The organism is Mesorhizobium qingshengii, assembly GCF_900103325.1.
Lineage (GTDB): Bacteria > Pseudomonadota > Alphaproteobacteria > Rhizobiales > Rhizobiaceae > Mesorhizobium > Mesorhizobium qingshengii.
On record NZ_FMXM01000002.1, the window covers coordinates 618647 to 675133 of the forward strand.

Consider the following 56487-nt stretch of genomic DNA (forward strand, 5'->3'; position numbering starts at 1 on the left):
CGGCATCGCCGCCCAGCGACCCACAGGCCGCGCTCACCGCGCTGCTCCTGGGTACGCCGCGCTGATGACATTCGCCGAGAAATGCAAACTGCTCGGCACCCGCCGGGGATCTCGCACATCCCCTGCGGCCACCAGCAACAGGCTGCGCGCGGCACTCTTGCCGCGCCGTTGACCTTGCGGTTCGGATCACACCAGCGTGTGGACAGAGCGTAAAACTTGACATTTCGGGCCAAGGTACGATCTTCGCAGATAGTGGAGGTTTCTCTTAGTCGGCTCTTGCCGAAGTTCGTGTATTCGCATGCCAAGTTTCAAAAGCCACGTCGTGTCTTTCGTGCTCAGGCACAGCCGCAAGAAGGCATTTTCCAGCCCGGAAAACCTGCAGCGCTGGATCGCCGCTGCGCGCAAGACGGAGGACCATCACCCGCCGGCCTCGCTGCACCAGCGCTTCGACATCGAAACACGCACCGTCGACGGCTTTCCGGTCTATGAGATCGCGCCCCGAGCCGGGAAACGGAAGCGGATTCTCTACCTGCATGGCGGCGCCTATGTCTTTGAAATCACGTCCTATCACTGGGGGCTGATTGCGGAGATGGCAGACCGGCTCGGCTATGGCATCACGGTGCCGATCTATCCCATCGCCCCCGAACATGACTTCCATGCCATGTTCGGCATGGTCGGCGATGTCTACCGGCAAATGCTCGACGAGACCGAGGCGGAGGACATCATCTTCATGGGTGATTCCGCCGGCGGCAACATGGCCGTGGTCCTGACCATGATGGCCGCGGAAGAGGCCCTGCCCCTGCCGTCGCGCCATGTGCTGATCTCGCCCGGGCTCGACATGTCGCTCGCCAATCCGGCGGTGTTCGAGGCGGAGCGCAACGATCCCTGGCTCGGCATCCCGGGCGGGTTGGAAGCAATCAGGCTCTACAGTGCCGGCATCGACCGCAGCGACTGGCACATCAGCCCAGTCTATGGCGATCTGTCGGTGCTGCCGAAAACGCTGCTTCTGACTGGCTCGCGCGATCTGTTGACCCCCGACAATCTGATCTTCGCCGAAAAGGCCCGTGCCGCCGGTGTCGAGGTCGATGTCGTTCACGAGGAAGGCATGTTCCACGTCTGGCCGTTGATCGACATGCCGGAATCACGCCGCGCGCGCCAACACATCGTCGCGTTCCTCGGCGAGAGCCGCTCGCCGATCAGGCAGGACACGAGACCAAGGCTTGAGGCGCCCTCCGCCGAGGCGGCGGAGTAGCGCCTCTACTTTAGATCCGGCACTATTGGCGGATCAGAACTTTCCGGTTTCCCGGAACACTTCGAAGGTCGCCCGGATATGATCGGCGACGGCCTTGACCGGCGCGCTGGCGTCCGGCGCCACCACCATGGCAAGATTATAGGTCCCGATGTCGGGCATGCCGTCCTTCGGGCTGAGTTCGACCATGTCGTTGCCGAGGAACGACTTCGGCAGCGGCGCCACCGCAAGGTCGGACATGATCGCGGCACGTTGGCCGGCTGTGTGGGCGCTCATATAGGCGATGCGGTAATTGCGGCCCTCGCGGCCGAGCGCGTCGAGCGCCCCGGCCCGCCAGGCGCAGCCCTCTTCCCACAGCGACACCGGCAAGGGTTCGCGCAGATGCGCGCAGCCGCCCTTGGCACCAGCCCAGACGATCGGCTCGGTCAACAGCACCTCGGCGCCGAGCGCGCTGGTCTTGTAGGAATTGGTCAAGAGCGTGATGTCGAGCGCCCGGTCGTCCATGCGCCGGCGCAGATTGATGCTCTGGTCGATGGTGACGTCCACGGCGATCGACGGATGCGACTGCGCGAAACGCTTCAGCACATGCGGCAGCACGCGCTCGCCATAATCATCTGGGGAGCCGAGCCGGACAACGCCGACGATGTCGGGAATGATGAACTTCGACACCACCTCGCGGTTGATCGACAGCAGCCGGCGGGCATAGCCGAGCAGCATTTCGCCATCCGTGGTCAGCGTCACCGAGCGCGCGTCGCGCGCGAACACCGAGCGGCCAAGAATGTCCTCCAGCTTCTTGATCTGCATGGAGACGGCCGACGGCGTGCGGAAGACGGCGTTGGCGGCTGTGGTGAAGCTGCCGGTCTCGGCGATCGCCACGAAAGTGCGCAGAACATCGAGGTCAAGCAGCGGCAGCGGATGATTGAGTGGGGCGTTCATGGGAAGCGACCTTCAATTTTTCTGATGCAAAGTATCATTCCATTTCGTTTGATTGAACATCAGATTGGGAGGATAGTCAACTCCATCGAAGCAGGTTGCTGCCACAAGCAGCCACGAAACGACCACGACACAAACCTGCAATCGACATGAAATGAAGCTGAAACACACCACGCGTAACACCTCACTCATCCAGCGCTGGAACGCCTCCAGCCCGGCAGCCAAGGAGAATGAAATGTCTATCCTGTCATCCCTCGGTCGCATCGCGACCGAATTCAGCGCGGCCCGTGCCCGCTACCAGACCGAACGCGCCATCCGCTCCCTGCCGATCGAACTGCAGAAGGACATCGGTTGGCCTGAAACTTCCGACAGCAAGACCGGTATCCGCAACGGCATCGGATCCTGGGCTGGAGCAAAGTAGATCGTGTGTACCAAGTGCTGAAGGCCTGCCGCGCGAACTAGCCCGGCAGGCCTTCTCTATTTAATTTGTATTCAAATGAATTTTGCAGCCATGCGACGGCTGCATGGCGCATATGAGCAAGCCGCATAACGGCTGATATTCCCAATTAATGCCTTGTAAATAATCGCAAATTTCAGGCACTTTGCCCAAACTTGTCGCATTTGGTGTCGCTTTTCATATCAAGCGCTTCGCTTTTGCGATTTAGTTTTACGCAGCACAAGCCTATATCAGCGGCAGCAAACGAGCTGCCCCACTCCATCAAGCGAAGGCGACCCGTCTGAGCAACAAATGGAGATGATCATGAAGCTTTTTGCCCGCCTCTTTGCCCGCCGCGAAATGAACCTGACCACCGCTCTCGAGCGTCAGCGTCTTGCCAACACCATGCCCGGCCAGACCGGCGCGATGGCCGCGGCCCGTCTTGGCTTCGTCGCCTGAAGATTTTCCAGGCAACGCTTCCCTGCCGCTGCTTTTTGACTGCAACGCCGCCCGGCCCCGGCCGAGGCGGCGTTTTTGTCTTGCGCCGCGCACTCTGACTATCCTTGAACAGTTGAGGCCCGCTTCCAGGGCTCGCTGCGCGCCAATTGCCCATTTGCGACCCATGTCGCAAATTTAATCTCGTTCGGGCGGCGTAGCCGATTGACAAGAATGGTTTTTCCTGATGTCGCTATGCTATTCGCGACATCCTGTTCGCGCCATCGCTGCGTGAGGTTCCCTTGAACGCCGTAAAGCATCCGATCAAGCGATCGTTTGTATTCTTCCTTGTCCCCGATTTCACCATGATCGCCTTCGCGACCGCGCTCGACCCGCTGCGCTCGGCCAACCGCATGCTCGGCTATGAGGCCTATCGCTGGCGCCTCGCCAGCATCGACGGCAAGCCGGTGCGCGCCTCGAACGGTGTCGAATGCGCGGTCAACACCTCGCTGGAAGAAGAACGCAAGAAGATGGCCGGCCCCGAGCGGCCAAACATCGCCATCGTCTGCAGCGGCATCAATGTCGAGCGCTACCAGAACAAGTCGGCCTTCGCCTGGTTGCGCGAGGAATACAATCGTGGCGTCGCCGTCGGCGGCCTGTGCACCGGCGCGCACATATTGGCGGCCGCCGGGCTTCTGTCCAACAAGCGCTGTGCCATCCATTGGGAGAACCTGCCGGGCTTTTCCGAGGCGTTCCCGAAGGCCAACGTCTTTGCCGATCTCTTCGAGATCGACCAGAACGTCTATACCTGCGCCGGCGGCACGGCCGCCCTCGACATGATGCTGAAGCTGATCGGCGACGATTTCGACGAGAACCTCGTCAACCGCGTGTGCGAGCAGGTGCTGACCGACCGCGTGCGCAGCCCGACCGACCGCCAGCGCCTACCGCTGCGCGCGCGCCTCGGCGTGCAGAACTCGAAAGTGCTGACCATCATCGAGCTGATGGAGGGCAACCTGTCCGAGCCGCTGTCGCTGATCGAGATCGCCGACCATGTCGACCTGTCGCGCCGCCAGATCGAGCGGCTGTTCCGCACCGAGATGGGACGCTCCCCCGCCCGCTACTATCTGGAAATCCGGCTCGACCGCGCCAGGCATCTGCTGATCCAGTCGTCGATGCCGGTGGTCGAGGTCGCGGTCGCCTGTGGCTTTGTCTCGGCCTCGCATTTCTCGAAATGCTACCGCGAACTCTACGCCCGCTCGCCGCAGCAGGAGCGCGTCGACCGCAAGCAGTTGCTGGCTGCCTGATCCGGCAATCCACGACTTAGAGCAATTCCAGGAAAAGTATGAAACGGTTTTCCGGGGAAAAGCGCACAGCGCTTTCCCTTGGGAATTGCGTCAAAACAAAGAGTTAGAGCGGTTTGCCGTTTCCGTGAAACGGTGAATTGCTCTAGGCCGGCTGCGCCTGCGCCGTGCGCATCGCCTCGACGCGGATGTCCTCGGTCAGGCGCGCCTTCAGCGCCGAGAATTCCGGGCTGGTCTTCAGTGTGTAGTGGCGCGGATGCGGCAGGTCGACGGCGACATCCGACTTGATGCGGCCAGGCCGCGCCGTCATCACGATCACACGCGAGGCCATGAAGATGGCCTCCTCGATGTCGTGGGTGACGAACAGCACCGTCTTCTTGCGCCGTTCCCAGATGCCGAGCAGCAGTTCCTGCATCAGCCCGCGCGTCTGGTTGTCGAGCGCGCCGAACGGCTCGTCCAGCAACAGGATCTCGGGATCGTTGGCAAGCGCCCTGGCGATCGCCGTGCGCTGTTGCATGCCGCCGGAAAGCTGCTTCGGCCAATGGTTCTCGAACCCCGTCAGGCCGACGAGGTCGACATAGGAAGCGACGATCCCGTCCCGCTCCTTTTCGACCATGCCGCGTTCGCGCAGGCCGAAGGCGATGTTCTCGGCGACCGTCAGCCAGGGAAACAGCGTGTAGGACTGGAAGACCATGCCGCGATCGGGGCCAGGCCGATTGACCGCCTTGCCGTCGAGCAGCACACGGCCTTCGCTCGGCGCTTCCAGGCCGGCGACGATCCTCAACAGCGTCGACTTTCCGCAGCCCGATGGCCCGAGGATGGTGATGAAGTCGTTGGCGGCGACCGCCAGGTCGATCGGCATCAACGCCTTGACCGGCTGACCACCGCGCACGCCGGCAAAGGTGCGGCTGACATTTTCGATCAACAGCTTGCTCACGCCAGGCTCCATGGAAAGAGCCAGCGGTTGAACGCCTTGAAGGCGAAATCGGACAACAGCCCGATCAGCCCGATGATGATGATGCCGAAGATGATCTGTCCCGTCGCCAGCCGCGACTGGCTGTTGATGATCATGTAGCCGATGCCGGAAGACGAGCCGATCAGTTCGGCGACGATGACATAGGTCCAGGCCCAGCCGAGCACCAGCCGCAGCGTCTCGGCGATCTCCGGCGCGTTGGCCGGCATGATCACACGGCTGACGATGCCATTGTTCGTGGACCCCAGCGTATAGGCGGCCTCGACCAGGTCGCGCCTTGTGGAGCCGACCTTGACCGCGATGATCAGGATGATCTGGAACACCGAGCCAACGAAGATGACGAGCAGCTTTTCCAGTTCACCGATGCCGGCCCACAGGATCAGCAGCGGAATGAAGGCGGAGGCCGGCAGGTAGCGGGCGAAGGAGACGAATGGCTCCAGAAACGCTTCCACCGGCTTCCAGGCCCCCATCGCGATGCCGAGCGGCACCGCGACGACGGACGCCAGCAGGAAGCCGCCGAAGACCCGCCAGATGGTAATCAGTATGTCGAGCCAGAAACGATCCTCGACGAGGAGCCGCCAACCGTCGCGGAGCATCGACAGCGGGTCGGCGAGGAAGATGCGATTGACGTGGCCGCCAAGCGTGATCCACGCCCAGAAGGCAACGAACAGCACGAAGAAGGAAATGCCGAGCACGGTCCGGATGCCCGGCGGGACTGGATGCAAGGGGCGCATCGTCAAATCGTCCCCATATTCAAATCGTCCCCATGCTCAAATCGTGCTTTGTCCAGAAGAAAACGGCGGCGCCGGGCGCCGCCGCATTGCGGTCGGAAGCCGGACCGTCAGTTCGACACGGCGCTGGTGTCGGCCAGCGTGGAAACGTCGGGAGCTTCCTTGATCAGCCCCATCTGCAGCAGCAGCTCGCCGGCGGTCTTGGAAAAGTCCTGGAATTCCTTGGTGAAGAACTGCTTGTTCTCCGCCCGGTCGGCCCATTTCAGGTACTTCGCCGAATCCTCGAACTCCTTGGCCGACTGCTTCACGTCGGCGCCCATGATCTCGTAGGATTTTTGCGGGTCCTTCTTGATCAGGTCGAGTGCGTCGAAATAGCTGTCGGCGAGCGCCTTGGCCGCGTCGGGATTGGCCTTCAGGAATTCGGGCGTGCAGCCGACCGTGTCGAGAACCATGGGATAGTCGAGCGTGGTCGCCAGGATGTGGCCCTGATCGGACTTGTCGCGCACGGCCGAGATGAACGGCTCATAGGTGACAGCGGCGTCGTTCTGGCCGGCAAGGAAGGCCTGCGCCGCGGCGTCCGGCTCCAGGTTGACGACGGTCACGTCCTTGGTCGACATGCCGTTCTTGTTCAGCACCCAGGCCAGCATGAAATAGGGCGACGTTCCCGGTGCCGAGGACGCGACATTCTTGCCCTTGAGATCGGCGACGGTCTTGATGTCGTTGCGGGCGACGATGCCGTCGGCGCCATAGGATTTGTCGAGCTGGAATATCTGCTTGGTGGTCACCCCGCTGGCGTTCCACACCAGCCAGGTCTCGACCGTGGTGGCGGCGCATTGCAGGTCCCCGCTGGCGATGGCAAGCGGCCGGCTCGCTTGCGGCACCTTCTTCAAGGTCACGTCGAGACCGTGTTTCTCGAAGATACCTGCCTGCTTGGCAAGCGTCAGCGGCGCGAAGCCGGTCCATCCGCTGATACCGATGGTGAGCGATGTTGCGGCCATCACCGGTGCGGACAGACCGGCGGCAAGCGTCAATGTTGCGGCAAAAACGGCGATCCTGGTCATCTCAGTTCCCCTTTTGTTTTCCTGGATGGGGAATTGTTCACAGACGCCAATCGGCTTGTCAATCAACAGCTTGGTGAGGCACGCGGGTGGGACCGGGCGACGACATGCAGCCGGTTGGCGTCCGGCCACCGAAACGGCAGTCGGCTGCCTGCAATCCAGTATCAGTAGCCGTCGCAATAGCACTCCGCCGACGAGATGCGGTCGTTCCAGTCGCCTCCGAGCTCACGGGCCCTGCGCCTGATCTCGATCGATTCCCCCCTCATGCCAGTATGCTCATAGGCGACGAGCGTGCAGCCACGGCGCACGAATACCGACGACACGCGGTCGTTCCAGAACTGGCCGCCGCGAAAACTGACGGCATCGTCGGCCTCCATCTCGATCGACCGTCCGCGAAAATTCACATGCTCGAACATTACGCAGGCAGGCTGATCGTTGTATTGGGCGCTGGCGCCGTCGGCACAGAGCACGGATGCGACCGCAGTCAGGATGACAAGACGTTTCATTCTGGTGTTTCCTCGGCTTTGACCGCAGCGCCCCGACCCTTCGCGCGGATGGCGCCAGTTTGCCACTGCTTCGGGCGACGAGGCAAGCCCGTGACAACACGAGATCCGGTCTAGCGGCTGTTGAACATCCAGCTGCGATTACGCCACATTTTCTCGCCGACCAGGCAGTCGGTGGCGGGCCTGTCCTGCGCCAGCACCACCGGCGGATGATCTGCCTCTTCGGCCGCCCATTGCGGCGAGGCCGGACCAGCAAGCTCCAGCACCAGCTTGCGGCGGATGGCTTCGGGAAATTGCGTCCAGTCGTTGACCGGGATCATGAAGGCTCCGGGACCGCCGATGACGCAATCGCTGTAGTAGCGATCGAGATCGTTGACATCGTAGGCACCGGTGAAGCCGCCTCGGGTCATCAGCGGCAGGCCGTTGATGACGATGCCCTGCTTGACCACGCCATCGCGGATCAGGTTGACCGGCGCGCCCTGGTTGTTGGGACCGTCGCCTGAAATGTCGATGACCCGCTTCGTCCCCTGGTAGCCACTTTCGGCGAAGAGGTCGCTGCCGAACTCCAGCGCGCCGGAGATCGAGGTGCGCCGCGCGCTGTTGGGCGGCTGGGCGGACAATTGCGCCACCACCCGCTCGGCGTCGGCGCGATTGGCGATCACCGTCCACGGCACGATAACGCGCTGCCAGGCGGTGCCGGCCCACTCGACATAGGTGACGGCGATCTTGCCATGGGCGCCGTCGGCGATGGCTTGCAGCACGTTGTCGTGGGTCAGCGCCGCCGCGTAGCCATGACGCTGGATCTCGAGCTCGTCCGCCGACATCGACAGCGACACATCGACCGCCAACACCAACTCGACATCGACCGGCTCGTCGGCCAGGGACGCAGGCGCCAGCCAAAGCATCAGCGCCAGCGCGGCGCCGCCGAAAAGGAAATGTCTTGCGCACCGGAAAGCAGACATTCCCCAAGGGTAAGCGAAAACAGCCCCGTTAAAAAGACAAAAGCCCGGCCGAAGGCCAGGCTTTTGCGATCAGTCCGTTGCTCCATCAGGCAATCAGCTGCGCGGCTTGAGGTTCTCCGGGTCGTAGAGCGGCTTGTAGCCGACCGCCGCCACTTCGACCGGATAGGTTTCGCCGAAATATTCGATGGCAAGCTTGCGGCCTTCCTGGGCAAAAGCCCACGGCAGGTAGGCGAGCCCGATGTTCTTACCGATGGTCGGGCCATAGGCCATCGAAGTGGTGAACGACCGGCGGCCGAGTTCGTCGACCAGCGTTTCGCCCGTCCTCGGGTCCATTACCGGCATCGTGCCGACCGGATAGCGGGCAACGCCTTTCGCATCGACATTGTCGGTCATGACAAGCGTGCACAGCATGGCCGGCTGGTGCTCGCGGGCGCGATACTCGACGTGCCTGGCCTTGCCGCAGAAATCGTTCTCCTTGACCTTCGGTCGCGCGAGATCGGCTTCGAGCAGATTGTACTCGGTCAGAAGATCGGCGTTCTGCAGGCGCAGGCTCTTTTCCATGCGGCGGGTGTTGGCATAGGTCTCGACGCCGAACGGCATGACCCCGGTCGAGCGCAGCGCGTCCCAGACGGCGAGGCCGTCCTCGTAGCGCATATGCAATTCCCAGCCCTGCTCGCCGACATAGGAGATGCGGAAAGCGGTGACATCCTTGCCGCCGATCCTGACCGGCTTGATCGCCGCGAAGGGGAAGTTCTCGAGCGAAAGACCGTCCGGATTCTCGACCACCTTTTGCAGTGTAGCGCGGGCATTCGGACCCCAGATGCCGATGGTGACGAATTTCTCGGTCACGTCGGTGATGGTGACGTCGAAACCTTTGTCCTGCGCGGTGCGGCGCATGTACTGGAAGTCGCGCGGGCCGGCATCCGCCCCGTCGATCAAACGGCAACGGTCGGCCATGCGGATCACGGTAAAGTCGGCGCGCACCATGCCTTCCTCGTCGAGGAAGTGGGTGTAGATGCCTTTGCCGATGTTGTTTTCGCCGCCGATCTTGGCCGCGCACAGCCATTCCAGCAGCGCGACGTGGTCCGGACCTTCGATGTCATACATGGCGAAGTGCGACAAGTTGACTATGCCGCAATCCTCGCTCATCGCCAGATGCTCGGCATTGGAGACGCGCCAGAAATGGCGGTTGTCCCACTCGTTCTCGCGCACCGGCACGCGGTTGCCGTATTTCTCCAGCAGGTGCTCGTTGGCGGCATAGCCGTGCGCGCGCTCCCAGCCACCCAGTTCCATGAAATAGCCGCCGAGTTCCTTCTCGCGCTCCCAGAACGGCGAGCGCCGGATGTTGCGGCCCTTGGAGAACGGCTCGCGCGGATGCACCGCCGGATTGTAGACCTTCATCGCCGTTTCGGTGCAGCGATCCCAGATGAACTGCTCTTTCGTCTGGTGCGGATAGAAGCGGGCATAGTCGATGGCGTGGTGGTCGATCTCCGTGCGGCCGTCGGTCATCCAGTCGGCGATCAGCTTGCCCATGCCGGGGCCGTCCTTGACCCAGATGGCTACGGCATACCACAGGCCCCGCACCTTCTGGCTCTCGCCCATCGACGGGCCGCCATCCGCCGTCACCTGCAACAGGCCATTGAAGGAATGGCTTTCATTGTAGCCGAGCTCGCCCAGGATCGGCGTCAGTTCCATGGCGCGCTCCAGCGGCGCCAGGATCTGTTCCATGTCGAGGTCGCGCTGCGACGGCGAAAGCCGCGCCTGGTCCTTCTCCAGCAGGTCGCGCGGATGGCAGAGACGCGGGTTGGTCTCCTCGTAATAACCCCATTCGATCTGGCCGCCCTCGGCGGTCTTGGGATCGCCGGTGTCGCGCATATAGGCCGAGTTGCCCTGGTCGCGCAGCAGCGGCCAGCCGATCTCCTTGCCGGTGCCGGCAAACTCATTATAGGGCCCGAAGAAAGTCAGCGGATGGTCGATCGGCATGACCGGCAGGTCCTCGCCAACCATCTCCGCGATCAGCCGGCCCCAGATACCGGCGCAGACGATGACATAATCCGCCTCGATGGTGCCCCGATCGGTCACCACGGCGCTGATGCGGCCGTCCTTGACGATGAGTGACCTCGCCGGCGTATTGGCGAAGGACTTCAGCTTGCCGGAAGCTTCGGCCTGATCGACCAGCTTGCCGGCAACAGTCTGCGAGCGCGGGATGACGAGGCCGGCGTCCGGGTCCCACAGACCGCCCTGCACCATGTCCTGTTCGATCAGCGGAAATCTTTCCTTGATCTCGGCTGGTTCGATCAGGCGTGCGCGCGTGCCGAAGGCCTTCGCCGAGGCGATCTTGCGCTTGATTTCTTCCATACGGCTGTCGTCGCCGACGCGCGCGACCTCGAGGCCGCCGATACGCGCGTAGTGGCCCATCTTCTCGTAGAAATCGATGGAGTAGAGCGTCGTCCAGCACGACAGGAAATCATGGCTGGTCGTGTAGCAGAAGTCGGAGGCGTGCGCCGTCGAGCCGATGTCGGTCGGGATACCCGACTTGTCGATGCCGACAATGTCGTCCCAACCGCGCTCGATCAGATGATGGGCGACCGACGCGCCGACAATACCGCCGAGGCCAATGATCACGACCTTCGCCTTTTTCGGAAACTCTGCCATTGCCCGCGACTCCAAAGTGCTATTGCGGGCAGCGTCGGCGCCCGTTTGATCGGCGCACAATATGCAGGCGACGGGCACGACGCTACCGCCTGTTTGCGACACGCCGCAGGTGCGGCGCGACCCGATATGGATCAGGAAAATTCGCTACCCGTCAGGCAAAAGCCCAGATGTCCTCGGCCTGGAAGCCGACCTGGTAGCCCGCGGTCTTCATCTTGACCACGACCTGGCCGATCTCCGCTGCCGGCAGCGCGCCGACCTCGACCTTGATCATGCCTGGACGGTAGCGCTTGAGGTCGAGCTGTTCGAAGACAATCCAGTCGGCGCCCTCGCAATCGACGAGGAAAGCATCGATGTGGGTGATGCCGTTGCGGTCGAGCAATGTCTGCAGCGTTTCCGATGGCACCTCGATATCCCTGAGATGCGGTGCGAACTTGTTGAAGTTGGCGTCGGCCTCGCCCCAGGCATTCTTGCCCGACATCAGATTGGTGTCGGTGACCGACGAGCAGCCTATGAACTCGATGGGCAGCGTACCCGCCTCGAGCGCGGCGGCATCGAAGGTGTGGACGGTGATCGTCCCCTTCGTCTTGGTGACAGCCACCGGCTCGATGACAAAGCGGCTCGTGTCGGGATAGTTGGCGCGCAGCCGTTTCTGATTGTAGGGGATCGGCTCGACCAGCACGGCGCGAGCGCCGGGAATGCGGTGCAGCCATGGCGTGACGTCGTCGAACAGCGCACCGTCGCAGGCCCCGACATTGACCATCTGGAACGGCCGTCCCGCCCCACTGAGGCGCGCCTTCAGCGCTGCCTTGGCCAGGAACTTTGTCCCGCGCAGCGACGGCCCACGATCGATCACGCCCTCGGGAAGACCAAGCGACAGGGCGATGCGCGCCAGGCTGGATACGGATCTCATGACTTGTCTCCAGGAATGACGTGCAAGGCGGTGCGCTGCTGGCCACGGGCCACTGTCGCCCATAGTGCCATCAGCGGCGTCGCCAGCAGCAGGAATGGCGGGATCAGATGCGGGAAATAGATGCGCGTGTCGTGGATCGGGAAGACGGCGAACTTCGCCAGCGCGCCGAGCACCAGAGCCGCAAACAGAATGCCGGCACGGCGGTCGAGGCGGAAGCCGGCGCGGCCGGCCGCATACCAGCCGGCCAGAGCCAGCACCGACACGCCGACCCAGCTGTTCAGGCTGACGGCGCGCAGCAGCGACGTGGCAAACGCCCGGAGATAGGCTGTGACCGAAAATGGCGGCTCGAACCCGTCCATATTGTAGTGCTGTTCGATGCTGGAGAACCAAAAATGCGGCCACCAGCCGGGATGATGGGCCCAGTGCGAGATGGCGAAGTAGGCGACGAAGGAAGCGGCAAACCCGGCCACCGCGCCCCACGCCTTCTGCCGGAACGAAACCAGCAGCACCGCGAAAATAGCCAGGAAAACTATAGTGTCCGGCCGAGCCATGAAGGCGAGGAAGAGCAGGACCGCGGTTGCGACCTCGCGACCCCGGACATAGGCGTAGAGCCCGCCGAGAAACAGCGCCGAACACAACAGGTCGGGCGTCGCGGCACGTGCCGCATCGCCGAAATCGGCCATGATCAGCACAGCGCCGACCACGGGCGCCAACGCCAATGCCTTCTGCGAGCGTAGCCAGAGCAATGCGATCGCGCCGAACAGCAGGACGGAGAACACGGAGACGAGCCGCATCGCCTCGACCGGCGACATCACCGAACTCATCGTCGACAGGATCTCGGCGTAGAGGAACTTGATCCGGTACATGCCAAGTAGCGAATGGAAGTCGGCGGCATTTTCCGTCATGTGGCTGCGGAACCCGCCCCCATCATCAGTCAGGGTTTTATAGTCGCCTGCAGAAACACCTGATTTGACGGTGTCGTAGGCGTAGTCATGCAGCGCCTGCGAATCGGGATAGGTACCCTCCTCGGCAACAGCGAGATAGGGCAGCATGTCCCAGTTGGCATCCGGCATCGCCCATGCCGTAAACGCCGTCAAAAGGATATAGAGCGCGAAGGCCGCCGCGCCGATCGGCGCGGCCAGCCGCGCATAAGTCCCCTCACCCCACGCCAGACCGGCCTCGGTGAGCCGGTCGAGCGGGTTTTTCGCGGTGGGAGACTTGGTCAGCATTGCTCAGCGAACTTCTATTTAGCGGACTTGGCTTTTGACGAAATCCTTCACGATCGACACGATACCGCGCGACAGCAGGCTGTCGAAGGCATCGACGAAGCGGTCGACATGCTCGCGCTGGCAGATCAGCGGCGGCTCGAGCCGGATGACGTTGCGGTTGTATTCGGTGAAGGCGACGAGCACGTCATAGTCGCGCAAGAGCAGCGCGCCGACGAAGCCGGACAGGGAGCCCTTCAGCTTGTCGTCGAGCACGCTGACGATCGGGCGCAGCACCATCGGCAAGGTCTGCGAGAAGTCGTGGAACTCCAGGCCGACCATGAGGCCCTTGCCGCGCACGTCCTTAATGATCTTCGGGTACTTGTCCTTCAGCGCCTGCAGCCGCTGCAGCAGATAGTCGCCAGTGACGGCGGCGTTGTCGATCAGCCCCTCGTCATAGAGCACGTTGAGCGCCTCGATCGAGGTGACGCAGGCCTCGCCCATGCCGCCGAAGGTCGCCATGGCGTGGATCATCGCCGTCTTCGGCGTGCCATAGGCCTTCATGTAGACCTCGCGCCGGGCAATCATCGCGCCGACGGCCGCCTTGCCACCGCCAAGCGACTTGGCCAACGCCGTCACATCGGGAACGACGCCGTAATGCTCGAAGGCATAGAAGCGGCCAGAGCGGCCATAGCCGCACTGCACTTCGTCGGCGACCCACAGCACGCCATACTGGTCGCACAGTGCGCGCAGCTTCTGCCAGTATTCGGCCGGCGCCTGGATGATGCCACCACCGCCCTGGATGGTTTCGAGCACGATGACGCCGACCTCCGGGTCGGAGCGGAATAGACGCTCGACCGCTTCGATGTCGGCAAAGGGAATACGGACCGTGTTGTCCGCCATCCTGAAGTCGGCGCGATAGAGCTGGCCGTCGGTAATGCCCAGCACACCCTTGGTCTTGCCGTGGAAGGAATTCTCGGCATAGACGATTTTCGGCCGCTTCGGGCCGGCGGCGCGCTCGGCGAGCTTCACCGCGGCTTCCATGGCTTCGGAGCCGGACGAACCGAGGAACACCATGTCCAGATCGCCCGGCGAGCATTTGGCAATGTTGTGCGCAAGTGCCGCCGCATATTGCGACATGAAGGCGATGGCGATTTCCTGCCGCTTCTCCTCCTGGAATTTCTTCCGCGCCTCCAGGATACGCGGATGGTTGTGGCCGAAAGCCAGCGAACCGAAACCGCCGAAGAAGTCGAGGATCTTGCGGCCATTCTGGTCGATGTAGAACATGCCTTCGGCGCGCTCGATCTTGATCTTGTGGAAGCCGAGCAGCTTCATGAAATGCAGCTGGCCAGGATTGAGATGCGCCTTGAACAGATCGGTCATGCGCGCGACATCCATCGACTTGGCCTGCTCGACGCTGATCAGGTCGGGCTTGGCGATGGTGGCGGGCGACAGCGCCGGCGCGCTGACCATGGTGCGCACATTCGTCTGCTCGGGCTTGGCCATGACGGTCATTTCAATCTCCTGTCTGCGCGCACGAACAGGATCGTGCGCAACGAAAACTGTCTTGCGAGCCCGCTATTCGGCGGGCACATGTTTGGCGGCGACGGCGTGACCGGCCTTCTTGGCGCGGTACTCGCTGTAGGCGGCGATCAGCATGTCCTCGTCGCGATACTGCGGCACCCAGCCGAGCTGGCGCTCGGCCTTGGAGACGTCGAGCACGCACTCCTCGTCGGCGATCAGATATTGCTCCGGGTCCATGATCGGCATGTTCATGAGATCGAGCAGGTCGAGCGTGCGCTTGACCGCCCAGCCTGGCGTGGGCAGCAGGATCGACTTCGAGCCGGCATGCCGGATCAGGTCGCCGAGCAATTTCTTCACCGGTGGCGGGTTGAGCGAGCCCAGATTATAGGCTTCGTTGGGCACGCCGGCCTTCCAGGCCGCGCGGGCAGCTTCCGCACAATCGAAAACAGAAATGAACTGGTACGGGTTCCTGCCCGAACCGATCATCGGCACGGGCAGATTCCAGTCGATCAGCTTGAACAGTTTTTCGAGAATGCCGAGCCGTCCGGGGCCGATAATGAGGCGCGGGCGAAACAGCGAGATCGACATGCCGCGCTTACGCCATTCGGCGGCCAGTTCCTCGGTCTTCTGCTTCGACCAACCATACTCGCCAAGCGGTGCGACCGGGTGCTCTTCGGTCATCGGCTGCGTGATCGTGTGGCCGTAGATCATGTCGGTCGTATAGTGGACGAGCTTGGGTGCGCCGGCTCTGCCCATGGCCTGCATGATGTGCTCGGTGCCGTGGAAGTTGACCGGAAAGAAGAAATCGTGGCGCTTGGCGCGCACCTGGATCGGCGACAGCATCTTGGCCGACAGGTTGTAGACCATGTCATCTGGCTCGATGCCGACAAATGCCACCGAGGCAGCCTCGGTCACGTCGCACTGGACGAAACGGACGTTGCGGTAGTGCGGCAGGTCGCTCTTGACCATGTCGGCGACGACAACCTCCTCACCATCAGCCACAAGCTTCGGGGCAAGGTGGCGGCCGACGAAACCGTCGCCGCCGAAAATCACATGTCTCATCGAACGGTCTCGCTGTGAATCTTGTCGGACGAAAGGGAAGCCGTTTCCTCGTCATGCCCGCGGCCACTTTGCGCGATCAGCACCGTGCCGACGCAGATGCAGGCGATGCCTGCGATGCGCCAGCCATTGAGATCCTCGCGGAAGACGAAATAGGCGAAGATGGCGACGGCGACATAAGCGAGGCTGAGGAACGGATAGGCGAAGGAAAGCTCGACCTTGGACAATACATAGAGGTGCGAGGCCATCGAGATGACGAAGGTGCACAGGCCAAGGAACACCCAAGGGCTAAAGACGATCTGCAACAGCTTGATGAGCGGGTTGACGCCCTCGAACGAGATCGGCCCGAGCGACATCATGCCTTGCTTCAGCATCAGCTGCGCTGCGGCATTGGTCATGACCGTAAAGAGAATGAAGACGATGTATTTCATGTTTTCCAAGCCACCCCTTCACGTCTCCTATTACAAACCCGCGAATATTTCGTGAAGTCAAAAGAACGTTTTGAAAGAACCGCAAGCTTATCGTTGCACTAACCAATATTATTTCAAATTCTACCTATTCCGCGGCTTCGACGGCGCCACGCCGCGTGTCGAGCTTCTTTGCGGTCCGCGCCCAAAAGCTTGACATGAAGGCCTGATCGCGAAGCGCCTCCAGGCGAGGCCATTCGGGAAAGGACGAAGCGAAGATATCGGCGGGCATGCGGGCGTCCTTGTAGGGATTGACCGCACCGCCGGCCTCGACCGTGATGCGGTCGAGTTCCCGCAGCAAGGCCAGCGTCGCCGCTCCCCGGTTGGGGAAATCAAGCGTCAGCGTGTATCCGGGACGCGGGAATGAAAGCAGCGCCGGCGAGCGGACGCTGCCGAAGCGTTTCAGCACGGTGAGGAACGACCCCTGCCCCGCTCGCCTGGCGGCAGCGAGAAGCTCCGGCACGACGGTGCGCGCGGCCGCTTCCGGTATCACACTCTGATGCTGGAAAAGCCCTTTCGGCCCGTAAAGCCGGTTCCAGTCGCCCACGCCGTCAAGCGGAAAGAAGAAACTGTGGTAACCGACCTGGCGCGGCGCCGTCGACCGCCCCTTCTTCCAACGGTAGGCAGCGTTGAATGCGGTCAGGAACGGGCGATTGAGCACATTGAACGGCGGCTGGACCGGTATCGAGAGATTGCCGCCGGCACGCGAGGCGGCATGCGAGCCGTGATCGGCATGATTGCCGGTGAACAGCAATCCACGACCGCTGTTGCGACCGCCGGCAAGCTGGTCGATCCAGGCGACCGCATATTCATTGGCCTGATCGGCGGCCTCGGCCAGGCCGAAGAATTCGCCAAGGTCGCGAAACGGCGTCGCCTTCTCGACGATGTCGAGTGAAGGAACCCGCATCAACCGGATCGAGGCCGACAGGATGAGGCCGGTCAGTCCCATGCCGCCGATCGTCGCCCGAAACAGCCGCGGATTGTCTGTCGCCGAGCAGCGATGGCTTTTTCCGTCGGACCTGAGCAGCGTGAAGGTCTCGACATGGCAGCCGAAAGTGCCGCGCCGATGATGGTTCTTGCCATGGACGTCATTGGCGATGGCGCCGCCGAGCGTGACGAATTGCGTGCCCGGAACAACCGCCGGGAAGAAGCCGTAAGGCGCGGCATGGGCGATGATGTCGGACAGGAGCACGCCGGAGTCCGCCTCGATAAGACCCGTCTCGGCGTCGAAGGCTCGGATACGGTTCAACGGCCGCATGTCGACTACCGTGCCGGCCTCGTTCTGGCAGGAATCGCCGTAGGAGCGCCCATTGCCATAGGCCAGCAGCGACGCCGGCTTGGCCTGGCCTGCCCTCAGCAGCGCAATGCCATCCTCGGCGCCGATCGCTCGTGGCGCTGGCGGCGTGGCGAGGCCAAAACTGTGGAACCGTTCGGCAGCCATGCCTACCAGCCCCCGATGACCAGCAGCACCGCGCCGATCAGCACGACGATCTGGCTGCGCCAGTCACGGATGATGAAGACGACCGGGTCGTCATGCATCTCGTCGCGGCGGGCGAGAATCCAAACGCGCATGGTGAGATAGAGCACGATCGGCGCCAGCGGCCAGATCAGCCACGGATGCGGATAAAGCTCGCGCACCGAAACACTGTCCATGTAGAGCGCCAGAACCAACGCCGAGGAGAAGGCCGAGGCCATACCGGCCTGGGCGACGATCTCCTGGTCCTCGGTGCGATAGCCGCGACCGGCAATGCGCTCGCCAGGCGGAATTGCGGTGGTGCGCAATTCGACAAAGCGCTTCACCAGCGCCAGTGACAGGAAGAAGAAGATAGAGAAGGCAAGCAGCCAGAACGAGACGTCGACGCCGGTCGCGGCCGCACCCGCCAGGACGCGGATCGTGTAGAGGCCGGCGAGCGTCAGCACGTCGACCAGCAGCATGCGCTTGAACGACAGCGAATAGGCTGTCGTGACGACCATGTAGCCGCCGAGCACGGCCAGGAATTCCACCGGCAAAAGCAGCCCGGTGCCGATGCCGATCGCCAGAAGCACAGCGATCGAGCCTAGGCCGAACGGGATCGACAGGGCGCCGCTCGCAAACGGCCTGTTGCGCTTGGTGACGTGCTTGCGGTCGAGCGCGAGGTCAAAGAAATCGTTGAGGATATAGATGGCCGACGCCACCGCGCTGAACGAGATAAACGCCAGCAGGCATTCCCAGATCATGTCGGAGTTGAAATATTCGTGCGAGAGCACCATCGGCACCGCGATCAGCGAGTTCTTCAGCCACTGATGGACGCGCAGCATCTTGATGATGGTCCGCAATGTCGGCTTCGGAACAGGCATCGTCTCGGCGCCGTGCGCCGCTTGCCAGCGAGCGGCATGACGATCGGGCGCCACGACGATCGCCGCTCGCGCGGCATCGAAGACCTGGAGGTCGTGGCGGCTGTTGCCGGCATAGTCGAAACCGCCGTCGCCATAGGCCGCGATCAGCGAGGCGCGCTTCTTGCCCGAAGTGAGATTGTCGAGACCGTCGGTTGCCAGCACCCGGTCGAAAATGCCGAGGTGAGTAGCGATGGCGTCGGCGAATTTGCGTGGCGTGCCGGTCGCCAGCACGATCCTGCGGCCTTCGGCGTGCTCAGCGCGAATGCGATCGAGTAGCGGCTCGCGATAGGGCAGCGCCGTCGGGTCGATGTCGATGCGTTGGGCGATCGCCTGCTTCAGCCGCGCCGGTCCGCTGGCGGCCCAGAAAGGCACGAGGAAGATATAGAGCGGATTCTTCTTGAAAAGGATGAACAGTCCTTCCCACAACAGGTCGGTCGCGATCAGCGTGCCGTCGAGATCGACCGCAAGCGGTATTGCGTTCCTTTCCGAGCGCGCATCCATGTCCGTCCTGCCCTGCCAGCGTATGATCCGGGAAACCGGAATCTCGTTGCGCGCCCCGTTTCGGCGTCTTGAAAGCTGGTATAGCGGGGGATGGCGTAGCGAACGTTAAAACGCCCGGTTGCAGGCGGCTGCCGCGGCTGTATTTCCGGCGTCATTGTTAAACAACTGCTACCGGAAACGATAAAAGGCCGAGCGAATGCCCGGCCTTTCCTGTCATACCGTTGAGACTTACTTGATGCGGGCGACGCCGCCCGAGATCTCGACTGTTTCAGAGCCGGTCAGGGCTTCGAGGTCGCCGTTGGGCAAGGTGACGAAGCAGCCATTGGCGCAGAACTCGACCGTTTCACCAGCGGCCAGCGCAAGGTCGGTCTTGCTGCCGCCCTCCGTCACGACCAGCGTGCGGGTCTCGGCGTCCTTATTGACCGCGCTCGCGGCATTGGCCGAGCCGACGGCAGCGACCAGGGCGACGGCAGCGACGAGAGACTTCCACATGTTGCAATATCGGTGTTCCCACCGCCTCTGTTGCATTTCGCAAGGCATTTTCGCCTTTGCATGGAAGCTTATATGAGATGGAAGCTGAACCGCAACTGAATGCCGCATTCATGCCGTAATCGACTTTGGCATCCTCCATGCCGGTCAACGCGCGGCGAGACCGATCTTCGCAGCGCATTATCAGCGCTGATCGCGAACGGCTGACAAGGGAACAAGAAGCCTAGTCGGGATCGGGCTTGCGCACCTTGCGCCCCGTCTTGGCCAGTCGCTTCTTCTCGGCCTCGGCCTCGGCCTTCACCTGTTCCTGTTCGGCGAAGTCGGCCTCGATCTTGTCGTCGTCGATCGGCCAGGCCTTGGGCTTCTTGATCTCGACGACGGCGCGCGGCGTCGAGGGAATTTCGATGTGCTCGTCGTTGAATTTTTCGAGCACGGCGAAGCGGACGTCGTTCTGCAGAATGTTGCCGTTCATCACATCGGCCAGGAAAACCCTGATCTCGAATTCGAGCGCGGCCGCGCCAAAATTGGAAAACAGTACGAAGGGTTCGGGGTTCTTCAGCACCAGCGGATGATTGCGCGCGATCTCCAGCAGGATGGCATGGACCTGCTTGACGTCGCTGCCATAGGCGACGCCGACCTTGATGTCGATGCGGCCGAGCTTGTTGCGATGCGTCCAGTTGCCGACAGAATTGTTGATCAGGTTCGAATTGGGCAGGATCACCGACTGACGCTGGAAGGTCTCGATCTCGGTCGCGCGTACGCTGATCTTCTTGACCGTGCCGCTGACATCGCCGGCGACGATCCAGTCGCCGACCTTGAACGGCCGCTCGGCCAGCAGGATCAGGCCGGAGACGAAATTGGACACCACATTCTGCAGGCCAAAGCCGATACCGAGGGAAAGAGCACCGGCGACCAGCGCAAGACTGGACAGGTCGATGCCCGCCGCCGAGATGCCGACAAGAGCCGCAAGGGCAACGCCGGCATAGCCGACCGCCAGCCGGATCGAGTTGCGCACCCCGGTATCGACCTTGCCGCGCGCCATTACCGACCCGTCGAGCCAGCCCTGGAACCAGCGCGTCAGGAAATAGCCGATGACGAACACGACGATGCCGGAGAGGATGCCAGTGACCGAAATCGTCACCGACCCGATATTGATCCCGGTTGCCAGTTTGTAGGCCCACGCCTGGATGTCGCCCGGCTGGAAGCCCCACATCAGCAGGATCAGCGGCAGGAACACCAGCACGATCATCAGGTTGATGGCGACGCTGACGACGAGGCCGAGCTGGTCGAGTGCCGTGTCCTCGTAGCTGGAATTGGCCGACAGCCAGCGCCCTACCGAGGTGTTGGCGAAAGCCCCCTCATCGCCGATCGCCCGCGCCGACAGGAAGCCGATATAGGCGGTGATCAGGGCGGTGCCGGTGACCACGACCTGCAGCGACACGAACAGGGCAAGGCCGATATAGCCGAGCAAGGCCGCGACTATGGTGAACAGACCAAGCGACAGCGACAGGTAACGCAGCCATGCCGGCCATGGCCGCCAGCTTCCGTCGCGCGCCTTGAACGGTCGCAGCATCGCCATCAGGATCAGGATGATGCCGACGATGATTGTGGCGACGAAACTGCGGGCGATGGTCAGCGACAGCGGCGAGCCCATCTTGTCATTGATGACTGACAGGAAAGTGTTGACGCTGATGACCACGGCCATGGCGGTAGCCAAGCGAACCAACCAGCGCGCCGGCCCCGTCTCGACCGGGATAAGACGCCAGGTCGGCAGCCGCGGCGATAGCGCCGCATTGGTCAGCCGGTTGACGCAGAACACCACCCCGATGACCGTCGCCAGCGCATTGAGGAAGAGGCCTATGTCGCCGCGCAACACATTGTAATAATTGAAAAAGAAGATGGTCGAGCCGAGAAAGGCGCCGACTGCCAGCGTCGGCAGCAATGTCGACCAGAAGGCCACCGACAGGCGGCTGAGATAGGACGGGTTTTCGTTGGCGGGGTCAGCTTCGAATACCCGCCCGAACAGGCGCCGGCCGCCGACCAGCAGCACCAGCGCCAGCCCGAGCGCCACGAAGGTTGCCGCGAGGATGGCCTGGAACTTGAACTTGAAGGCGAAGCTCAGCCAGGACGACACCGCCTTGTAGAAATTGCCGAACTCGTCACTGGCATCCGAAAAGACCTGCGGGCTCAGCGCATCGGACAGCACGTAGCGCTTGGTCAAAAGGTTGCGGAACAGCGCGCTGCGCATATTGCCGATGTTATCGATCAGCCCGCTGATGCGGATCGAAAGCGTTTGCGCCACGGCGATGACCGAGTTGATTTCCGCCTTCTCGGACACCAGTGCCTGGCGTTCGCCACTGACGATGTCGGGCTCCGGCGGCTGGCCGGCAGCGGGTGCTGCGCCAAGCTGCTCAAGCCGGTTGTTGATCTCGCCAAGGCGTGTGCGGAAGGCCAGCGCGCTGTTCAGCGATTGCCGCGACAATTCCTCGAGTTGCAGGCGGATATCGACGAGGGCGCTATCGTCCTCGGCGTCCTGCTGGATCTTCTTTTCGAGATTGTCGGTCTTGGTCGTCAGGTCCTGCAGGATTTTCTGCTGGTCGGCGACGAGTCCGGCCGGCGCCTGGCCAAGCCCTTGCGCCGCCGCGTCGAACGACAACGGCGCCGAAACGACAAGGGCGAGAACCAAAACGAGGCGAAGCAATCGGAAAAGCATGATTTGTTGGCGACTCACGGGCGCAAAGAGCAGTTTGAAAGCCTGTCCTTGATAAAGACGGCCATATCATGGGGCAAGCCGTCGCATCCGATCGCTGACCCAACCTGATCGCGGGCCCAAGCGTCGGCCAGTCGAAAGGCGATGGCGCAATACTGGCTTTGCGGATGCGGCCTGCTCTATAGTCTGCCGCATCGCCCGAACCGGATGACAATGATGGCAGAGTACTCGGCCTTTTCGCTGCTCGCGAACGCGCTCAAGGGAAACAAGGACTGGAAGCCGGCCTGGCGCAAGCCGGATCCGAAGGCATCCTATGATGTCATCATCATTGGCGGTGGCGGCCATGGGCTGGCGACCGCTTATTATCTCGCCAAGGAACACGGCATCACCAATGTCGCCGTGCTGGAGAAGGGCTGGCTCGGCTCCGGCAATGTCGGCCGCAACACGACGGCTGTGCGCTCGAACTATCTGCTGCCCGCGAACACCCGCTTCTACGAACACTCGATGAAGCTGTGGGAGAACCTGTCGCACGAGCTCAACTACAACGTCATGTTCTCGCAGCGCGGCTGCCTGAACCTGGCGCACACGCCCGCCCAGTTCGACGACTATGCAAGGCGCGGCAATGCCATGCGCCATCTCGGCGTCGACGCCGAATTGATGACGCCAGCGCAGATCAAGCGTCTGATCCCGGCGCTTGATATCTCCGACAGTGCACGCTTCCCGGTGATCGGCGGCCTGATGCAACGGCGCGCCGGCACAGCCCGCCACGATGCGGTGGCCTGGGGCTATGCGCGCGGTGCCGACCGGCGCGGCGTCGACATCATCGAGAATTGCGAGGTTACCGGCTTCCTGCGCGATGGCGACCGCGTCACAGGCGTGTCAACCTCGCGTGGCGACATCCGCGCCAAGAAGGTCGCGGTTGCCGTGGCCGGCAGCACCGGACGCGTCATGCAGTTGGCCGGCATCGAGACGATGCCGATCGAGAGCCACGTGCTGCAGGCCTTCGTCACGGAGTCGCTGAAGCCCTTCATCGACACCGTCGTGACGTTCGGCATGGGCCATTTCTACATGTCGCAGTCGGACAAGGGCGGTCTTGTCTATGGCGGCGACCTCGACGGCTACAACAGCTACGCCCAGCGCGGCAATCTGCCCATCGTCGACGAAGTGATGAGCGAGATGCTGGCGCTGTTCCCAGGCCTTGCCCGCGTGCGCATGCTGCGCTCATGGGGCGGCGTCTGCGACATGTCGATGGATGGCTCGCCGATCATCACCACCGGTCCCCTGCCCGGCATGTATCTCAACTGCGGCTGGTGCTATGGCGGCTTCAAGGCGACGCCGGCTTCCGGCTGGTGCTTTGCCTGGACCATCGCCAAGGATCAGCCGCACGACTTCAACGCCCCGTTCACGCTCGACCGCTTCCACCGCGGGCTGGTGATCGACGACAAGGGCCAGGGCGCGACCCCCCGGCTGCATTAGACCATGATCCGGAACCGCACGACCGCGCTAGCGAAAAGTGGAAACCGGTTTTCCGACCGGATCACGGTCAAACAAGAAGATAGAATTCAATGTTGATCACCTGTCCGTATTGCGGCCCTCGCGATGTCATCGAATTCACCTATCAGGGTGACGGCAACCGCGAGCGTCCCGACCCCGCCTCGCAGAATTTCGAGGCGTGGAACGCCTATGTCTACGACCGGCTGAATCCGGCCGGCGACCACAACGAAATCTGGCAGCATTCCGGCGGTTGCCGCGCGCATCTGCGGGTCGTGCGCAACACGCTCACGCATGAGATATCCAGCGTCGCCTTCGTGCGCGGCGATCACACCTCGATCGCGCGTCGCAAGGCCGAGGGCAAGTCATGAGCCCGCGCCGCACCGACACAGGCGGCCGCATCGACAGGCTGAAAACCATCCGCTTCACCTTTGACGGTGTGGCCTATACCGGCCATGCCGGCGACACGCTGGCATCGGCCCTGCTGGCCAAGGGCGTCACCCTTTTTGGGCGCTCGTTCAAATACCACCGCCCGCGCGGCCTGCTGACGGCGGGTGTCGAAGAACCCAACGCCCTGGTGACGGTGCTGAAGGGCGAGGTCCGCGAGCCCAACATTCCGGCGACCATGGTCGAGATCCATGACGGACTGGTGGCCATCAGCCAGAACCGTTTTCCGTCGCTTGCCTGGGACATCAATGCCGTCAACCAGCTCGGCGGCAAGCTCCTCTCGGCCGGCTTCTACTACAAGACTTTCATGGGACCGGTGATCGGTCCGCTCAAAGGCACGCGCTTCTGGATGGTCTGCGAGCATTTCATCCGCCGAGCCGCCGGCCTCGGCAGCGCCGGATCGGCAAAGGACCCGGCCCGCTACGAGCGCATGAATGCCTTTTGCGACGTGCTGGTGGTCGGCTCCGGCCCCGCCGGGCTGATGGCCACCAAGGCCGCCGCCGATCAGGGCGCTCGCGTCATGCTGGCCGATCTCGAGCCGCGTTTCGGCGGCTCGGCCAACTGGTCTGATGAGACGATTGATGGCGCGCCGGCCTCCGACTGGGCCCGCCGCACCGTCGCTCAGCTCGAAGGACGCGACAATGTCCGGCTTTTGCCGCGCACCACGGTCTGGGGCTATTACGACAACAACACGCTTGCGGCACTCGAACGGGTCACTGACCACAAGGAGCAGCCCGGCAAGGGCGAGCCGCGCCATCGCTACTGGGCAATCCGCGCCAACTCTGTTGTTTTGGCCACGGGTGCTTTTGAGCGGCCGCTGGTCTTCCCCGGCAACGACAGGCCGGGCGTGATGCTGGCGCATGCCGCCGAGCGCTATGCCAATGAGTTCGGCGTGCTGCCGGGCGAGCGGATCGCGCTGTTCACCAACAATGACAGCGCCTATCGGACGGCCGTCGCCTTGAAGAAAGCGGGTGCGGCGATCGTCGCTATCGCCGACGTCCGGACGGAGCTTTCAGCCGAGATGCGCAAGCTGGCCGAGGAAGTCGAGGCCGAGATCCTTGCTGGCCATGCCGTCGTCGCCACCGAGGGCGGCAAGGCGCTGTCCGGTCTCAAGCTGCAGCGCTTCGACATGGCCAATGGCACGCTCACCGGCGATGCGCGCAGCATCCACGCCGATTGCCTGCTGATATCGGGCGGCTGGTCGCCGACCATCCATCTGGCCAGCCAGGCCGGCGCCAAGGCGGAATGGAATGCCGCGCGGCAAGCCTTCCTGCCACCGAAGCCGACACAAAAGTGGATCGGCGCCGGCGCCTTCACCGGCAGTTTTTCGACGGCCGAGGCGATCGCCGAAGGCCGCGCCGCCGGCCTTGCCGCGGCCGGTGGAACAGGCACGCCGACGGCATTGCCCATCGTCGAAGCCGTACCCGGAGATCCCGATCCGGCGCCGGTTTTCGAAATCAGGGCCAAGGGCAAGAGCTTTGTCGATTTCCAGCACGATGTCACGGCGGAAGATGTGCGGCTGGCGCACCGCGAAGGCTTCGTCTCGGTCGAGCATCTGAAGCGCTACACCACGCTCGGCATGGCGACCGACCAGGGCAAGAGCTCCAATATCCCAGGCCTTGCCATCATGGCCGAAGCACTGGGCAAGCCGATCCCCGAGGTTGGCACGACGCGCTTCCGGCCGCCCTTTGCACCGGTGTCGATCGGCTCGCTGGCGGCGGAGCGCTTCGGCGACCTGAAGCCCGAGCGGCTGACGCCGATGCATGACTGGCATGTCGCCAATGGCGCGACCATGTATTCCGCCGGCCTCTGGTACCGGCCGATGATCTATGGCCATGCCGGTGAGACGGTTGAGCAAGCCTATGTGCGCGAGGCCAAGGCGACGCGTGAAAGCGCCGGCATCGTCGACGTCTCGACCTTGGGCAAGATTGCCATGCAAGGTCCTGATGCCGCCGCATTCCTCGACCGCGTCTACACCAACATGTTTTCGACGCTGGCGGTCGGCAAGGCGCGCTACGGGCTGATGCTGCGCGAGGACGGCCTCGCCTTTGACGACGGCACCACCTGGCGGCTGGGCGAGCAGGATTTCCTGATGACCACTACCACGGCGAACGCCGGCAAGGTGATGCAGCATCTGGAATATTTCCTCGACGTCATCTGGCCGGAGCTGAAAGTCCACGTCACCTCGGTGACCGACGAATGGGCGGGCGCCGCGATTGGCGGGCCGAAGGCCAGGCAGATCCTCGCCTCTTGTGTTACCGGCACGGCAGTCGACAACGCCACCTTGCCCTTCATGGGCATCGTGCGCGGCGAAATAGCTGACGTGCCGGTGATGATCTGCCGGCTCTCCTTCTCCGGCGAAATGGCGTTCGAGGTTTATTCCGGTGCCGGCCATGGCACCCATGTCTGGGAGGCACTGATCGAGGCCGGCAAGCCGCACGGGCTGGTTACCTACGGGCTCGAGGCGCTGGGCACGATGCGCATCGAGAAGGGCCATGTCACCGGCGCCGAGATCGACGGCCGCACCACGGCGCGCGACCTGCATCTCGACTGGATGCTGTCGAAGAAAAAGCCGTTCATCGGTTCGGCGATGATGGACCGCGAGGGCCTGATTGCGTCTGACCGTCTGGAACTGGTCGGCGTGATTGCACTCGACAATCGGCCACTGAATGGCGGCGCGCACATCGTCGAGGAGATTGACGAGGCTAATCCTCACGGCTCGATCGGCCACATCACCGCTTGCTGCTATTCGCCGGCGCTGGGCAAGCATATCGCGCTCGCCCTGGTCAAAGGCGGCAAGGCGCGGCGCGGCACGCGCGCCCATGTCTCCGATCCCCTGCGCAACCGCTTCGGACCGGTCGAGATCGTCTCCAACCACTTCTTCGATCCGGAAGGGACCCGCATGCATGGTTGAGCGTCAATCGCCCCTTGAGCCGGAGTTTCACGTCGGCTCGCACGGCAATTTCGAGCATGGCGTCGAGATCATCCTGACCGAGACACGGCCGGGTTCGATCGTGCAGCTGGCGGCCTGGCCCGGTGAGGAAAAGGCGCTGATATCAGCCATCCGCACCGTCACCGGGCTTGCGCTGCCCGATGGTGCCGGCGGCGGCTTGAGCGACGGCGTGAAGTCGGTGTTCGGCTTCGCACCGGGAAAATTCACCGTCGCCGACGAAGCCGAAGGACTGGCCGCGGCATTCGCCAAGGTGGTAACCCCGGCCATCGGCACGGTGACCGATCTTTCGCACGGCCGCACCGCCATCCGCATCGCCGGGCCGAAGGCCGAATGGGTGCTGGCGAAGTTCTTCGCCATCGACTTCGCGCTGCCGGCCTTCCCGGTTGGCGCCGGCCGCTCGACCACCCATCACGACGTCTTCGCCCAGATCCAGCGCACCGGCGCCGACCAGTTCGACATCTATGTCTTTCGCTCGTTCGCCCGCTCGTTCTGGAAGGCGCTCTGCCATGCCAGCGAGGAAGTCGGCTACGAGGTGCAATAGAGCAATTCCAGGAAAAGTGTGAAACGGTTTTCCCGGGAAAAGCGCCTCGCGCTTTCCCTCCGGAATTGCGTCAAGACAAGGAGTAGAGCAATTCACCGTTTCCCGAATTGCTCTAACTGGCGCGGCCGGATGGTCGCTTCGCCCCTGGTTCTGGCATCAAGGCCGACCGGTTCTGCCGCTAGAGAATTCCGCGGCAAACGACCATGGTGGCAAAACGTGGCCGCCTAGCCGGCCCAAGGGATAAATCCCGTCTCAGCGTCGGCACATCGTTTGGTTCGAACATCTCCATGACCGCAGAAATATCCGCCGGCGCCACGGATCGCGCCGATGTGTCGGCCAGGGCCATGCTCCTGCTGCCGCTGACGGTTGCCTGCGGCGTCTTCATGACCAGCCTCGACCAGAATGTCGTGGTGACGGCGCTGCCGGGTATCAGCGAAAGTCTCGGCCGCCCGCCCAGCCAGCTCGGCCTCTTGATCACTGTCTATGTCGCCAGCCTGATCATCTCGATGCCGCTTGGCGGCTGGGCCGCCGACCGCTTTGGCCTGCGCAACGTCTACTGCTTCGCCTTGCTGGTGTTCGCCACCTCGTCGGCCCTGTGCGGGCTCTCCGACAATATCTGGATGCTGGTCGGGGCGCGGGCGCTGCAAGGCTTCGGCGGCGCGCTGATGGGCACGCTCGGCCAGGTCGTCATTCTGTCAACCTTTCCGCGCAGCCGCACGCTCAAGATCAACATGTACATCTCGCTGGCCGGCCAGTCCGGGCCTTTGGTCGGCCCGCTCGTCGGCGGCGCGCTGACCACGTACATCTCCTGGCGCTGGATCTTCTTCATCAACGTGCCTTTCGCGCTGACAGCGGCGGTGCTTGCCGCCTCGCTGTTTCCGACGATGACCAAGCCAGTGCGCACGCCGTTCGATTTTTCGGGCTTCCTGCTGGTCGGCAGCGGCATGGTGCTGCTGGTCTTCGGCATGGACTCACTCGCCGCGAAGGACGCGGCTGGCGGCATGATCGCGGCTGAACTTGCGCTGGCGATCCTCGTCCTGACGGCCGCCTCGTTCTACTGCTTGCGCGCCCGCAATCCGCTGCTTGACCTCAAGCTTCTGCGCATCCGCACCTTCCGCATCTCCTTCCTCACCGGCGGCGGGCTGGATACGATCGGCCTCAGCTCCGTCGTCTTCCTGCTGCCGCTGATGTTCCAGCTCGGCTTCGGCATGAGCGCGGTGCAGGCGGGATCGCTCACCTTCGTGGCGGCCATCGGATCGCTGGTGATGCGTCTGTTCATGCCGCGCATTCTCAACCGTTTCGGTTTTCGCCGCGTGCTGGTCTTCAACACGCCCATCGTTGCCTGTCTGGTAGCTGGTTTTGCCCTGATGCAGGCGACGACGCCGGTCTGGATCACGCTCACCTATATCTTCGTCTTCGGCGTCTTCCGCTCGATGCAGTGGGCCTCGACCGGCAACCTCGCCTATTCCGACATCGCGCCCGAACAACTCGCCCGCTTCAGCGCGCTCTATTACATACTGTGGCAGCTCGCCGTCGCGATCAGCGTCGGCCTGGCGGCCGCGACGCTGTCTTTCCTGGCCGGAGGCGGTCCGGCCGTGGCCAGGGATTTCCGGATTCTGTTCGTGATCGAAGGCGTCATCACGCTCTGTGCACTGCTGGCCTATCTAAGGCTGACGCCACGCGATGGCGCCCATGTCAGCGGTCACGGCACGCAGATGAATACGGAATAGTTGACGTCGCCGGTTCCCTGCGTGGCCGCTCTACTCGCTGAACGACACCCACTCTTCCAACGGCACGCGGTCGGTGCGGAAGGTGTTTTCGGGTTTGGACGTATCCTCATGGCCGAGCGCCATGCCGCAGACGACGATCTCCTCGTCGGGAATGTTGAGCACCGGCCTGATCTGCCGGTGATAGGGCGCGAACGCGGCCTGCGGGCACGTGTGCAGGCCCCTGCCCCGCGCCGCGACCATGATGTTCTGCAGGAACATGCCGTAGTCGATCCACGAGCCCTGGTTGAGCCGGCGGTCGATGGTGAAGATCATGCCGACCGGCGCGTCGAAGAAGACGAAGTTGCGGTCGTGCTGGGCACGCATCTTGTCGACCTCCCTGCGGCCGATGCCGAGCGCGCCATAGAGGCCAAACCCGTTGGCGCGCCGGCGGGTCAGGTAGGGCTCGAAGAACTGCGTGGGATAGTAGCGATACTCGTCCCAGTCGGCCTTTTCGGCGCGAATGCCGGAATTGAGAATGGCGTCGGTGATCCGCTGCTTGGTCTCGCCCTTGGTGACGTAGACCCGCCATGGCTGCATGTTGGTGCCCGATGGAGCCCGGGCCGCAACCGACAGAATGTCTCGGATGGTGTCGTCATCGACCATGTCGGGCAGGAATGCCCGCACCGAGCGGCGCGACAGGATCGCCTCGTCGACGATCTCGGCATCACCCGCGATTCCGGGGTTATTCTCCAGCATGGGCCGTCCCTTACCCTTTGTCTCGCTCGGACGTCCCCACTCGCCGCTCGCGGCCGAGCCTTTGCATGAACCACCAAAATCGTGCAAGCAAATCTTGAGCATCTGTGAAAATCTACTTGATTTTTTCATGAGCTTGATTTCTCATGAAATTTGACCGTTCTTTTTCATGAAGTGAGCGTTTTGCCTTCACCTACCGCACGAACATTGCAGGGGCCTGACGAACGCGTGCTGGCCGGCGATATCAGGGCGCTGCGCAAGGCGCGCGGGCTGACGCTTGCGGAGATCGGCCTGAAGCTCGGCCGCTCGGTCGGCTGGGTCAGCCAGGTCGAGCGTGGCCTCTCGGCGCCATCGCTCAGCGACCTCAGAGCCTTCGCCGAACTGTTCGGCGTGCCGGTCAGCCTGTTCTTCAGCCATGACGTGCCCGTCGAAAGCGAGCGCGGCGTGGTCGTGCGCGCCGGCAGCCGGCGCACGCTTGGCACAAGCGAATCCGGACTGGTGGAGGAGCTTCTGTCGCCCGATCTCGGCGGTAGCTTCGAGATGCTGCGTTCGGTCTTCGCACCGGGCGCGGAGCTGAAGATCGAGGCGCGCCGGCCGACCGAGGAGGCCGGATACGTCGCGTCCGGAACGTTCGACATCGAAATTGCCGGCATTTGGCATCGGCTCGGCGAAGGCGACTCCTTTCGCTTCGAGGGCAAGCCTTTCCGCTGGCGCAATCCGGGTGCCGAGCCGGCGGTTGTCATCTGGGTGGTTTCGCCGCCGGTTTATTGAGTGCATGTCGCCCAAGGCGTGCGGCGGTTTTGGGACGACGACATGCATCAAACAAAAACAGAAGCGCGGCGCGCTGAAGATATGGGAGAAGAACATGGCCGGTTTGCCGAGCACGGCGCGCGTGGTGATCATCGGAGGCGGTGCCGTCGGCGCGTCCTCGCTCTATCACCTCGCCAAGGCGGGCTGGACCGACTGCGTGCTGCTCGAAAAGAACGAGCTGACCTCCGGCTCGACCTGGCATGCCGCCGGCAATGTGCCGACCTTCTCCTCGTCCTGGTCGCTGATGAACATGCAGCGCTATTCGACCGAGCTCTATCGCGGGCTCGCCGAAGCGGTCGACTATCCCATGAACTATCACGTCACCGGCTCGCTGCGGCTCGCCCACTCGGTCGAGCGCATGCAGGAGTTCCAGCGCGCCAAGGGCATGGGCCGCTATCAAGGCATGGACATCGACATCGTCGGCGTCGACGAGATCAAGCGCCGCTATCCCTTCATCGAGACGCACGACCTGCAAGGCGCGCTCTACGACCCAAGCGACGGCGACATCGATCCGGCGCAGCTTACCCAGGCGTTGGCCAAGGGCGCGCGCGACTTGGGCGCCAGGATCATCCGCTTCTGCCCGGTCACTGGCGTGCGCCGCGAGAACGGTGAATGGGTGGTCGAAACCGCGCAAGGCGAGATCCGCTGCGAGATCGTCGTCAATGCCGCCGGCTACCGCGCCGCCGAAGTAGGCCGAATGTTCGGCCGCGACGTGCCGATGATGGTGATGAGCCATCAGTACATCTTGTTCGAGGAGATTCCCGAGCTGGCGGCATGGTCCAGGGAACAGGGCAAGAAACTGCCGCTGCTGCGCGATGTCGACACCTCCTACTACCTGCGCCAGGAAAAGAACGGCATGAACCTCGGCCCCTATGAGCGCAATTGCCGCGCGCATTGGGCGACCCACAACGATCCGATGCCGGAGGACTTTTCCTTCCAGCTGTTCCCCGACGATCTCGACCGGCTTGAGCATTATCTGGCCGACGCCGTCGCCCGCGTGCCGATCCTGGGCACGGCCGGCCTGTCCAAGGTCATCAACGGCCCGATCCCCTACACGCCGGATGGCAATCCGCTGATCGGCCCGATGCCCGGCGTCCCCAACGCCTTCGAGGCCTGTGTTTTCACCTTCGGCATCGCCCAGGGCGGCGGCGCCGGCAAGGTGCTGGCCGAATGGGTGACGCAAGGCCAGACCGAATGGGACATGTGGTCGTGCGACCCGCGCCGCTTCACCTCCTTTGCGTCCGAGCCGGACTACTGCGTCGCCAAGGGCATGGAGATCTACGGCAACGAATACGCCATCCAGTTTCCGCGCCATGCCTGGCCGGAGGGTCGCGACCGCAAGCTGTCGCCGATCCACGACCGCATCAAGGCGTTCGGTGCCCGCTTCGACGCCTATAATGGCTGGGAGCGCGCCACCTGGTACGCGCAGGACGGCGACGACATCTCAGAGGAAGCCACGCTGACCTTCCGCCGCGAGGGGCCGTGGCAGCATCGCGTGCGCGAAGAGTGCCTCGCCGTGCGCGACGCGGCCGGCATTCTGGACCTGCCGGGCTTTTCGCGCTTCAACCTCGAGGGGCCGGGGGCCGCCGAGTGGCTGAGCCTGCAGGTCACCGGCCTGGTGCCCAGGCCCGGCCGCATCGGCCTCGTCTATTTCGCCGACGACAAGGGCCGCATCGTCACCGAAATGTCCGTCGTGCGCCACGACGAGAATGTGATGACGCTGATCACCGCAGCGGTTGCGCAATGGCACGATTTCGAATGGCTGAAATCGCGCATGCCGAGGGATGCGGCCTTCAAGCTGATCGACCGGACCGAGGAATTCTCCACCCAGATCCTGGCCGGTCCAAACTCGCGAAAAATCCTCGCCGATGTCTGCGAAGCCGACCTCGCTTTGCCATGGCTGACGCATCAGGAAACGAAGATCGCCGGCCGTTGGGCGAAGCTTGTGCGCGTGTCCTTCGCCGGCGAACTCGGCTGGGAGATCCACACCAGGGTCGACGACACCGCCGCCATCTTCGACGCCGTCTGCGCCGCTGGCCAGAAGCATGGGCTGAAACCGTTCGGCATGTACGCGCTGGACTCACTCAGGCTCGAAAAAGGCTACCGCACCTGGAAGGGCGACCTCTCAACCGACTACTCGATCCTGCAGGGCGGGCTGGAGCGCTTCGTCAAATGGGACAAGCCCGACTTCCGAGGCAAGGCAGCACTGCAGAACGAGAAACAGCAAGGCGTGAAGAAGCGTTTCGTCACGCTGGTCGTCGAAAATCCCGGCGATTGCGACGCGCCCTACATGTCGACGCTGTGGCATGACGGACAGATCGTCGGCGAGACGACGTCCGGCGGCTGGGGGCATCGCGTCGACAAGTCGATCGCGCTCGGCATGCTGCGCGCCGATCTGGCGGAACCGGGAACGAGCGTCGAGGTCGAAATCTTTGGCGAGCGTTTCAAGGCGATCGTGCAGAAGGACGAGCCGCTATGGGATCCGAAGAACGAGAGGCTGCGCGCATGAAGAAAGTCGTCCTCACCGATGGCGGCATGGGCCAGGAGCTGGTTCGGCGCAGCAAGTCCGAGCCGACGCCGCTATGGTCGGCCAGGGTGCTGATCGACGAACCCGATTTGGTACGCGACCTGCACGCGGAATTCATCCGCGCCGGCGCCCGAATCATCACCATCAACACCTATTCGGCCACACCCGAACGCCTGGCCCGCGAGGGTGCCGAGGACCTGTTCAAGCCGTTGCAGAAGCGCGGCATCGAACTGGCCAGGCAGGCCCGTGACGAGGCCGGCGACACAGCGATCGCCGGCTGCCTGTCGCCGCTTTTCGGCAGCTACGCGCCGGCGCTGACCATTTCATACCAGGACACGCTCGACATCTACCGCCGCATCGTCGCCGAGCAGGCCGACGGGGTTGATCTGTTCCTGTGCGAAACCATGGCGTCGGCCGATGAGGCGCGCGCGGCGGTCACAGCGGCATCGGAAAGCGGCAAGCCGGTATGGGTGTCCTGGACACTGGCCGATCACGGCAAGCCGCGGCTGCGCAGCGGCGAGACGATAGCCACCGCGGCAAGCGCGCTGGACGGTTTGCCCGTAGCGGCGCGGCTATTGAACTGCTGCCGTCCGGAAGCGATCGCCGCGGCCCTGCCTGAACTGATCAACCTCGGCGGCCCGGTCGGCGCCTACGCCAATGGCTTCACCTCGACAGAGGCGCTCAAGCACGGCGGCACCGTCGATGTGCTGCACGCCCGCCACGACCTCGGTCCGGACGCCTATGCCGCGCAGGCGATTGGCTGGATAGAGGCCGGCGCCGATATCGTCGGCGGCTGCTGCGAAGTCGGACCACCGCATATCGCCGCCCTGCGCGACCGGCTCGAACAGGCCGGCTATGAAATTTCGGGAGATATACATGCCTAGACCATCATCGCGCATTTCCGGCATCGTGCCGTCAGGCAAGGATGGCTGGGAAGTCCATTTCGAAGCCTGGACGCGCAAGGAGGCTGGCGAGGACATCATCATGCTCTCGGTCGGCGACCACGACTTCGACACGCCTTCGGAAACGATCGAAGCCTGCGTGACCGCGGTTCGCGGCAGCAATCACCACTACACCCCGCTTCCCGGCTTGCCGCGTCTGCGCAAGGCGATGGCGGCAGCCTCGACCGCTTGCACCGGCGTTGCGACCAACCCCAACCAGGTGATCGCCACGCCGGGCGGGCAGGCCGCGCTCTATGCCGCCGTGCAGGCTGTTCTCGACCAGGGCGACCACGCCATCGTGGTGGCGCCCTACTACGCCACCTATCCCAACACGTTCAGTGCGGCCGGCGCCGATTTCACCGTGGTCGAGACGCCCGCCGAGGACGGGTTCCAGCCGCGCGCCGACATGATCCGCGCGGCAATTCGGCCGAACACCCGCGCCATCCTCATCAACACCCCGAACAATCCGACGGGCGCGGTCTATTCGCGCCAGCGGCTGGAAGATCTGGCGCAAATCTGCAGGGAGCACGATCTCTGGCTGCTTTCGGACGAGGTCTACTGGACGCTGGGCGGCGGCGAGCATGTCTCGCCGCGCTCGCTGCCCGGCATGGCCGAGCGCACGCTGGTCATCAATTCGATGTCCAAGAGCCACGGCATGACCGGCTGGCGCATGGGCTGGCTGACCGGTCCGGAGGAGATGATCTCACTGCTGGTCAATCTCAATCTGGTGACCACCTATGGCTTGCCGGCCTTCATCTCGATCGCCTGCGCCGAGGCGCTCGAGAACGGTTACGGCGTCAAGGAGATCGCGGAACGCTATGCGGCGCGCCGCACTGTCTTGCTCGACGCCGTGCGCGGCATGAACAATGTCAGCGTTCGCGGTTCCGAAGGCGGCATGTATGTCATGCTCGACATATCAGCCGTCGAACCCGACGACGAGAAATTCGCCTGGGCCCTGCTCGACAAGGAAAGGGTTGGCGTGATGCCTGGCTCCAGCTTCGGCGAGGCGGCCGCGGGCCACATCCGCATCAGCCTCTGCCAGCCCGAGCCCGTGCTGCAGGAAGCAGCGCTGCGGCTGCGACGCTTTGTTTCCAGCTATCGCCGCGAGGCCGCATGAACACCCCTGCCCCCAAAGCCGTCCCCGCCAAAGCCCGCGCCGTCATCATCGGCGGCGGCGTCTCCGGCTGTTCGGTCGCCTATCACCTGGCCAAGCTCGGCTGGACCGACATCGTGCTCCTAGAACGCAAGCAGCTGACGTCGGGCACGACCTGGCATGCCGCCGGCCTGATCGGCCAGTTGCGCGGTTCGCAGAACATGACGCGGCTGGCGAAATATTCGGCAGACCTCTACGTCAAGCTGGAAGCGGAGACCGATGTCGGCACCGGCATGCGGCAGGTCGGCTCGATCACAGTGGCGCTGACCGAGGAGCGCAAGCACGAGATCTATAGGCAGGCGTCGCTCGCCCGCGCCTTCGATGTCGATGTGCGCGAGATTTCGCCCAATGAAGTCAAGCAGATGTACCCGCATCTCAATGTGTCCGACGTGGTCGGTGCCGTGCATCTGCCACTCGACGGCCAGTGCGACCCCGCCAACATCGCCATGGCGCTGGCCAAGGGCGCGCGCCAGCGCGGCGCCACCATTGTCGAGAATGTGAAGGTCACCAAGGTCCACACCAAGGCCGGCCGCGTCACCGGCGTATCCTGGGCACAGGGCGAAGAACAAGGCACCATCGAAGCCGACATCGTCGTCAACTGCGCCGGCATGTGGGCGCGCGAACTTGGCGCGCGGAACGGCGTCACCATCCCGCTGCATGCCTGCGAGCATTTCTATCTCGTCACCGAGCCGATCCCCGGCCTCACCCGTTTGCCCGTCCTGCGCGTGCCCGACGAGTGCGCCTACTACAAGGAAGATGCCGGCAAGATGATGCTCGGCGCCTTCGAGCCGGTGGCCAAGCCCTGGGGCATGGACGGCATCCGAGAGGATTTCTGCTTCGACCAGTTGCCCGAGGACATGGACCACTTCGAACCGATCCTTGAAATGGGCGTCAACCGCATGCCGATGCTGGCGACAGCCGGCATCCATACCTTCTTCAATGGCCCCGAAAGCTTTACGCCGGACGACCGCTATTATCTCGGCGAAGCGCCCGAGCTGTCCGGCTACTGGATGGCAACCGGCTACAATTCGATCGGCATCGTCTCTTCCGGCGGCGCCGGCATGGCGCTGGCGCAGTGGATCAACGACGGCGAAGCGCCCTTCGACCTGTGGGAAGTCGACATCCGCCGCGCCCAGCCGTTCCAGAAGAACCGCCGCTATCTCAAGGAGCGCGTCTCGGAGACGCTCGGACTGCTCTATGCCGACCATTTCCCCTATCGCCAGATGGCGACGTCGAGGAATGTCAGGCGTTCGCCCCTGCATGAGCATCTGAAGGCGCGTGGCGCCGTGTTTGGCGAGGTCGCCGGCTGGGAGCGCGCCAACTGGTTCGCTCGTGAGGGACAGGAGCGTGAATACCGCTACTCCTGGAAACGGCAGAACTGGTTCGACAACCAGCGCGAGGAGCACATGGCAGTCAGGAACGGCGTCGGCCTGTTCGACATGACCTCGTTCGGCAAGATCCGCGTCGAGGGCCGCGACGCCTGCGCCTTCCTGCAAAAACTGTGCGCCAATGACATGGACGTAGCGCCGGGCAAGATCGTCTACACCCAGATGCTCAACCGGCGCGGCGGTATCGAGAGCGACCTGACCGTCTCGCGGCTGTCGGAAACCGCCTACTTCCTCGTCGTGCCGGGTGCCACGCTGCAGCGCGATCTGGCCTGGCTGCGCAAGCACCTGGCCGACGAATTCGTCGTCATCACCGATGTGACGGCGGCCGAAAGCGTGCTCTGCCTGATGGGTCCGGATGCACGAAAGCTGATCCAGAAGGTCAGCCCGAACGATTTCTCCAACGAAGCCAACCCGTTCGGCACCTTCCAGGAGATCGAGATCGGCATGGGACTGGCCCGCGCCCACCGTGTCACCTATGTCGGCGAACTCGGCTGGGAACTCTATGTCTCGACCGACCAGGCAGCCCATGTCTTCGAGGCGATCGACGAGGCGGGCGCGGATGTCGGCCTGAAGCTCTGCGGCCTGCACACGCTGGATTCCTGCCGCATCGAAAAGGCGTTCCGGCATTTCGGCCATGACATCACCGACGAGGACAATGTGCTGGAAGCAGGCCTCGGTTTTGCGGTCAAGACGGCCAAGGGTGACTTCATCGGTCGCGATGCCGTGCTGCGCAAGAAGGAATCTGGATTGAACCGCCGGCTGGTCCAGTTCCGGCTGAAGGACCCGCAACCCCTGCTCTTCCACAACGAGGCGATCCTGCGCGACGGCAAGATCGTCGGTCCGATCACCTCGGGCAATTACGGCCATCACCTCAGCGGCGCCGTCGGGCTGGGCTATGTGCCGTGCCTGGGCGAGAGCGAGGCGGAGGTGCTGGCCTCATCCTACGAGATCGAGATCGCCGGGGAGCGCTTTGCCGCCGAAGCATCGTTGAAGCCGATGTATGATCCGAAGGCGGAGCGGGTGAAGATGTAGCGCCTTTTTACCCACCCCCTTGTGGGGAGGGTCGGCTCGCGGTCGGAGCCAAGCGGAGATTGCGAGACGGAGTGGGGGGCGCCTTACGAGACCCCCACCCCGCTTCGCAAAAGCCGCCCCAAGCGGCATTTGCTGCGCGACCCTCCCGACAAGGGGGAGGGTAAAGTCCCTCAAAACCGCTCCAGCTTCGCCCTCACCTTCGCCAAAAACGCCGCCCGGCTCCGTGGAGTCGAGGAGTCCATCAGATAATGCGCCAGGAAGAACGTCCGGCAACGCGTCGCGCACAGCGCCCGCATGCCGCGCAGCAGGGTCTTGCGGCCGGGCTGGCCGACGACGACGACGCTCCACCAGGTCGGCGCGCCGCAGGTGGTGATGACACCGACCTTGGTCACATGCGTCATCAGCGACTTGATCCGTCCCTTGCCGGCCGGCAGCTTGAAGGCGACATCGGTCGCCCACACACGGTCGAGCCAGCCCTTCAGCATCGCCGGCAGCCCGTACCACCAGGTCGGATAGACAAACAGGATCGCCTCGGCCCAGTTGAGCAACTCGAAATGCGGCTTCAGCGCCGGGTCCTGCGGCGCCTGGTCATTGTAGGAGCGCCGCTCGTCGCATCCCATCACCGGATTGAAGTTCTCGGCATAGAGGTCGAGCAGCCGCACCTCCCAGCCTCTTCGCGTCAACACCTCGACGGCGCTGTCGCGAATGGACGCGCAGAAACTCTCCGGCACCGGATGGCAGTAAACCACCAGCGCGCGCATCAGAATGCGTCCATGCTGGCCGCGACCTTGGCCGTGAAGGCATCGCGCGTTTGATCGGTCGACAGGTTCATCGCGTAATGCGCGAGATAGCTCACCGGCGCGCCCGGTTTTACCGTGGCACGCAGCATTCGCTTGATCAGCCTGCGCGGCGGATCGCCCATCAGCACAGCGCGGAACCGGCTGCCGCCATAGGTGGTGACCGCGGCGACCTTGCGGATGTTGTGCAGCGATGGCTGCACCTTGCCGTTGACCAGCTTGAAGGACACGCCGGGCAGGAAGACGCGGTCGAAAAAGCCCTTCAGGATCGCCGGAAAGCCATAATTCCAGACCGGATAGGAAAGCACCAGTGCATCGGCCCGCAGCAGGCGCTCGACATAAGGTGCCACGGCGTCGGTGGCGCCGCGCTGATTGTGGTAGTCCAGCCTCTCCTTGCGCGTCAGCCGTGGGTCGAAATCCTCGGCGTAGAGATCGCAGTCGTCGACCGTATGGCCCGCTGCCGTCAGTCGCTCGACGATCATCCGATGCAGGCCGGCATTGAAGCTGGTCTCGACCGGATGGGCGTAGAGGACAAGGATGTTCATCAGCCTGCCTTCTGCAGCCCCTTGAACAGGAATGTCCGGCCCGAGCGGTAGTCGTAGTCCGGGTTTTCCCAGGCGATCATCTTGCCGGGATTGAGCAACCCCTGCGGATCGGTCTCGCGCTTGAAGGCGAGTTGCACCTCGTCGGTCTGCTTCATGCCGCCCTCTTCCAGCGTGTAGCGGTGCGGGTTGAAGATCCAACAACCATTGTCCTCATGGATGCGGATGATTTCGTCCAGCCGCTCCGCCGTGGTGAAGCGCACCAGTGGCAACCCCGCGACACCGATCGCGCCGTCAAAGCGGATGAATTCGAGATGCGCAGGTACCTCGTCACCAAAGCGATCGACCATCGCCTTGACGTGGGCGAGATGATCCGGCGACGGATAACGCGCCTGCAGATAGGTAATGGTGGGTTCGACCCTGATGGCGCGCAGCGTCGTGTGGTTCCACGTCAGCTCATAGGCCGGCGGCAACCCCTTGAGATCGGCTTCCTCGTCGGCACGGAAGACGATCTCGCCCTTGCTGCGTGCCGTGAAGGCGACAAAGGCATCCATCGCGTGTGGCGCGATCATGCACACGACGATGCTCTGTTCGCGCCGGAAGAACCGCTGGTGCCGCTTGAAATAGTCGTAGGGGATAGGCGCGGCAATCGGTGTGATCAACTTCGCCAGTATGCCGTCCTGGACGGCGAGGTCGTTGCCGAAGCCTGCCGCGCCCATGAAATCGTCAAAGCCGACGATGACATCGATCCAGTCGTAGCTGGCGGTCAGCGGCATCTCGACCTCGGTGATGATACCGTTGGTGCCGTAGGCATGCATGACCTTCAGCACGTCCTCGCCGGTGAGATCCATGACGCGCGGCTCGGCCTCCATCGTCACGGTCCTCAGCCGGATGACATTGCCGAGATCACGCAAGCCACCCCAGCGGATCGAGCCGACACCGCCCGAACCGCCGGCGACAAAGCCGCCGATCGAGGCCGTGTTGTAGGTCGATGGCGACATGCGCAGCTCCTGGCCGGAATGCGCCCGCGTCGCCTTGTCGATATCGGCCAGGATCGCACCCGGTCCGGTCACCACGCGCCCAGGCGCGATCGACTTGATCTCGTTCATGTCGGCGAGATTGAGCACCACGCCGCCCGAAAGCGGCATCGCCTGGCCGTAATTGCCAGTGCCGCTGCCGCGCGGCGTCACCGGCACGCCGTGGCGATGACAGGCGGCAAGCACGCGGATCACCTCGGCCTCGCTCTTCGGCGTCACGATCAAGTCGCCGGTGACATGGTCGAGTTGCTGCTTCAGCACCGGGCTGTACCAGTAGAAGTCGCGGCTCTTCTGCTGGACGATGGCTGGATTGTCGTCGAGCTTCAGGCCTTCGAGATCACGTTTGAGCGCCGAAACATCCATCATTCCACCATCAGTTCGTCGAGTTCGGCATAGTCGGGCAATTGCCGATCGATAGCACGACCGCCGCGCACGACGATGCGATCCGATTCGGGGCGCGACAGCAATTCGGTCCAGCTTCGACCTTTGAACACGATGAAGTCGGCATCGCCGCCAGCGGCAAGCGTGCCGAAGCCATCGAGCCGCATCACCCTGGCCGGCGTCGCGGCGACCGCTTGCGGCCAGTCGGCAACCGGATGATCGAAATGCAGGATGCGCGTCGCCATGCGGTAGACCTCGAGCATGTCGAGATCGCCATAGGCATAGAAGGGATCGCGCGTGTTGTCGGAAGCGACGGCGACCGGAATACCCCTCGCCTTCATCTCATGCAGCAGCGTCACGCCACGCCAGCGCGGCGTGGTATGATCGCCGCGCCGGTCCTGCAGGTAGAGATTGCACATCGGCAGAGAGACGACTGCCAGCCCGGCCTTCGCCACCTTGTCCAGCGTATCGAGCACGTCGAGATCCGGCTGCCGCGCCAGCGAACAGCAATGGCCGACGAGGATGTTGCCCTCGAAGCCGTTCCACAGAGCGGCCTCGGCGATCTTCTTGAGCGAGATCGCGGCAACGTCGTCGGTCTCGTCGGCATGGAAATCGAGGTCGAGACCATGCTGGATGGCTTGCGCGAAGACGTGGTCGAGCAACTCCTCCAGGTCCGGCACCATATAGGTGACGACACCGAGAACACCCTTGGCGGCGGCAACACTTTTCGCCAACCTGTCAAACCACTTCCTCTCGCGCACACCCTCGATGCCGATCAGGCACGCGCCCTGCATTTCGATGCGGCCGCGCCATCTCTCGCGCATCGTCTCGAAGACCGGCCAGGAGATCTCCTCCTGCGGCGCGACGCTGTCGAGATGGGTGCGTAGCGCCCTGGTGCCGTGCGCGTAGGCTGAGCGCAAGGAAAAATCCATGCGCCGTGCCACGTCCTCGGCGCTCCAGCGGGCGGCGCGATCGGCGCCGGCGGCGTTCAGCGCGCCCATGAACGTGCCGTCGGGATTGGGTTTTCGCGGCCAGATATGGCCCTTGTCGATATGCGTATGGCAATCGATGAAGCACGGCAGAACGATGCGGCCAGCGAGGTCGATCGCATCGGCAGGCGCTTTCGATCGGCCATGCGCGGTGATGCTGGAAATCTTGCCGTCAGCGACAGCGATGTCGGCAAGCGCGAAGCCGTCGCGGTCGAAAGCAGCGCCAAATCCCGGTGTCAGGGACGCGTGAAGCCGGGCGTTGGTGAGCCGGTATGAACCTGTGTTCGGGATCAAGGCGCTAGCGCTCCTGCTTCAGCGCGCTTTCGTGCCAGCGCCGCAGAATGAGATGCGAAATCAGCGACAGCACCAGGAAGATCAGGATGCCGGTAAGCGAGATCAGGAACAGCGCCGCGAACAGTCGTGGTGCATTGAGCCGGTAGCCAGCCTCGATGATACGCGAGGCGAGCCCCGACGACTGGCCGGTAGCGCCAGCGACGAACTCGGCCACCACGGCGCCGATCAGCGACAGGCCGCCGGCGATCTTCAATCCGCCCAGGAAATACGGCATCGCCGCCGGCAGCCGCAGATACCGCAACTGCTGCCAGCGCGTCGCGCCATTGAGCTTGAACATGTCGCGCAGATTGCGGTCGACGGAGTTGAGACCGAGCGTGGTGTTGGAGAGGATCGGAAAGAAGGCGACGATCCAGGCGCACAGCAGAAGCTTGGTCGTCTGGTTGTCGACATAAATGTTGATCAGCGGAAAGATCGCCACGATCGGCGTCACTTGCAGCACGATGGCGAACGGGAAGAACGACATTTCGACCCATTTCGATTGCGCGAACAGCACCGCCAGCCCGACTCCGCCAACGACGGCTAGAAGCAGACTGAGGAAGGTGATGCGCAAGGTGACCAGCAGCGAGGAGAACAGCAGGCCGGCATCGCTGTACAGCGTCGACAACACGACGCCGGGGCGCGGCAGGATGTATTGCGGGATCGCGTTCCATACGCAGATACGATCCCACAGCCAGATCGCCAGGATCATGATCGCCAGCGGCAGAACCCACCGGCCGATCCGCTCGAGCCGCTCCTGGCGTACCCGACGCGCTTCCTCGGGGTCGAGCTTGAGGACCCTCTCGTCAATGGCCGTCATGATGCGCGCCTGCTGTTGAATTGATGGCGTTGATCAGCACATCGGAGGTCTGCCGGCAGAGCGCCGCATAGTCGGGCGAGGTGCGAAACGCCTCGTCGCGTGGATAGGACGCCTCGATCGCGAGTTCGTCGAACACCCGGCCCGGCCGCGCCGCCATGACGACGACGCGGTTGGAGAGAAAGACGCTTTCAAAGACGCTGTGCGTGACGAAGACGACGGTGAAGCGCTCGTCCTGCCACAGTTCGAGCAGATCGTTGTTCAGCTTGAAGCGCGTGATCTCATCGAGTGCCGCGAACGGCTCGTCCATCAACAGCACCCGCGGTTTCGTCACCATGGCGCGGGCGATCGAGACGCGCATCTTCATGCCGCCGGAGAGCTCGCGCGGCACCGCGTTTTCGACGCTGGTCAGGTGCACCCGCGCCAGCATCTCCATCACCGCAGGCGCCGCCTTGGCGCGGCTGACGCCCTTCAGCCGGAGCGGCAGCCAGACATTGTCGAAGACGCTGGCCCAGGGCAGCAGGGTCGGCTCCTGGAAGACGAAGCCGATGTTCGAGCGATCGAGCGAGCCATCGGCGCGCCAGTCGAGCACTCCGGAGGTCGGCGTCGACAGGCCGGCAATCAGCCGCAACGCCGTCGACTTGCCGCAGCCAGACGGTCCGAGCAGGCTGAGGAAGTCGCCTTCCCGGATCGTCAGGTTGACATCGCTGAGCGCCGTCACGCCATTGGAAAAGACCTTGCCGACGCCACGCAGCGCCAGCAACGTCGGAACCACGCCGGACGCGCTCGCCGTCGTCTGCGCCACCTTTTCCTGTATCATGCCGGGACCGGCCTATTTCTTCAGCTCGAGCCCCACACCCTTGTTGACGAAGGTCAGTGTGTAGGCCTTCTTGATGTCGATGCCTTCAGGCGTGACCTTGGCCTTGACCATCTTGTCGTAGAAGCTCTTGATCCGTTCGTCGGTCATGGCGCCGATACCGAGCTTGTCGGTGTCGCCGGAATCGGCAAGGCCGAACTTCTTCATCTGCTCGATCGAGAAGGCGATCTGGTCGTCCGTCATGTCAGGATTGTCTTTCTTGATCATGTCGTTGGCGGCCTTGTTGTCACCGTAGAGATATTTGTACCAGCCCTTGGCCGAGCCATCGACGAAGCACTGGACCACCTCCGGCTTCTTGTCGATCGTATCCTGCATCACTTCGATCGTCGTCGAGTAGGTGTCCCAGCCATAGTCGGCGAGCAGGAACTGATTCGGCACGAAGCCGCCTTCCTTCTTGACCGCGAACGGCTCGGAGGTGACGTAGCCCTGCTGGATCGACTTCTTGTTGGCGAGGAAAGGCGCGGTGTTGTAGGTGTAGGGCGCGCGCTTGGCGGCGTCGAAGCCGAGCTCGATGACCATCCACTGGAAGAAGGTCTGCGCGCCCTCGTCGCCCAGTATGTACTGGTCGGCGTTCTTAAGATCCTCCCATTTGTCGAGCCCCTCGCCGGGGTGGGACATGATGACCTGCGGATCCTTCTGGAAGTCGGCCGCCACCACCCGCATCGGAATGCCTTGCTGGACGGCATCGAAAGCCGACAGCAGATTGCCGCCCATGTAGAAATCGATCTTGCCGGCCAGCAGCATCGGCCGGCCGCTGACCTGCGGGCCGCCCTGCATAATGGTGACGTCGAGGCCGCAGGCGGCGTAGGTGCCGTCCGCCACGGCCTGATAATATCCGCCATGTTCCGGCTCGGCCAACCAGTTGGTGCCGAAGGTGACTTTTTCATTCGCCGCCGCGCCGAGCGTGCTGGCCGCAAGCAGGGCCACCACCGCCACCGAGATCTTCTGTCTTCCGTACATCGACACCACCCTTTGTTTGCTCCGGCGCGCCACGCGCCAGGCTCGACACCAAAGATTCAAGAAGCAAGACACATGCCACCGGCACCTCGTACCGGGACCGCCCGCGTGAACGACATTGCCATGCCGGAGGCGGACGGGTCATGCTGTACGGAAGGCATCGTGCCTATTTTTTGAACGCCTGTCCACAATCGCCCCAACGACATGCACCGCCATCTTGAAGGTGTAACGCATCCGGTCTTAGGCTACCGGGAAACCGGAGATTGCCATGTTCAAATTCCTCATCCCGAAGTCGATCAAGCCGCCCTTTGCCCGCTACAGCCACGGCGTCGAGGTGCCAGCCGGAAAGCGGCTGGTGCTGTGCTCGGGCCAGGTCGCCATCACGGCGGACGACCAGATTCCCGAGGACGCCGGCGCGCAGGCCGAACTCTGCTTCAAGAACATCGCCGCGATCCTCGCCGAAGCCGAGCTGGGGCTCGGGGATATCGTGCGCATCAACGCCTACGTCACCGACCGCGCGCATCTGCGGCCCTATATGGACGTTCGCGACCGGCTGTTTTCCAGCCCGGCACCGGCGTCGACGCTGATGATCGTCTCCGGCTTCGCCCGACCCGAATTCAAGGTCGAGGTCGAGGCCATCGCGGCTGGGTGATCGACAGGCCGCCCGTCCCGCGCTAGGTCTGGCCGTTCATCGAAGAGGCATGACATGACCGCTGCAAAAAAACGCGTCTGGTGGGGCGACTACCGGACCACCGAATACGCCTCGATCGATCCGGAGGCGACGATCGCCGTGCTGCCGCTGGCGGCGATCGAGCAGCATGGCCCGCATCTGCCGGTCTCAACCGACACCTCGATCATGAACGGCATGCTCGACACGGTCATCGCCCGCTTGCCTGACGATCTAGACATCCGCATCCTGCCGGTCCAGGCGGTGGGCAAGTCGAACGAGCACCTTCACGCACCGGGCACCCTCACCCTGCCGGCAACGACCCTGGTCGAAGCCTGGACCGAACTTGGCCTGTCGATCGCGCGGGCCGGCGTGCGCAAGCTGATCGTCGTCAATTCGCATGGCGGCAACGAGGAGATCATGGGCATCGTCACGCGCGAATTGCGCGTGCGCGAAAAAATGCTGGCGGTGAAGACCAGTTGGCAACGTTTTGGCCGGCCGGCCGGCATGTACACCGAGATTGAGGACCGTCACGGCATCCATGGCGGCGATGTCGAGACCTCGCTGATGCTGCATTTCCGGCCGGATCTCGTCGACATGGCCAAGGCCGACAATTTCGTTTCCAACGTCGCGAAGGCCGAAAAGGAATTCGCGCTGCTGCGCCACACCGGCACCCATGCCTTTGCCTGGATCGCCAGCGATCTCAACCCCAACGGCGTGGTCGGCGACGCCAGCATCGCGACTGCCGAGAAAGGCCGGCTGACATCAGAATATCAGGCCGACGGGTTCATCAGCCTGCTCAGGGATGTGCGCAGTGCGAAGCTTGCCGAGTGGCTGAAGTAGCAGATTTCAGCTGTCGATCGTGAGGGCAAAGGGCTTACCTTCAAAGGCATCCGCGCCGCGCCCGATCGCCTGGATCGCCTCGATCATGCGGCCCTCGCGACCGAGCAACGCGTCGGCCACCGCGATCAGCCGCGGATTGGGTGTCGCCGATGGCGACAGCGCCCGCAACGTCCGTGCCAGCTCGGCCTCGTCGCGTTTCGGCGCCAGCGCGGCCGCGATGATATAGGCTGAAGCGGTCGAGCGGCTGATGCCGGCATAGCAATGCACGACCATCGGCCTTGCCCGGTCCCAGCGGCGCCCGAAATCGAGCAGGTTGCGGACATGCTCCTCGCCCGGCATGGTCATGCCGTCCTGCCCCACCGCGATGTCATGCATGACCAGATGCAAATGGTTTTCCCTGGCGATCGAAGCTGGGCGCACCACCTCGGTTCCCGCTGCCAGGAGGGACAACAGCCGCTCAGCGCCGGTCCTCGCAACTGTTTCCTCGACTTTTGCCAGCGAACAGACATGGATCATCATCACGCGATCTCCCTGGCGCCATCGTCGCGCCGTGACGCCCAGGCGGCAAGAGCGGATTCGAGCCGCTGCCATTCCTCCTGACTCCCCGGCAGGCCGGCGCGCAGCACGTTTGGTCGGCCGGAGAAATGGCGAAGCAGGATGCCGCGCTTGCCAAGCGCGGAAAACAGATCGGCGGCATCCGGCAGATTGACATAGCGGAACAGCGTGGTGCCGCCCGCGACAGGAACGCCGAAGCGGCCGAACAGCGCATCGAGTCGCGTCGATGCAACCGCCAGGGATGCCCGCATCGCGTCCTGCCAGCCTGTGTCGGCAAGCGCGCGGATGCCGTATTCCAGCGCCGGGCCGGCGACGGCCCATGGTCCGAATTGCATGTCCAGCCGTTTGATCGTCGGCGCGTCGGAAAGCGCAAAACCGAGCCGCAGCCCGGCCAGGCCAAAGAACTTGCCGAACGAGCGCAGCACGACGATACCGCCCTGTTCGACATCACTGGCGAGGCTGTGCTGACGCGGGCCGACATCCATGAACGCCTCGTCGACGACGAGCAGCCCGCCCTTGGCGCGCATTCCGGCGGCCAGCGCCAGCAGCCTGTCGCGCTCGATGACCCGTCCATCCGGATTGTTGGGATTGACGACGATGGCAAGGTCGGCTCCCGCCAAAGCCGCGAAATCGTCGACTTCCGTCACCGCGTGCCCGGCGATCGCCGCTGCCCGCGCATGTTCGGCATAGGTTGGGCCCAGCACCAGCGCCTTGCCGGGCGCGATCAGCGATGCGACGCGCGGCAACAGGATCTGCGTGCCGGGGGCTGCCACGACGTTGACCGGCGAAGGCGCGCCATAGGCGCTGGCCGCGACCTCAACCAGATCGTGGGCGCGCGCCGCTTCCGGCAACCGCGACAGGGTGGTGGCGGGCAGGCCGAAAAGCGGATAGGAGTGCGGATTGATACCGGTCGAGAGGTCGACGAAAGGCAGAACGGCATTGGGGAACAGCGCCCTCGCCCGGCCAAGACTTCCACCATGATCCACCGCTCCTTCAAGAAGCTTCATGTCAATCCTGATCGCTTTCCTGTCATTGGCCGTCGAATTCGTCCTGGGCTACCCGGACTGGCTGTTTCGCGCCATCGGCCATCCGGTGACGTGGTTTGGCAGGCTGATATCCTTTCTCGACCGCAGGCTCAACTACGCGACTGATCCCGACGCGCTGCGTCGCCGACGTGGTACCCAGGCGCTGCTGGTCATCGTCCTGGTGCCGGCGGCGATCGGCCTCGGCGTGCAGATCCTGCTCTGGTTCATCCCAATGGGACTGATCATTGCCGCCATTCTGGCGACGTCGCTTTTGTCGCAGAAGAGCCTTTACGAACATGTCGAGGCCGTGGCCGACGCGCTCGACACCGGTGGCCTCGCTTTGGGTCGCGTTGCCGTCTCGCGGATCGTCGGCCGCGATCCGGAAGCGCTCGACCGGGCGGGCGTCTGCCGCGCGGCGATCGAGAGCCTGGCCGAGAATTTTTCCGACGGCATCGTCGCCCCCGCCTTCTGGACCGGCGTCGGCGGCCTCGCCGGCGGCGCCGCCTACAAAGCCGCCAACACCGCCGATTCGATGATCGGCCACCGCACCCCGCGCCACGAGGCTTTCGGCTGGGCGGCGGCGCGCTTCGACGATTGGATCAACCTGCCGGCATCGCGGCTGACCGCGCTGCTGATCGTGCTGGCGGCTTTCCTGGTCAGGGGCGCCGATCCCCGCGGCGCCTGGCATGCGGTGTGGCGCGACGCGAAAAAACACCGCTCACCCAATGCCGGCTGGCCGGAGGCGGCGATGGCCGGTGCGCTCGGTCTGGCGCTCGCCGGACCGCGCAGCTATGGCGGCGTACTGGTGGACGACGTCTTCATGGGCCAAGGCGGGCGGCGCGATGCCGATAGCATCGACATAAGGCGAGCGCTGAAACTCTATCGCGTCGCCGACTATCTGCTGATCGCGCTTTTTGGGGCGATTTCCATCATCGTCATTGCGGCGTGACGGGTCGATCGCCGTTCAAAATTCTATCCCCTGCTGCGCCTTCACGCCGGCCGAGAAATGGTGCTTGGTCACGCCCATCTCGGTGACGAGGTCGGCGGCTTCGACCAGCGCCGGCTTGGCGTTGCGGCCGGTGACGACAATATGCAGGCCCTCGCGCCGGGCCTTCAGCGCCGCAACCACCTTGTCGAGATCGAGGTAGTCGTAGCGCAGCGCGATATTCAGTTCGTCGAGCACCAGCAGGCTGATCGACGGATCGGCCATCAGCTCGAGCACCTTGGCCCACGCAGCTTCGGCGGCGGCAATGTCGCGCTTCAGATCCTGTGTCTCCCAGGTGAACCCCTCGCCCATCGCATGCCAGACGACGCGGTCGCCGAAGGCGGCAAAGGCGTCTTTCTCGCCGGTATGCCATTTGCCCTTGATGAACTGGACGACGCCGACGCGCTTGCCATAGCCGAGCATCCGCAGCGCAAGACCAAAGGCGGCTGTCGTCTTGCCCTTGCCTGGGCCGGTGTTGACGATGAGCAGGCCCTTCTCGATCGTCTTGGCCGCGACTTCGGCATCCTGCACGGCCTTGCGCTTGGCCATCTTCGCGCGATGGCGTTCTTCTTCCTTTTGGTCGATCTCGGTCATGTCATTTCACCTTGAGCGGCAGCCCCGCCACCATCAGCATCACCGTATCGGCGACTGCGGCGACCTGCTGGTTGAGCCGGCCGGCGGCATCGCGGAAACGGCGCGCCAGTGCATTGTCCGGCACGATGCCTTGCCCGACTTCATTGGAAACCACGAACCACGGCCCACGTGGCCGCGACAGCACAGCCGCCAGCCGCCGGCATTCCAGGTCGAGATCATGTTCGGCCAGCATGTGATTGGTCAACCACAGCGTCAGGCAGTCGACAAGCACCGGCTGATTGTCCGGCACGGTCCCCAGCGCGCCGGTCAGATCGAGCGGCGCGTCGACGGTCGTCCAGCCTTCGCCGCGTCGCGACCGGTGCAGCGCGATGCGTTCACGCATCTCGTCATCATAGGCTTGAGCCGTGGCGATATAGGCCCATGGCGAGCGCAAGGCCGTCGCCAGCGTTTCGGCGTGCGCGCTCTTGCCGGAGCGCGCACCACCGATGATGAAAGTCAGCTTGCTGCGATCAGGCAAAGCTGTCGCGCAGGCTGGTCGCGGTGCCGGTGAAGCGGCCGCGCACCACCCCGACAACCACGCCAAGCACCAGCCAGAACACCAGATTGGTCAGCGTCACCGCCACCACGAACTGGTGGTGCAGGCCCTCGGGGATCGCTGTCTCGAAGCTCTCGGGCTGTGGCGCGCCAACGACATGCGGTGCCACGATCAAGGCCACACCCAGGATCGCCAGCGGCAGCGATTTGCGGAAGGCGATCAGGCCAAGACCGGCCGCGGTCGCCGCAACCGTTGCCCACCACCAGATCTGGCGCTGGGTGAGATCGGCCGCCGGCATGGCCGGCAGTTCCGGCGGCAGGCCGAGGCCCGGCGCCAGCGTGAACACGGCAAAGCCGGCCAGTCCCCAGAACACGCCCTGACGCCAATTGCCGATACCTCCGGCGAATTCGGAAACCGCGACCAGGATCAGGGCGAAGCCGATTCCGGTGACGATATTGGCAAGCACGCTGAAGGCGAAACGCTCGAAACCGTCGGCCGGCGCCCAGCCTTCGTCTTGCGCCGCCGGAGCGGCTGCTTGCGCCGGGGCGGCAGAGCTCATGGCATTCGCCGCCGGGGCGGCCGTGCTCATGGCATTGGTATCCGTTGCGGCCGGTGCGGCGTGGTCATGGTGATGGCCGCCGCCGGCCTGTTCGTAGACTTCCGCCTTCAGGATCAGAGGCACGGTGGCGTAGGCCTGCATGCAGGCGAGAACGACGCCGGCCACGAGCCCTGCGATCGCCGCGATGAACACGACGTTGCGAAACAGGTTCATGATGTCAGGCCCTTGTCAGTGGCAGGGAAACGCCATCGAATGGCGATAGTCGTGGGCGGCATTGTGGACCGCATCGATATGCGAGAAGCCGACAAAGCCCATCACGAAAATGCCGAGAAACGCAGCAAGAGCGAGCTGCATGAAGCGCGACTGCGAGGATACGGAAGCGCCGAGCGAGACGGAAGCGGTATTCATGTCTTGTCCTTTCGCCCTCCACCCGAGGGCATCGAAGTCAGTTTCCTGTCGCCGGCAGGTCTCCTGGCTCGCGGTTCAGCGCCCTTCCCCACCTTCCCGAAGAGAAATCTTCAGTGGCATATGGAGAGGACTACCGCACACAGTTGCGGGGGCAGCCACGGCATTGGGCGAAAACTCGCCCGCACCGCATTCCCTCTTGGCTCCAAAATGGAACCGACGACATCAGCGACTATAGGCAGAATCGTCGCCTCCGGCAAACCAAATTCCACCGCCAACCATCGTGAATGCGTCGTGCCACCAGGCGGTCCACCGGTGCGGCAATTGACAATTTTCCTGGCCGGGTGTCGGCTGGCGCGTCACAGGACGCCAGCCATGCAGCCCAGCCCGAGCCAGCACGATCCCTACAACGGCCTCACCCGGGCCGAACCGACGCTGCCATCGTCAGCCTATTGGGATGCGGACAGCTATCAGCGCGACCTCGATGCGATCTGGTACAGAAGCTGGCTGCTCGTCTGCCGCGAAGCCGACCTTGCCCAACCGCTTTGCTTCCGCACCTTCCGCGTCGGCACGCAGGAAATCGTCCTGTTGCGTGACGAGACCGGCGAACTGCGCGCCTTCCACAACACCTGCCGACATCGCGGCTCGCAGCTTTGCCAGGAAAGCGAGGGGCGGCTGAAGGCGCGGCTGATCACCTGCCCCTATCATGCCTGGTCCTACTCGCTGCGCGGCGATCTCGTGCGCGTGCCGTCGAAATCGCTGCCGGATGGCTTCGACAAGGCCAACCATCCGCTCTATCACGTCGCGCTGTCAGTGTGGCGCGGCTTCGTCTTCGTCAATTTGCAGGAGGACGCCGCTGGCTCGGCGCAGGCATCCTTCGATCCCGCCTCCGGCGATCTCGGCAACTGGCCGCTGGAGACGCTGGTGAGCGGCCATGTGCTACGCAAGGTGATGAACTGCAACTGGAAGATCTTTTGGGAAAACTTCAACGAATGCCTGCATTGCCCGGGCGTCCACAAGGACCTATCGCGGCTGGTGCCGATCTATGGCCGCGGCCTGATGAGCCGGCACGACGACCCCCAATGGGCCCGCCACGCCGACAATGACGCGCCGGAATTTTCCGGCGGCTTGCGCGCGGGCGCCGAGACATGGTCGCGCGACGGCCAGGCGCATGGGCCGGTCTTCTCCGGCCTCACACCAGCCGAACGCGCCGCCGGCCAGACCTACGCCACCAACCTGCCGTCGATGTTCATTGTCGGCCATGTCGACTATGTCCGCACCGTGCGGCTGGTGCCCCTTGGGGCCGAGCAGACCGAGCTTGTCGCCGAATGGCTGTTCGCGCCCGAGGCGCTCCCGGCGACCGACATCGACAACATCATCGCCTTCGGCACCCAGGTGCTGGAGGAGGATGCGGCAATCTGCGAGGTCAACCAGAAGGGCCTGCGCTCGATGCGCCACGCGGCCGGCGTGCTGATGCCCGAGGAATATGATCTGCACCGCTTCCACAACTGGGTGCGCGAGCGGCACGCGGCGCTTTCGCCGACGCCCTGATCCTCAAAGCGACTTCGGCAGATACCGCCAGGTCACAAAGCCGCAAACCGCGGCCAGCAGACCGAGCGTGACGAACACCGAGCCGAGCCCGAAGAAGGCCAGCACCACCGAATAGACCAGCGGCGGCGTCAGCTCGGAAAAATCGAGATAGGTGCGGTAGACCGCCGCCATCTGCGCCCGCTCGTAGGAGCGCACCGAGCGCATGAAGGCGGTCGAGCCCAGCGCGTCGAGCGCAATGGTGAAGAAGGCGCCGCACAGCAGGAAGGCACCGGTAAGCAGCGGCGCGGTTTCGCCCACCGCGCCCGCCGCCATGAGCATCGCCGACATGGCGAAATAGGCGAATGTCATGGTCCTGCGGCCACCGAAGCGCTTTCCCGCCTTGCCCCAGAAGATAGCCATGAACAGCAGCGCATTACCGGCCGAAACCAAGAGGCCGCCGGCCAGCTTGCCCTCGCCGGTGATCACCATGAACAGCGGCCCATAAACGAAGAACGTCGTCCAGAAGCAGGAACGGCCGAAGGCGATCAGCCATGCCAGCCTCAACCTTGGTTGCGCGACGAAGCGGCCGATATTGGCGAGTGGGTTGGCGGGCCGGGTCTTGCCCGGGCGGATCGAGGGGTTGTCGCCAAGCCGGTAGGTCCAGAACAGCGCCAGCAGGGCAAGAGCGAACACGGCCACGGCACCATGCGCGGCATAGATGCCGAAGCGCGTGTAGAGGAAGATGCCGAGCGTCGGCCCGCCCGTCCAGGCGAACATCGACCACGCCATGCGCAGCGATTCGGCCTGCATGAAGTCGGTCTTGCGGATGTGGTCCATGATGTAGAGGTTGAGCGTGATCGACAGCGCGCTGGCGCCCATGACGCGGCACAGCATGCCGGCCAGTTGCCCGGCAAGCGTGTGCGTGACGAAAAACAGCGAGCCGATGGCCAGAAGGCACGCACCGGCGGTGTAGACCCAGCGTCGGGCAAAGCGGCGGATCAGCATCGGCATGAACAGCGTCACCGACAGGCCAAGCAAGGCCACGATGGTGTAGAGGATCGAGACGATCTGTTCGTTGTGGAGGATCTCGTAGGCCTGGATCGGGATGACGCTCGACACTATGGCGCGGGCGAAGGATTCGACGGCATAGAGTGAAGCGAAGGTGCCCGCATCCGCGGCCTTGAGGGCCGGAAGCCAGACCGGATGGCGCACATGGGTGGACATTGCTTCCCCAAAGCAGAATCGCGGCATCAATCTGCCGCCGCGATCCATCCCCCGGTAACAGGAAACCGACGCCTTCCCGGTAAAATGCGAAATCGGTCAAAGGCTTTCCGGCACTGGCCCAAAGCCGCGCCTGATCCGGCGTCCACTGCGCCGTCCGTACCGAAGCTGTCGACCTTCTTTTGTCCAGTGCAACCGTGATAGTCGTCTTGCGGGGCTGAATCAGATCGCGAGACCATGAGCATCCATACGCCGACCGCACCCGTTCAGGATCAACCGAAGCGCATCGTCGCCATCGACATCGTGCGCGGCATCGCGCTCATCGCCATGGCGAGCTACCATTTCACCTGGGATCTGGAATTCTTCGGCTACACCGATCCTGGCCTGACCGCCTTCGGCTTGTGGAAGATCTACGCGCGCTGCATCGCCTCGACCTTCCTGTTCCTGGTCGGTGTCAGCCTGTACCTCGCCCATGGCCGGCGGATCCGCTGGAACGGCTTCTGGAAGCGTTTCGCCATGGTCGCCGGAGCGGCGATCGCCATTTCGGTCGTCACCCGCATCGCCACGCCGGACGGCTTCATCTTCTTCGGCATCCTGCACGAAATTGCACTCGCCAGCCTGCTTGGCCTGCTGTTCCTTCGGCTGCCGGCGCTGCTGACGCTTGTTGTTGCCGCGCTCGTCATCGCGGCGCCCGTCTATCTGCGCCTCGAGGCTTTCGACCATCCGTGGCTGTTGTGGGTCGGCCTCTCGGCAACCAGCCCGCGCTCCAATGACTACGTTCCGCTGTTCCCCTGGTTCGGCGCGGTGCTCCTCGGCATCGCCGCGGCGAAACTCGCCTCCGCCTCCGGCGTACGGGCGCGCCTGGCGAGCCTCACGCCGGGTCGTTGGGCCAATCCGCTGGTCTTCATCGGCCGGCACAGCCTGGCTTTCTATTTGATCCACCAGCCGCTGCTGATCGGCTGTGTCTGGCTGTTTTCGCAAGTGATGCCGGCCAAGGTCGAAACCCCGCAGGTGAATTTCCTGAAGACCTGCCAACTGTCGTGCGAGCAGTCGCGCGACACCGAATTCTGTGCGAGCTATTGTGTGTGCATGCTCGACACGCTCGAGGGCGAGGCCTCTCTTGATCGCCTCTACAACAACGACCAGACTGCGGACTGGAAGGCGCATCTGTCCGATCTCGCCGGAATGTGCACCGCCAAGACCGAAGACAAGATGACTGAGGGAGGGGCACAATGACCGAGAACCAGCCGAAGCCGGGGCTCATACCGTGGCCGCCGCTGATCTACATCGCCGCCATCGCCATCAGCGTCGCCCTCGGTCTTTTCTATCCCCTGCCCTGGATCGGCGACCTGCTCGGCGACATCCTGTTCGCCGCCGGCTGGGTGGCGCTGTTCGGCGTCGCGGCACTCTGGTTCACCGCGATCCGCACAATGACCCGGGCCAAGACAACGCTCAACCCCAACGCGGTGCCCGATCACCTCGTCACCACAGGTCCCTTCGGCATCACCCGCAATCCGATGTATCTGGCCAACACGCTGCTGTTGATCGGTGTCGGCTTTGTTTCGGGGATCGCATGGTTCCTGCTGTTTGCCTTCATAGCCGCCTTCGCTACGCAGAAGGTCGCGATCGAGAGAGAGGAAAAGATCCTGGCGGCGAAGTTCGGCAAGAAATACCGCGACTACGCCAAACGCGTGCGGCGCTGGATCTGAGGCGCGACGGGATCAGTCAGAAGCCTTGCCTGGCGCGCCTGCCGTGTCCGGAAGCAGTTTCCGGCCGACATAGAACAGCACCGGGATCAGCAGCACGATGGCCAGGACAATGGCGGGCGCAGTCAAGGCGAAGCCGGTCGCCGAAATATATCCCTCGCGAAATGCCTGATGTAGCAGAGCCGCGGTGACCGGCAGGTTCAGTGCGAGAGCGGTCGCGGTCCCCGGCATATAGCGACGCGTGACCATTGTGACGAGGAGATGTGGAAAAGCCACGTTGAGCAGCATCGCAAGCGCGTAACCCGACAGGACGTAGGCGCCGAAACTCTCCCGTCCCTGGACAGTGGCGAGCAAAGCCGCAGCGCCGGCAAGAACAACCAGCACGAACACCGCGAACCGGAATTCGTTGGCTCCGACGGGACGGTGCCAGCGCCCCGCCCGCTCGGACCAGGCGGGCAGGAAAACCGCCTCCTCCAGATTGTGGACGGTGACCGCGGCGGCAAACAGCCAAGCGAGAGTGATGAACATGACGTGATCGATCGCCGGTTCAAGCCTTCACGGTTCCTGGCGGCGAGACATCGGAGCAACCGCACCGGTCAGGTGTTGACGCCGAGCTCCACCAGCCGCTCGACGCAGGACTCTTCGGCCTGGTCGAGTTCGGCCAGCGTCTCCTCGAGGTCGCGGCGCTTCTGCCGCAGATCCTCGCGCTTTTCCTCGATCCGCTTGATCATCAGCTTGAGTTGACCGACCTCGCCCGGAGGCTCCTTGTACATCTGGATGATTTCGCGGATCTCGTTGATCGAGAAGCCGAGCCTCTTGCCGCGCATGATCTGGCGGATGAGATGGCGATCGGATGGGCGAAACAGCCGCGTGCGGCCACGCCGCACCGGCTGCACCAGCCCCTCGTCCTCAT

Annotated in this window: 54 protein-coding genes and 1 riboswitch (2 of these 55 only partly in view); of the genes, 21 read left to right on the forward strand and 33 right to left on the reverse strand. The window is 63.6% G+C overall.

What is annotated here, in order from left to right; genetic code table 11:
• Nucleotides 1-65, forward strand: the 3' portion of a protein-coding gene (locus tag BLS48_RS03105) for a hypothetical protein (protein WP_091575661.1). Its footprint begins 121 nt before the window's first position; 65 of the gene's 186 nt are visible here — the last part of the coding sequence; its start codon lies off the left edge, out of view; it ends in the stop codon at nt 63-65.
• A gap of 233 nt (nt 66-298) precedes the next feature.
• Nucleotides 299-1252, forward strand: a complete 954-nt coding sequence (locus BLS48_RS03110; RefSeq protein ID WP_091575487.1) for an alpha/beta hydrolase — start codon at nt 299-301, stop codon at nt 1250-1252.
• Nucleotides 1253-1285: 33 nt separating this feature from the next.
• On the opposite strand, the gene BLS48_RS03115 is transcribed toward BLS48_RS03110, so the two are convergent.
• Complete coding sequence (locus BLS48_RS03115; protein WP_091575488.1) at nt 1286-2185, reverse strand: LysR substrate-binding domain-containing protein; 900 nt, start codon at nt 2183-2185, stop codon at nt 1286-1288.
• Nucleotides 2186-2417: 232 nt separating this feature from the next.
• Between BLS48_RS03115 and BLS48_RS03120 the strand changes: the two genes are divergently transcribed.
• From BLS48_RS03120 to BLS48_RS03130, 3 genes are all read left to right on the forward strand, one after another.
• The gene (locus BLS48_RS03120) at nt 2418-2603 is read left to right on the forward strand and encodes a hypothetical protein (protein ID WP_091575662.1); all 186 of its coding nucleotides are present in this window, start codon (nt 2418-2420) and stop codon (nt 2601-2603) included.
• A 339-nt stretch (nt 2604-2942) separates the two neighbouring features.
• On the forward strand, nt 2943-3077 hold the full coding sequence (locus BLS48_RS36535; protein WP_013894968.1) for a hypothetical protein: 135 nt from the start codon (nt 2943-2945) through the stop codon (nt 3075-3077).
• A 341-nt stretch (nt 3078-3418) separates the two neighbouring features.
• Nucleotides 3419-4357, forward strand: a complete 939-nt coding sequence (locus tag BLS48_RS03130) for a GlxA family transcriptional regulator (RefSeq protein WP_375162704.1) — start codon at nt 3419-3421, stop codon at nt 4355-4357.
• Nucleotides 4358-4499: 142 nt separating this feature from the next.
• Here the strand turns inward: BLS48_RS03130 and BLS48_RS03135 are convergent, their stop codons facing one another.
• The 15 genes from BLS48_RS03135 to BLS48_RS03205 all read right to left on the reverse strand — a co-directional run bounded on the left by BLS48_RS03135 (nt 4500) and on the right by BLS48_RS03205 (nt 22480).
• Nucleotides 4500-5291, reverse strand: a complete 792-nt coding sequence (locus BLS48_RS03135) for an ABC transporter ATP-binding protein (RefSeq protein ID WP_091575663.1) — start codon at nt 5289-5291, stop codon at nt 4500-4502.
• A complete protein-coding gene (locus BLS48_RS03140; RefSeq protein ID WP_091575491.1) occupies nt 5288-6061 on the reverse strand; it encodes an ABC transporter permease in 774 nt (257 codons plus the stop codon). Before BLS48_RS03140 ends, BLS48_RS03135 begins: the two co-directional genes overlap by 4 nt.
• A gap of 107 nt (nt 6062-6168) precedes the next feature.
• Nucleotides 6169-7119, reverse strand: a complete 951-nt coding sequence (locus BLS48_RS03145; RefSeq protein ID WP_091575493.1) for an ABC transporter substrate-binding protein — start codon at nt 7117-7119, stop codon at nt 6169-6171.
• Between the two features lie 161 nt (nt 7120-7280).
• Nucleotides 7281-7622, reverse strand: coding sequence for a peptidase inhibitor family I36 protein (locus tag BLS48_RS03150; RefSeq protein ID WP_091575495.1), 342 nt, complete (start codon nt 7620-7622; stop codon nt 7281-7283).
• Nucleotides 7623-7732: 110 nt separating this feature from the next.
• Entirely contained in the window at nt 7733-8581 is an 849-nt protein-coding gene (locus tag BLS48_RS03155) for a DUF1194 domain-containing protein (RefSeq protein WP_091575496.1), read from the reverse strand.
• Nucleotides 8582-8674: 93 nt separating this feature from the next.
• On the reverse strand, nt 8675-11236 hold the full coding sequence (locus BLS48_RS03160; protein ID WP_091575498.1) for a GcvT family protein: 2562 nt from the start codon (nt 11234-11236) through the stop codon (nt 8675-8677).
• Nucleotides 11237-11387: 151 nt separating this feature from the next.
• Entirely contained in the window at nt 11388-12146 is a 759-nt protein-coding gene (locus BLS48_RS03165) for an FkbM family methyltransferase (protein WP_091575499.1), read from the reverse strand.
• Nucleotides 12143-13375: a glycosyltransferase 87 family protein gene (locus BLS48_RS03170; RefSeq protein WP_091575501.1), complete on the reverse strand. Its 1233-nt coding sequence runs from the start codon at nt 13373-13375 to the stop codon at nt 12143-12145. Before BLS48_RS03170 ends, BLS48_RS03165 begins: the two co-directional genes overlap by 4 nt.
• Before the next feature lie 18 nt (nt 13376-13393).
• Entirely contained in the window at nt 13394-14824 is a 1431-nt protein-coding gene (locus tag BLS48_RS03175; RefSeq protein WP_208604579.1) for an aspartate aminotransferase family protein, read from the reverse strand.
• 105 nt (nt 14825-14929) lie between these two features.
• Nucleotides 14930-15937, reverse strand: a complete 1008-nt coding sequence (locus BLS48_RS03180) for an NAD-dependent epimerase/dehydratase family protein (RefSeq protein WP_091575503.1) — start codon at nt 15935-15937, stop codon at nt 14930-14932.
• Nucleotides 15934-16365 (reverse strand): EamA family transporter, encoded by a 432-nt coding sequence (locus BLS48_RS03185; protein ID WP_091575504.1) that lies wholly within the window; start codon nt 16363-16365, stop codon nt 15934-15936. Before BLS48_RS03185 ends, BLS48_RS03180 begins: the two co-directional genes overlap by 4 nt.
• 124 nt (nt 16366-16489) lie before the next feature.
• The gene (locus tag BLS48_RS03190; RefSeq protein WP_091575505.1) at nt 16490-17842 is read right to left on the reverse strand and encodes an FAD-binding oxidoreductase; all 1353 of its coding nucleotides are present in this window, start codon (nt 17840-17842) and stop codon (nt 16490-16492) included.
• Nucleotides 17843-17844: 2 nt separating this feature from the next.
• The gene (locus BLS48_RS03195) at nt 17845-19278 is read right to left on the reverse strand and encodes a UbiA family prenyltransferase (protein WP_091575506.1); all 1434 of its coding nucleotides are present in this window, start codon (nt 19276-19278) and stop codon (nt 17845-17847) included.
• Nucleotides 19279-19506: 228 nt separating this feature from the next.
• Nucleotides 19507-19770, reverse strand: coding sequence for a hypothetical protein (locus BLS48_RS03200; protein WP_167364919.1), 264 nt, complete (start codon nt 19768-19770; stop codon nt 19507-19509).
• Nucleotides 19771-19990: 220 nt separating this feature from the next.
• Nucleotides 19991-22480: a mechanosensitive ion channel family protein gene (locus tag BLS48_RS03205; protein ID WP_091575508.1), complete on the reverse strand. Its 2490-nt coding sequence runs from the start codon at nt 22478-22480 to the stop codon at nt 19991-19993.
• A 213-nt stretch (nt 22481-22693) separates the two neighbouring features.
• On the opposite strand from BLS48_RS03205, the gene BLS48_RS03210 reads away from it, so the two are divergent.
• The 5 genes from BLS48_RS03210 (at nt 22694) to BLS48_RS03230 (ending at nt 29639) form a co-directional block, all read left to right on the forward strand.
• The gene (locus BLS48_RS03210) at nt 22694-23953 is read left to right on the forward strand and encodes a sarcosine oxidase subunit beta (RefSeq protein ID WP_091575664.1); all 1260 of its coding nucleotides are present in this window, start codon (nt 22694-22696) and stop codon (nt 23951-23953) included.
• A gap of 89 nt (nt 23954-24042) precedes the next feature.
• Nucleotides 24043-24339 (forward strand): sarcosine oxidase subunit delta, encoded by a 297-nt coding sequence (locus BLS48_RS03215; protein WP_091575509.1) that lies wholly within the window; start codon nt 24043-24045, stop codon nt 24337-24339.
• Nucleotides 24336-27329 carry a sarcosine oxidase subunit alpha gene (locus BLS48_RS03220; protein WP_091575510.1) on the forward strand — a complete coding sequence of 998 codons (2994 nt, stop codon included), beginning with the start codon at nt 24336-24338 and terminating at the stop codon, nt 27327-27329. The genes BLS48_RS03215 and BLS48_RS03220 overlap by 4 nt, the downstream gene beginning before the upstream one ends.
• A complete protein-coding gene (locus tag BLS48_RS03225) occupies nt 27322-27909 on the forward strand; it encodes a sarcosine oxidase subunit gamma (protein WP_091575511.1) in 588 nt (195 codons plus the stop codon). Before BLS48_RS03220 ends, BLS48_RS03225 begins: the two co-directional genes overlap by 8 nt.
• A gap of 287 nt (nt 27910-28196) precedes the next feature.
• Entirely contained in the window at nt 28197-29639 is a 1443-nt protein-coding gene (locus BLS48_RS03230; RefSeq protein WP_091575512.1) for an MFS transporter, read from the forward strand.
• Nucleotides 29640-29669: 30 nt separating this feature from the next.
• On the opposite strand, the gene BLS48_RS03235 is transcribed toward BLS48_RS03230, so the two are convergent.
• The gene (locus BLS48_RS03235) at nt 29670-30374 is read right to left on the reverse strand and encodes a nitroreductase (protein WP_167364920.1); all 705 of its coding nucleotides are present in this window, start codon (nt 30372-30374) and stop codon (nt 29670-29672) included.
• Between the two features lie 171 nt (nt 30375-30545).
• Between BLS48_RS03235 and BLS48_RS03240 the strand changes: the two genes are divergently transcribed.
• The 5 genes from BLS48_RS03240 to BLS48_RS03260 all read left to right on the forward strand — a co-directional run bounded on the left by BLS48_RS03240 (nt 30546) and on the right by BLS48_RS03260 (nt 38222).
• Nucleotides 30546-31142, forward strand: a complete 597-nt coding sequence (locus BLS48_RS03240; RefSeq protein ID WP_244529507.1) for a helix-turn-helix domain-containing protein — start codon at nt 30546-30548, stop codon at nt 31140-31142.
• Nucleotides 31143-31236: 94 nt separating this feature from the next.
• Nucleotides 31237-33690, forward strand: a complete 2454-nt coding sequence (locus BLS48_RS03245) for a GcvT family protein (RefSeq protein ID WP_091575665.1) — start codon at nt 31237-31239, stop codon at nt 33688-33690.
• On the forward strand, nt 33687-34592 hold the full coding sequence (locus BLS48_RS03250) for a homocysteine S-methyltransferase family protein (protein WP_091575515.1): 906 nt from the start codon (nt 33687-33689) through the stop codon (nt 34590-34592). The genes BLS48_RS03245 and BLS48_RS03250 overlap by 4 nt, the downstream gene beginning before the upstream one ends.
• Nucleotides 34585-35766 (forward strand): pyridoxal phosphate-dependent aminotransferase, encoded by a 1182-nt coding sequence (locus BLS48_RS03255; protein ID WP_091575516.1) that lies wholly within the window; start codon nt 34585-34587, stop codon nt 35764-35766. The genes BLS48_RS03250 and BLS48_RS03255 overlap by 8 nt, the downstream gene beginning before the upstream one ends.
• Complete coding sequence (locus tag BLS48_RS03260; RefSeq protein ID WP_091575517.1) at nt 35763-38222, forward strand: GcvT family protein; 2460 nt, start codon at nt 35763-35765, stop codon at nt 38220-38222. Before BLS48_RS03255 ends, BLS48_RS03260 begins: the two co-directional genes overlap by 4 nt.
• Before the next feature lie 170 nt (nt 38223-38392).
• Here the strand turns inward: BLS48_RS03260 and BLS48_RS03265 are convergent, their stop codons facing one another.
• The 7 genes from BLS48_RS03265 to BLS48_RS03295 are packed head-to-tail and all read right to left on the reverse strand — an operon-like array spanning nt 38393 to nt 44952.
• A complete protein-coding gene (locus tag BLS48_RS03265) occupies nt 38393-38983 on the reverse strand; it encodes an NAD(P)H-dependent oxidoreductase (protein WP_091575518.1) in 591 nt (196 codons plus the stop codon).
• Complete coding sequence (locus BLS48_RS03270) at nt 38983-39564, reverse strand: NAD(P)H-dependent oxidoreductase (protein WP_167364921.1); 582 nt, start codon at nt 39562-39564, stop codon at nt 38983-38985. Before BLS48_RS03270 ends, BLS48_RS03265 begins: the two co-directional genes overlap by 1 nt.
• Nucleotides 39564-40961 carry an FAD-binding oxidoreductase gene (locus BLS48_RS03275; protein ID WP_091575519.1) on the reverse strand — a complete coding sequence of 466 codons (1398 nt, stop codon included), beginning with the start codon at nt 40959-40961 and terminating at the stop codon, nt 39564-39566. Before BLS48_RS03275 ends, BLS48_RS03270 begins: the two co-directional genes overlap by 1 nt.
• Nucleotides 40961-42262, reverse strand: a complete 1302-nt coding sequence (locus BLS48_RS03280) for a cytosine deaminase (protein WP_091575520.1) — start codon at nt 42260-42262, stop codon at nt 40961-40963. The genes BLS48_RS03275 and BLS48_RS03280 overlap by 1 nt, the downstream gene beginning before the upstream one ends.
• A gap of 4 nt (nt 42263-42266) precedes the next feature.
• A complete protein-coding gene (locus BLS48_RS03285; protein WP_091575521.1) occupies nt 42267-43118 on the reverse strand; it encodes an ABC transporter permease in 852 nt (283 codons plus the stop codon).
• Nucleotides 43105-43935 carry an ABC transporter ATP-binding protein gene (locus BLS48_RS03290; protein ID WP_091575522.1) on the reverse strand — a complete coding sequence of 277 codons (831 nt, stop codon included), beginning with the start codon at nt 43933-43935 and terminating at the stop codon, nt 43105-43107. The genes BLS48_RS03285 and BLS48_RS03290 overlap by 14 nt, the downstream gene beginning before the upstream one ends.
• A 12-nt stretch (nt 43936-43947) precedes the next feature.
• A complete protein-coding gene (locus BLS48_RS03295) occupies nt 43948-44952 on the reverse strand; it encodes an ABC transporter substrate-binding protein (RefSeq protein ID WP_091575523.1) in 1005 nt (334 codons plus the stop codon).
• Between the two features lie 265 nt (nt 44953-45217).
• On the opposite strand from BLS48_RS03295, the gene BLS48_RS03300 reads away from it, so the two are divergent.
• A complete protein-coding gene (locus tag BLS48_RS03300) occupies nt 45218-45601 on the forward strand; it encodes a RidA family protein (RefSeq protein WP_091575524.1) in 384 nt (127 codons plus the stop codon).
• Between the two features lie 54 nt (nt 45602-45655).
• Nucleotides 45656-46459 (forward strand): creatininase family protein, encoded by an 804-nt coding sequence (locus BLS48_RS03305; RefSeq protein ID WP_091575525.1) that lies wholly within the window; start codon nt 45656-45658, stop codon nt 46457-46459.
• A 6-nt stretch (nt 46460-46465) separates the two neighbouring features.
• On the opposite strand, the gene BLS48_RS03310 is transcribed toward BLS48_RS03305, so the two are convergent.
• Nucleotides 46466-46975 (reverse strand): tyrosine phosphatase family protein, encoded by a 510-nt coding sequence (locus BLS48_RS03310; RefSeq protein ID WP_091575667.1) that lies wholly within the window; start codon nt 46973-46975, stop codon nt 46466-46468.
• Nucleotides 46976-46977: 2 nt separating this feature from the next.
• Nucleotides 46978-48021 (reverse strand): threonine-phosphate decarboxylase CobD, encoded by a 1044-nt coding sequence (gene cobD / locus BLS48_RS03315; RefSeq protein WP_091575526.1) that lies wholly within the window; start codon nt 48019-48021, stop codon nt 46978-46980.
• On the opposite strand from cobD, the gene cbiB reads away from it, so the two are divergent.
• Nucleotides 48020-48988 carry an adenosylcobinamide-phosphate synthase CbiB gene (gene cbiB, locus BLS48_RS03320; RefSeq protein ID WP_091575527.1) on the forward strand — a complete coding sequence of 323 codons (969 nt, stop codon included), beginning with the start codon at nt 48020-48022 and terminating at the stop codon, nt 48986-48988. The two genes, cobD and cbiB, sit on opposite strands and share 2 nt — an antisense overlap.
• A gap of 15 nt (nt 48989-49003) precedes the next feature.
• Here the strand turns inward: cbiB and cobO are convergent, their stop codons facing one another.
• Genes cobO through BLS48_RS03340 form a run of 4 tightly spaced genes read right to left on the reverse strand, consistent with a single transcriptional unit; the run spans nt 49004 to nt 51120 of the window.
• Nucleotides 49004-49618, reverse strand: coding sequence for a cob(I)yrinic acid a,c-diamide adenosyltransferase (gene cobO / locus BLS48_RS03325; RefSeq protein ID WP_091575528.1), 615 nt, complete (start codon nt 49616-49618; stop codon nt 49004-49006).
• A gap of 1 nt (nt 49619) precedes the next feature.
• Nucleotides 49620-50135: a bifunctional adenosylcobinamide kinase/adenosylcobinamide-phosphate guanylyltransferase gene (cobU, locus tag BLS48_RS03330; protein WP_091575529.1), complete on the reverse strand. Its 516-nt coding sequence runs from the start codon at nt 50133-50135 to the stop codon at nt 49620-49622.
• Nucleotides 50128-50925, reverse strand: a complete 798-nt coding sequence (locus tag BLS48_RS03335) for a CbtA family protein (protein ID WP_091575530.1) — start codon at nt 50923-50925, stop codon at nt 50128-50130. Before BLS48_RS03335 ends, cobU begins: the two co-directional genes overlap by 8 nt.
• Before the next feature lie 15 nt (nt 50926-50940).
• Complete coding sequence (locus BLS48_RS03340; protein WP_091575531.1) at nt 50941-51120, reverse strand: CbtB domain-containing protein; 180 nt, start codon at nt 51118-51120, stop codon at nt 50941-50943.
• Between the two features lie 36 nt (nt 51121-51156).
• Nucleotides 51157-51353: riboswitch (cobalamin riboswitch) on the reverse strand.
• A 139-nt stretch (nt 51354-51492) separates the two neighbouring features.
• Between BLS48_RS03340 and BLS48_RS03345 the strand changes: the two genes are divergently transcribed.
• The gene (locus tag BLS48_RS03345) at nt 51493-52668 is read left to right on the forward strand and encodes an aromatic ring-hydroxylating oxygenase subunit alpha (protein WP_091575532.1); all 1176 of its coding nucleotides are present in this window, start codon (nt 51493-51495) and stop codon (nt 52666-52668) included.
• A gap of 3 nt (nt 52669-52671) precedes the next feature.
• On the opposite strand, the gene BLS48_RS03350 is transcribed toward BLS48_RS03345, so the two are convergent.
• Nucleotides 52672-53871 (reverse strand): MFS transporter, encoded by a 1200-nt coding sequence (locus tag BLS48_RS03350; protein WP_091575668.1) that lies wholly within the window; start codon nt 53869-53871, stop codon nt 52672-52674.
• A gap of 234 nt (nt 53872-54105) precedes the next feature.
• Here BLS48_RS03350 and BLS48_RS03355 point away from each other — a divergent pair, with 234 nt between their 5' ends.
• Together BLS48_RS03355 and BLS48_RS03360 are read left to right on the forward strand one after the other, a co-directional pair.
• Nucleotides 54106-55104, forward strand: coding sequence for a heparan-alpha-glucosaminide N-acetyltransferase (locus tag BLS48_RS03355; RefSeq protein ID WP_091575533.1), 999 nt, complete (start codon nt 54106-54108; stop codon nt 55102-55104).
• Nucleotides 55101-55577: a methyltransferase family protein gene (locus BLS48_RS03360; protein ID WP_091575534.1), complete on the forward strand. Its 477-nt coding sequence runs from the start codon at nt 55101-55103 to the stop codon at nt 55575-55577. The genes BLS48_RS03355 and BLS48_RS03360 overlap by 4 nt, the downstream gene beginning before the upstream one ends.
• A gap of 12 nt (nt 55578-55589) precedes the next feature.
• Here the strand turns inward: BLS48_RS03360 and BLS48_RS03365 are convergent, their stop codons facing one another.
• Nucleotides 55590-56102: an HXXEE domain-containing protein gene (locus tag BLS48_RS03365; protein WP_091575535.1), complete on the reverse strand. Its 513-nt coding sequence runs from the start codon at nt 56100-56102 to the stop codon at nt 55590-55592.
• A 68-nt stretch (nt 56103-56170) separates the two neighbouring features.
• Nucleotides 56171-56487 carry the 3' portion of a MerR family transcriptional regulator gene (locus BLS48_RS03370; RefSeq protein ID WP_006203215.1) on the reverse strand. 70 nt of this gene lie beyond the right edge of the window, so the window shows 317 of its 387 coding nt (coding positions 71-387); the start codon falls outside the window, past its right edge; its stop codon occupies nt 56171-56173.

Coding starts and splice junctions, on each gene's coding strand:
- cobO (WP_091575528.1), bottom strand. CDS start 49,618: ATGACCGAGATCGACCAAAAGGAAGAAGAACGCCATCGCGCGAAGATG.
- cobD (WP_091575526.1), bottom strand. CDS start 48,021: ATGAAGCTTCTTGAAGGAGCGGTGGATCATGGTGGAAGTCTTGGCCGG.
- BLS48_RS03210 (WP_091575664.1), top strand. CDS start 22,694: ATGGCAGAGTACTCGGCCTTTTCGCTGCTCGCGAACGCGCTCAAGGGA.
- BLS48_RS03335 (WP_091575530.1), bottom strand. CDS start 50,925: ATGAACCTGTTTCGCAACGTCGTGTTCATCGCGGCGATCGCAGGGCTC.
- BLS48_RS03170 (WP_091575501.1), bottom strand. CDS start 13,375: ATGCTGACCAAGTCTCCCACCGCGAAAAACCCGCTCGACCGGCTCACC.
- BLS48_RS03115 (WP_091575488.1), bottom strand. CDS start 2,185: ATGAACGCCCCACTCAATCATCCGCTGCCGCTGCTTGACCTCGATGTT.
- cbiB (WP_091575527.1), top strand. CDS start 48,020: ATGTCAATCCTGATCGCTTTCCTGTCATTGGCCGTCGAATTCGTCCTG.
- BLS48_RS03140 (WP_091575491.1), bottom strand. CDS start 6,061: ATGCGCCCCTTGCATCCAGTCCCGCCGGGCATCCGGACCGTGCTCGGC.
- BLS48_RS03185 (WP_091575504.1), bottom strand. CDS start 16,365: ATGAAATACATCGTCTTCATTCTCTTTACGGTCATGACCAATGCCGCA.
- BLS48_RS03285 (WP_091575521.1), bottom strand. CDS start 43,118: ATGACGGCCATTGACGAGAGGGTCCTCAAGCTCGACCCCGAGGAAGCG.
- BLS48_RS03355 (WP_091575533.1), top strand. CDS start 54,106: ATGAGCATCCATACGCCGACCGCACCCGTTCAGGATCAACCGAAGCGC.
- BLS48_RS03360 (WP_091575534.1), top strand. CDS start 55,101: ATGACCGAGAACCAGCCGAAGCCGGGGCTCATACCGTGGCCGCCGCTG.
- BLS48_RS03165 (WP_091575499.1), bottom strand. CDS start 12,146: ATGAGATCCGTATCCAGCCTGGCGCGCATCGCCCTGTCGCTTGGTCTT.
- BLS48_RS03245 (WP_091575665.1), top strand. CDS start 31,237: ATGGCCGGTTTGCCGAGCACGGCGCGCGTGGTGATCATCGGAGGCGGT.
- BLS48_RS03200 (WP_167364919.1), bottom strand. CDS start 19,770: ATGTGGAAGTCTCTCGTCGCTGCCGTCGCCCTGGTCGCTGCCGTCGGC.
- BLS48_RS03205 (WP_091575508.1), bottom strand. CDS start 22,480: ATGCTTTTCCGATTGCTTCGCCTCGTTTTGGTTCTCGCCCTTGTCGTT.
- BLS48_RS03275 (WP_091575519.1), bottom strand. CDS start 40,961: ATGGATGTTTCGGCGCTCAAACGTGATCTCGAAGGCCTGAAGCTCGAC.
- BLS48_RS03350 (WP_091575668.1), bottom strand. CDS start 53,871: ATGTCCACCCATGTGCGCCATCCGGTCTGGCTTCCGGCCCTCAAGGCC.
- BLS48_RS03260 (WP_091575517.1), top strand. CDS start 35,763: ATGAACACCCCTGCCCCCAAAGCCGTCCCCGCCAAAGCCCGCGCCGTC.
- BLS48_RS03255 (WP_091575516.1), top strand. CDS start 34,585: ATGCCTAGACCATCATCGCGCATTTCCGGCATCGTGCCGTCAGGCAAG.
- BLS48_RS03155 (WP_091575496.1), bottom strand. CDS start 8,581: ATGTCTGCTTTCCGGTGCGCAAGACATTTCCTTTTCGGCGGCGCCGCG.
- BLS48_RS03180 (WP_091575503.1), bottom strand. CDS start 15,937: ATGAGACATGTGATTTTCGGCGGCGACGGTTTCGTCGGCCGCCACCTT.
- BLS48_RS03175 (WP_208604579.1), bottom strand. CDS start 14,824: ATGGTCAGCGCGCCGGCGCTGTCGCCCGCCACCATCGCCAAGCCCGAC.
- BLS48_RS03190 (WP_091575505.1), bottom strand. CDS start 17,842: ATGGCTGCCGAACGGTTCCACAGTTTTGGCCTCGCCACGCCGCCAGCG.
- BLS48_RS03215 (WP_091575509.1), top strand. CDS start 24,043: ATGTTGATCACCTGTCCGTATTGCGGCCCTCGCGATGTCATCGAATTC.
- BLS48_RS03265 (WP_091575518.1), bottom strand. CDS start 38,983: ATGCGCGCGCTGGTGGTTTACTGCCATCCGGTGCCGGAGAGTTTCTGC.
- BLS48_RS03160 (WP_091575498.1), bottom strand. CDS start 11,236: ATGGCAGAGTTTCCGAAAAAGGCGAAGGTCGTGATCATTGGCCTCGGC.
- BLS48_RS03225 (WP_091575511.1), top strand. CDS start 27,322: ATGGTTGAGCGTCAATCGCCCCTTGAGCCGGAGTTTCACGTCGGCTCG.
- BLS48_RS03195 (WP_091575506.1), bottom strand. CDS start 19,278: ATGGATGCGCGCTCGGAAAGGAACGCAATACCGCTTGCGGTCGATCTC.
- BLS48_RS03295 (WP_091575523.1), bottom strand. CDS start 44,952: ATGTACGGAAGACAGAAGATCTCGGTGGCGGTGGTGGCCCTGCTTGCG.
- BLS48_RS03250 (WP_091575515.1), top strand. CDS start 33,687: ATGAAGAAAGTCGTCCTCACCGATGGCGGCATGGGCCAGGAGCTGGTT.
- BLS48_RS03340 (WP_091575531.1), bottom strand. CDS start 51,120: ATGAATACCGCTTCCGTCTCGCTCGGCGCTTCCGTATCCTCGCAGTCG.
- BLS48_RS03300 (WP_091575524.1), top strand. CDS start 45,218: ATGTTCAAATTCCTCATCCCGAAGTCGATCAAGCCGCCCTTTGCCCGC.
- BLS48_RS03235 (WP_167364920.1), bottom strand. CDS start 30,374: ATGCTGGAGAATAACCCCGGAATCGCGGGTGATGCCGAGATCGTCGAC.
- BLS48_RS03290 (WP_091575522.1), bottom strand. CDS start 43,935: ATGATACAGGAAAAGGTGGCGCAGACGACGGCGAGCGCGTCCGGCGTG.
- BLS48_RS03345 (WP_091575532.1), top strand. CDS start 51,493: ATGCAGCCCAGCCCGAGCCAGCACGATCCCTACAACGGCCTCACCCGG.
- BLS48_RS03220 (WP_091575510.1), top strand. CDS start 24,336: ATGAGCCCGCGCCGCACCGACACAGGCGGCCGCATCGACAGGCTGAAA.
- BLS48_RS03150 (WP_091575495.1), bottom strand. CDS start 7,622: ATGAAACGTCTTGTCATCCTGACTGCGGTCGCATCCGTGCTCTGTGCC.
- BLS48_RS03270 (WP_167364921.1), bottom strand. CDS start 39,564: ATGAACATCCTTGTCCTCTACGCCCATCCGGTCGAGACCAGCTTCAAT.
- BLS48_RS03365 (WP_091575535.1), bottom strand. CDS start 56,102: ATGTTCATCACTCTCGCTTGGCTGTTTGCCGCCGCGGTCACCGTCCAC.
- BLS48_RS36535 (WP_013894968.1), top strand. CDS start 2,943: ATGAAGCTTTTTGCCCGCCTCTTTGCCCGCCGCGAAATGAACCTGACC.
- BLS48_RS03230 (WP_091575512.1), top strand. CDS start 28,197: ATGACCGCAGAAATATCCGCCGGCGCCACGGATCGCGCCGATGTGTCG.
- BLS48_RS03110 (WP_091575487.1), top strand. CDS start 299: ATGCCAAGTTTCAAAAGCCACGTCGTGTCTTTCGTGCTCAGGCACAGC.
- BLS48_RS03310 (WP_091575667.1), bottom strand. CDS start 46,975: ATGATCCATGTCTGTTCGCTGGCAAAAGTCGAGGAAACAGTTGCGAGG.
- BLS48_RS03120 (WP_091575662.1), top strand. CDS start 2,418: ATGTCTATCCTGTCATCCCTCGGTCGCATCGCGACCGAATTCAGCGCG.
- BLS48_RS03145 (WP_091575493.1), bottom strand. CDS start 7,119: ATGACCAGGATCGCCGTTTTTGCCGCAACATTGACGCTTGCCGCCGGT.
- BLS48_RS03130 (WP_375162704.1), top strand. CDS start 3,419: ATGATCGCCTTCGCGACCGCGCTCGACCCGCTGCGCTCGGCCAACCGC.
- BLS48_RS03305 (WP_091575525.1), top strand. CDS start 45,656: ATGACCGCTGCAAAAAAACGCGTCTGGTGGGGCGACTACCGGACCACC.